Genomic DNA, 55,309 nt, shown 5'->3' with positions numbered 1-55,309 from the left:
ATCCACGTGGTGTACCAGGGCGGTCGCAAGGCGCCGGCGCGGGTACGCAGCTTTGTCGATTTCGCCGTGCAGGCCCTGCGCGAGCATCCATCGCTCAATACTTGATCAGCTTTATTGCGCTGGCTGAAATGCCGGATTGCGATTTCTGGTGATTCTGTTGTTTTGCGTCATGGACCAAGATGGCCCTGCCAGCGCGGCCCTTCGACCGCGTCCCAGCCTGCGGAGTCGAGCATGTCCCTGCTTCCCATCAAGTTCTACAACTTTCCCCGGTCCGGCCACGCTCACCGCGTCGAGCTGATGCTGTCGCTGCTGGACCTGCCTACCGAAACCATCTTTGTCGACCTGGCCCAGGGTGCCCACAAGCAGCCCGAATTCCTGGCCCTCAACGCCTTTGGCCAAGTACCGGTGATCGATGACCAGGGCACGGTGCTGGCGGACTCCAACGCGATCCTGGTGTACCTGGCGCAACGCTATGGCAGCGGCCGCTGGTTGCCCACCGACCCGGTGGGCGCGGCGCAGGTACAGCGCTGGTTGTCGGTGGCGGCGGGGCCGATCGCCTTCGGTCCGGCGGCGGCGCGACTGATCACGGTGTTCGGCGCCACCTTCAATGCCGAGGAGGTCATTGCCCGCGCCCACGGCCTGCTCAAGGTCATGGACCAGGAACTGGCGAACCGGCCGTTCCTGGTGGGTGAACAGGCGACCATCGCTGACGTCGCCGGCTACAGCTATATCGCCCACGCGCCGGAGGGCAACGTGTCCCTGGCCGATTATCCCAACGTGCGGGCCTGGCTGGCGCGGATCGAGGCCTTGCCGGGCTTCGTGCCCATGCCGTCCACGGCGGCGGGGCTCAAAAGCGCCTGAGGCGCACCTGCGGAGGCAGCACCATGAGCAGCAGTTCCCCCTGGCATGCCGGCGAGCGGCAGTTGCAGGCCCGGGCCGGAGTGGCCGAGCGCATGGAGGCCTTTGGCACCAAGGTGATCCGCCAGGCGATGCCGGATCAGCACCGGCAGTTCTACGGGCAGTTGCCGTTCATCCTGGTGGGCGCGGTGGATGCCCAGGGCAACCCCTGGGCGAGCATTCTCGAAGGCCCGCCCGGTTTCGCCCAGGCCCCCGAGGCGACCCGGCTGCGCCTGGGCAGCCTGCCGGCCGCCGACGACCCCGTGCAGTTGCAGGAAGGTGCGGCCCTGGGCTTGCTGGGCATTGAACTGCACACCCGGCGGCGCAACCGCCTCAATGGCCGGGTCAGTGCTGTGGACCGCCACGGCTTCAGCGTGACGGTGCAACAGGCGTTCGGCAATTGCCCGCAATACATCCAGCAGCGCGAGCTGCAGCAGGTGCCCTTGAGCGACCCCGCCAGCCGGCCGGCACAGTATCGCGACGGCCTGGATCCTGAGGCTCGGGCCCTGATCGGTGGCGCCGACACTTTCTTTGTCGCCAGCTACGTCGACCTGGACGGCCAGCGCTCGGTGGATGTGTCCCACCGTGGCGGCCAGGCCGGGTTCGTCCGGGTCGAGGGCAATTGCCTGACCATCCCGGATTTTGCCGGCAACCTGCACTTCAACACCCTGGGCAACCTGCTGCTCAACCCCCGGGCCGGCTTGTTGTTCATCGACTTTCACAGCGGTGAGTTGCTGCAGCTCAGCGGCCGCACCGAAATCATCCACGACGGGCCGCTGGTCAAGGCCTTCCAGGGCGCCGAGCGGTTGTGGCGCTTTACCGTGGAGCGGCTGGTACGGCGCCCGGCGGCGCTGTCCCTGCGTTGGCAGTTGCAGGGTTTTTCCCCCAACAGCCTGCTGACCGGCAGTTGGCCGCAAGCCGAGGCTCGGCTGCGCGCCACGGCCCTGGGCCAGCAGTGGCGGCCATTGCGGGTGACCCGGATCGAGGACGAAAGCAGCAGCATTCGCTCCTTCTACCTGGAGCCGGCGGATGCAGCCGGCGCCCCGAGCTTTGTGCCCGGCCAGCACCTGCCCGTGCAGGTCGTGCTCGACGGCCAGCCGCTGATTCGCACCTACAGCCTGTCCAGCGCGCCTTCCGATGATTTTCTGCGTATCAGCGTCAAGCGCGAGGGCCAGGTTTCCCGCCACCTGCATCAGGCACTCAAGGTCGGCGACTTGCTGCAGGCCCGCGCCCCACAGGGGCGTTTCACTGCCGATGCGCTGTCGTCACAGCCACTGGTGCTGCTGGCGGCCGGGGTCGGCATCACACCGTTGCTGTCGATGCTGCGGGAGGTGCTGTACCAGGGCCTGCGCACCCGGCATACCCGGCCCACCTGGTTGATCCAGGGTTCGCGCACGCTTGCCGAGCAACCCTTTGCCAAGGAGCTGCAAACCCTGCTGGCGCAGGCTGGGGATTCAGTGCGGCTGCTGCGCCTGCTCAGCCAGCCGGAAGCCGGGGCCCGGCCGGGTGCTGGCTTCGATCATTGCGGGCGCATCGACGTGCAACTGCTGCTGGCGCAACCGGACCTGGATCTTGACCGCGCAGACTTCGTGCTCTGCGGCCCCGGGGCCTTTACCCAGGGCCTGTACGACAGCCTGCGGGACCTGGATATCGACGACCGGCAGATCCATGCCGAAACCTTCGGCCCTTCGACCCTGCGCCGCCGGCCGGACGCCGAGGCCGTGCCCTTTGCCCAACCGCCACCCGGGCCGTGGCAGTGCGGTTCCAGCAGGCCGGCCGGGAGCTGTCCTGGGAGCCGACCAGCGGCAGCCTGCTGCAACTGGCGGAAAGCGCCGGCCTGCATCCGCCATTCAGTTGCCGTGGCGGCTCCTGCGGCACTTGCCAGACCCGGTTGATCAGCGGCCAGGTGAATTATCCACAGGTGCCTGCACAGTTACCGGAACCGGGGCAGGTGCTGATCTGCTGCGCGGTGCCGGCGGCTGTGGATAACCTGGTGCCAGCGTTGGTGCTGGACCTGTAGAAGCGGGAAAAAAGTCCTTGCGGCGATTGCTGCCAACCGCGCTGCTGCGTAGGCTGGCGGCTGCTTTGTCGCAGTAGCTGCGGGTTGTAAGTGAGGGGGGAAGGCCCTGCGGTTCTTTTCGCTGCCTCGCGGGCCCGGCAGCGGCTACAGGCGATGTCGATCAGGTGTATGGCGCCCGGTATTCCGGGGCTTTTGCGTTAAAGGGAATCAACGATTCATGCTCCCCCGGTTTTTGCTCCGTCTTTGCGCCGTGCTGGTCTGCGGGCTGCTGCTCAATGCCTGTCGTCATGAAGAGGGGCCGCCCCTGGATCAGCAGCTCTATATCTGGCAACGCCAGTGGACCCCGGCCCACGCCGACGCCCTGGCAGGCTCGCGGGCGGACTTTTCCACCGTCCGGGTGCTGGCCCTGCAGGCTTTTCCACAGGCCGGCTGGAGCCGGGCGCGGATCGACGCCGCCTTGCTCAAGCAAGACGGTCGCCCACTGATTGCGGTGGTGCGCCTGGATGGCCAACTGCCGTCCCTGAACCAGGACGACATCCTCCAGCAGGTGCAGCAACTGCTGGCCGACTGGCAAGGGCAGGGCCTGACCCTGGCCGGCCTGGAGATCGACCACGATGCCGGCAGCGCCCGGCTGCCGGCCTATGCCGGGCTCCTGCGGCGGCTGCGCGAGGTGCTGCCGCAGCAGCTGGCCCTGAGCATCACCGCGCTGCCCGCCTGGCTCGACAGCCGCGAGTTGCCCGGGCTGCTGGCTCAGGTCGACAGCAGCGTGCTCCAGGTACATGCGGTCAGCGACCCCCGGCGCGGGCTGTTCGACCCGCACCAGGCTGAACAATGGGCCAGGCGCTGGGCTGGGGTAAGCGACAAGCCGTTCTACCTGGCCCTGCCTGCCTACGGCGTGGCCTTGCTGCCCGGCACCGCCCAGGCTCCAGTGGTGGAAAGCGAGGCGCCCATTGCGCGCCGGGGCCAGCGTCGGGAGCTGATGGCCGACCCCGAGCAACTGAGCCAACTGGCCAAGACCCTGCGCAATGATCCGCCGGCCCATCTGGCCGGGCTGATCTGGTTTCGCCTGCCGCTCAAGGGCGATGTCCGCGCCTGGAGCCTGGATACCCTGCGCGCGGTGGCCCGTGGAGACGTGCTGGACAGCCGCTTGGGCATCAGCCTGCAGGAGCAGGACGGTCTCTTCGATATCCGCTTGGACAACCCGGGCAATCTCGACCGCCCTTTGCCTGAACAACTGACCCTGGCCGTTGCCCAATGCGACGGATTCGACGGGCTGGGCGGTTATGCCGCCGAGCTGCGTGACGGCCAGCTGCTATTGACCCGCCAGCAGGCCGGCCGTCTGGCGGCGGGCGGCACCCGGGCCGTGGGCTGGGCCCGCTGTACAAAAATTGACCAAGGAGCTGCACATGTTCGTCCCTAGATCCCGCTACCTGCTGTGCCTGAGCCTGTGCCTGCCCTTGGCCCCGGCCTTGGCGTGCGGCCCGACCTTTCCCATGCGCCTGCTGGGGGATCGCCCGCAGACCCTGGCGCAGTTGCCGGAAGGCAGTTTCCTGTTCGAGGTCAGCCGCCTGGGCAAGCCCATCGTCGGGCTCAAGCCAGTCGTCCAGGATGGCTTCAGCCGCGATTACAACCTGCCTGAAAGCTATGAGGTGCAGGAGCGTAACTGGGCCGAACAGCAAGGGCTGGACGACGCCCAGAAAACCCTGGTCAGGCAGTTGCGCACGCTCAATGACCCGCGCCTGGCGGAGCAGCAAGGGGCCAGCCTGCCGCCGGAGATCAACCTCTACACCGCGGGCGCGGTGGCCTTCAGCGCCGGGGATCACGAGCGGGCGGCAGAGTATTTCCGCAAGGTGCTGGCGCTGCCCGCCGAGCAGCGGGCGCTGCGCAGTACCTGGGCCGCCTATTCCCTGGGCCGGGCCCTGCAAGCCATCAGTGAAGAAGCCAACGAGCTGGATGATCAGGGGCGCAGCGACACTTTGCTGGCGGCGCGCCAGGCGTTCGCCCAGACCCGCCAATTGAATATCGACGGCTTCAGCGACCCCCTGGAACTGGGCATCGCCAGCCTGGGGGAAGAGGCGCGCATTCTGAAGAACCAGAACCACTGGAGCGAGGCCATCGACCTGTATGCCAGCCAGAACCTGATGGGTTCGGACGTCGGCTACAGCTCGCTGAAGCAGGTGGTGGGGGAGTTGGGCGGCCTGTCGGACGCGCAGTTGCGCGAGCAGCTCAAGCAGCCTTCGGTGGCGCGCTTGCTCACCGCTTCGCTGGTCTCGCACCTGGGCTGGTCCTTCGGCGAACGGCCGGAATCCGAGGTGAAACTGATCAAGCTGCTGAGCCAGGGCACCGCCGGCACTTTCGACAACGCCGACCGCCTGGCGGCGCTGAATTACCAGAACGGCGATTTCGTCACCACCCAGCAGTTGCTCGAACATGCCGGCGACGGCGGCCTGGCCTGGTGGCTGCGGGCCAAGATGGCCGTGCGCAACGGCGACAAGGTGGCGGCTGCCGCGGCCTATGCCAAGGCCGCCGCGGCTTTCCCCCGGGAAGAGAGCTGGGGCTTTCGCGGTGATTACGACGGCAACTACGAAGACCTCAAGCCGGGCTGCCGGGTAGAAGGCGAAAGCGCCGTGCTGGCCCTGGACCGTGGCGACTATGTGCAGGCGTTCGAGCTGCTCTACCGCAGTGGCGACATTTACTGGCACGACGCGGCAACCGTGGCTGAGCGGGTGCTGACCCTGGATGAACTCAAGCATTTCGTCGACACCCAGGTTCCGGCGCCGCCGCTCGTCCCCCAGCAGCCCGATGCCTACTACGAGAGCCTGCCGATTGCCGCCCAGGTGCGCGAACTGCTGGGCCGGCGGCTGTTGCGCGAGGGCCGCTACGAAGAGGGCTGGGGCTACTTCTACACCCCCGAGCGCCAGGCTATCGCCAAGGCCTACGGCGAGTACCGGCGCAGCGCCGAGTCGGCCTGGCTGCCAACACGGCGAGCCGAGGCCTATTACCAGGCGGGCAAGCTGGCACGGGCTTCGGGGATGGAAATCCTCGGCTACGAGATGGGTCCGGACTACCACAGCCTGTGGGGCAGCTACAGCCTGGAAATCCCTCCGGTACAGGCCGGCCCGCTGATCAGTGCCGACGAAGTGCAGCGCCAGCAGGCCACCACTGCCGAACCCGATGTGCGCTACCACTATCGCTACGTGGCCGGCGAGCTGGGCAACCAGGCGGCGGACTTCCTGCCCCACACCAGCCAGGCCTATGCCGCGGTGCTGTGCAAGGCGGCGCGCTGGACCCGGGGCAGCGATGCCGAGATCGAGTACTACCGGCGCTATGTGCAGAACGGTCCCTTTGTGGAGTGGGCCGGCAACTTCGGCATGAACTGTGAGGAACCGGACTTCGGCAGCGCCAACAAGCGCTACCTGACCCAGTGGCTGGACGCATCCCGTTCCGCGGTGGCCGAGCACAGGCTGGCTGCCGGCGCCGGTGCCGGCGTGCTGCTGTTGGGGGCGGCCTACCTGTTCCGACGCCGCCGCGCGGTGTCCTCGCACAAGGCGACATAAAAGCGTGCCCAGGATCCTGTAGCCGCTGCGGCAGGCTGCGTACGAGCTGGGCGGCACTCCGACGCAGCGGTCGCGGCGATTTCTGGGGCGAACATTTTGCCGGGGATCGCCAGGCAAGGTCCTGCGGACCTTCGCGCAGCTTCGCCGAGGCTCGGCAGCGGCAACAGGTGCCGTCAGGCCTGCTGGACGAACGTCAGGCGCAGGGCGAAGCCGATCAGCAGGCTGCCGAACAGCCATTGCTGCACTCGTTGCGCCGACGGGCTGCGCTGCATCCAGCGGCCCAGCCCGGCACCGGCCAGGGCGTAGCAGCAGTCGAACAGGCCGCCCACGGCCACCAGCAGCACCCCCAGGGTCATGAATTGCGGGACCACCGCACCGGCCTGGGGATCGACGAACTGCGGCAGCAGTACCGAACAGAACAGCAATGCCTTGGGGTTCAGCAGGTTGGTCAACAGGCCGCGCTGGATCGCCTCGCGCCAGCGCAGGGGCGTGGCTGCGGCGGTGCCGGGCTCAAGGTTGGGCAACAGGTTCGCCCGCAGGCACTGGATACCAATCCACAGCAGGTAGGCGGCGCCCGCCAGGCGTACCAGGTCGAAGGTCCAGGGCGCGGCCTTGAACAGCGCCGCCAGGCCCAGCGCGGCCAGGGCCACATGGCAGCCGCGGGACAGGGCCAGGCCCAGCGCGGTGGCCAGAGCCTGGGCCTTGCCCTGGCGGGCGCCGGTTTGCAGCAGCAGGATCATGTCGGGGCCGGGCAGCAGGTAGACCACCGCCAGAGCCAGGAAATACATCCACAGTTGCGCCACCTTGCACCCCCTTCGTTGTCGAGTCGGTGCGCCCAGTTTAGGGCCACAGGGCAGGGCAGGTGCTTGCGTAATCAACCAACGGGAAAGCTGAAATTGGCATAATGTTCCACTAATGAACGGAATCACCATCTGGATATGCCAAACATGAAACTTGATGCCTATGACCGCAAGATCCTCGCCGCGCTGCAGCGCGATGGTCGCCTGAGCAACGTGCAACTGGCCGAAGAGATCGGCCTGTCGCCGTCACCCTGCCTGCGCCGGGTGCGCATGCTGGAAGAGGCCGGGGTGATCCGTGGCTACCAGGCCACCCTGGACCGCGACGAGGTGGGCCTGGGGCTGACCGTGTTCGTCGGGGTCAAGGTGGAGCGACACAACGATGCCGAGGCCGAAGCCTTCCGCCAGGCGGTATTGCAGTTGCCGGAGGTGATCTCGGCGTTCCTGGTATCGGGTGAATCGGATTTCCTGCTGCAAGTGGTGGTCCCGGACCTGCGTGGCTATGACCGCTTCCTGACCGGCCACTTGCTGAAGATCCCCGGGGTCAGCGACATCCGCAGCAACTTCGCGATTCACACGGTGAAAACCCCGGGGCCCCTGCCATTGGGGCATCTACCGGGCTGAAGGGTTCAGGTCCACCAGTAGCGCACCAGGTGGAAGAAGATCGGCGCGGCGAAACACACCGAATCCAGGCGATCGAGCATGCCGCCGTGGCCCTCGATCATGTGCCCCCAGTCCTTGACCCCGCGATCGCGCTTGATCGCCGACATGACGATGCCGCCGGCAAAGCCCAGCAGGTTGATCAGCAGGGCGATGAGGAATGACTGCCAGACATTGAACGGGGTGATCCAGAACAGCGCCCCGCCGATCATCGAAGCCAGCAGGATGCCGCCGACAAAGCCTTCCACGGTCTTGGACGGCGACAGGTTGGGGGCGATCTTGCGCTTGCCAAAGAGTTTTCCACAGACGTACTGCAGCACGTCCGAGAGCTGCACCACGATCACCAGGTAAGCGATCAGCAGCAGGTTGCGGCCTTCATAGCCGGCGATGTCCAGGGTCAGCAGGGCGGGCACGAAGGACACGCAGAACACCGCGATCATCAGCCCCCACTGGACCTTGGAGGCACGCTCCAGGAAGTGCGTGCTGTCGCCACCGAGCGACGCGAGGATCGGCAGCAGCAGGAACACGTAGACCGGAATGAAGATCGAGAACAGCCCGTACCAGTCGGAGTAGATCAGCAGGTATTGCAGGGGCAGGGCCAGGTAGAAGGCCGCCACCAGGGCCGGATAGTCGCTGCGCCGGGTCGGGGTCAGGGTGAGGAATTCCCGCAGGGCGTAGAACGACACCGCATAGAACAGCAGGATCACCGCCGCGGTGCCGAGCCAGAAGGCGATACCGATCACCAGCACCATCACCCACCAGGCATTGATCCGCGCATTGAGGTTGTCGATCACCGGGTTGGGCGCGCCACGGGTGCGCCACTGGAGGATGAAACCGATCAGCGAGGCCAGCACCAGAATGGCGCCGATGCCGCCGAATAACATCAGGGTCTGCTTATCCATCTCAGGCGTGCTCCGGGGCCAGGGCCAGCAGCGCGGCGCGGCTGCGTTCGAGGAAGTGTTCCTTGGTTTCGTCTTCTTCCAGGGTCAGGGGGGCGCCGAAACTGGTGGTGCACAGCAGCGGCAGGGGCAGGAAGCGGCCCTTGGGCATGACCCGGTTGAGGTTGGCGATCCACACCGGAATCACCTCAACCTGTGGATAACGCTTGGCCAGGTGGTAGATCCCGCTCTTGAACGGCAGCAGGCCGTCTTCGGGGTTGCGCGTGCCTTCCGGAAAGATGATCAGCGAGTCGCCGTTCTCCAGGGCATCGATCATGGGTTGCAGGGGGTTGTTATCCACAGCCTCCTTGCGCTCGCGGTCGATCAGCACGCCGTTGAACACCCGATTGATGATGTAGCGACGCAGGTTGCTTTTCTGCCAGTAGTCGGCGCCGGCCACGGGCCGCGTCAGTTTGCGCAGGGCCGGCGGCAGGGAGGCCCAGAGCAGTACGAAGTCGCCGTGGCTGCTGTGGTTGGCGAAGTAGATCCGCTGCACCGCGCGCGGTGCCGAGCCCAGCCACAGGCTGCGGGCGCCGGTGATGCTGCGGGCGGCGGAGGTGATGAGATTGGCGACCAGGGGTTCGAACATGGGCATTCCTTATCCGGCAAAGGTCAGCCAGGGGCTGACCAGGATCACGCTCAGTATCACCAGCACTTGTGCTGCCAGCAGTAATGCCTGGCGGCGCAGCAGGCCCAGGGCCCCGCGGCTGCGTTGGTCCCAGGGCCGGCCGCCGCGCTGCGCGGGTTGCAGGCCGAGGGCGCTCAGGGCCTGGTCCAGGGCCTGGGTACTGTGTTCCAGGGTAGTTGGGGCGTCGGCCACGCGTTGAAACAGGTCGGCGTCGAAGGCTACCCGCAGCGCCAGGTACTTTTCCACAAGCCCCAGCAGCACCAGGGCCAGGCTGACCAGCAGCCCGCCCAGGGTGACGCTGGTCAGCAGGTACTGGCCCAGGCCATACAGCGCGCCGAGCAGGGTCAGGCCTGTGGATAACTGATCCAGGGCGCGGCCCCGGCGCAGCAGGCTGGCCACGCTGTAGAGCTGCATTTCAGTGGACATGGGCCGTTCTCCCGGCGCTGCTCAGGGCTTGCAGCGCCTGGCGGTGGGCGGGGTGCAGGACGATCTGCGGGCGGGCTCGCTGGATCTGCACGATGGCGGCATCCACCGTGGCTGCCCGGCCGCTGTGCAGCAGCCAGGCGGCAATCGCCGTGGCGCTGCGCGAATAACCCAGGGCGCAGCACACCAGCAGCGGCCCTTGCAGGCGCAGGCGTTCGATGGCGTGGGCGGCGGCCAGGCACTGCTCGGCACTGGGGGCACACAGGTCCAGCACCGGCAGGCTCTGGTAGGCCCGCAGCCCGCGGCTGTCCAGGGACAGCTCGGCGCACAGGTCGAGCACGGCGTCGAACGGGCTGTCCTTGAGCTCGGCCGGTGTCGGCAGGCGCCCGAGCCAGACGTTATCCACAACCGGGTCCGGCTGTGGATGTTTTTTTGTCCACAGCCGCGAGTTGATCCAGGCCGCCGCCAGGTAAGGCGCCAGCAACCAGCGTGCAGCGGGGCTGAGGCTGCCGTCCTGGCGCTTCTGGAAACCCTCGGCACCCAGCAGGGCGTAGTTCAGGGCCACCAGCAACAGCGCCACGCCGGGCCAGATCAGCCACAGCGCGGCGCCGCCCCAGGCAAAGGCTGCCCCGGCGAACAGCGCCGCACCCAGGCCATAGCGCAGGGCCAGCTGGCGGCGCTTCGGGTCCTGGGTCGCACGGGCACTGAACAATGGGCTGGGACGGTCCAGCGGCCATAGCCAGACACACAGCCAGCCGGCCAGGGCGCCTGTGGGTACATCGATGAAGTGGTGTTGATAAGTGCTCAGCACCGAGACCCCGATCAGCGCGAACCAGCCATGCACCAGCCAGCGCCAGAAACCCTGGGTATGCCGTGCGTAGCAGACCCAGAGCACCACCAGCAGGGCGATGTGCAGCGACGGCGCCTGGTTGAAGGGCTTGTCGAAGCCGGCCAGCACCGCGAACAGCCAGCCGAAAACCCCGTCCAGTTCCGGCCGGGAGAAGGTGAAGCTCAATGGCCAGATCAGGAAGCAACTGACCGCGATTACCTGGGCGGTGAGCAGGCGCAGGGCGTGGCGCTTGAGCTCGTCACGGCTGCGCGGCAACAACAGGGAGAAGCCGTAGAGCAGGTCGATGGACCAGTAGGGCACGATGGTCCAGGCCCAGAACGGCATGTGCCGTTCCCAGTCGAAGACCATGCTGCCGACATCGTCGCGCTGGGCGGTGACCCAGGTGGCGAAGCCGTAGGTGCTGAAGAACAGCGGTGCCAGCAACAGCAGCCAGAGCACCGCGGGTTTCAGCAGGCCCGGCTCCCGGGCCGGCAAGGCGCCTGCGGCCATCATTGCACCCGTTGCGCCAGGGATACGCTGAAAATCCCCCATTCATCCACACGCATGGTGACCTTGCGAAAGCCGGCGGCCTCCACCAGTTGGTCCATCTCCGCCTGGGTGCGGCGGCGCATGACCCAGGCCTGGCCTTCGCGGTGGCTGGTCAGGGCGCGGGCGATCAGTTCCAGCTGCGGGTGCCACGGCTGGCCGGTGTACACCAGGTAGCCGCCGGGCTCCACGGCACTGGCCAGGCCCGCCAGGGAGCCGCCGACCATCTGGTTGTCGGCGAACAGCTCATAGAGCCCGGAGACCACCGCCAGGGTGGGTTTCGGGTCCAGGGCTGCGAGGTCCTCGCGGTCGAAGGCGTTGCCTTTGACGAAGCGGGCGATGTCCCCCAGGCCTTTCTCCTGGATCAGCGCACTGCCGTCGCGCACGTTGATATCGCTGTAGTCGCGCAGCAGGATCGACTCCGGCAGCGGGCTGACCCCTTGCAGGGCTTCGAGGATGTAGCGGCCGTGGCCGGCGGCGATATCGACGATGCGCACTTCGCTGTTTTGCTCACGGAGTTTTTCCATGGCCAGGCGCAGCAGTTCTTCCACATGCAGCTTGCGCTGGCGGATGCCGCGCCAGCCGATGGAGTTCAGGTAGTTCTGGTCGATCATCCGGCCCAGTGCGGAATGCCCGGTGGGGCGGTTGCGGTAGACGTAGTCCAGGGTGCTGCCGGAGTCGAAACCGGTGTCGAAGCCCAGCTTGACCCCCGCCGACAGCTGGCTGCCCAGGCGCATGCTGGCACGGGTGGCGCGCCAGTACAGGTCGCGCAGGGAATTGTGCGGCAGCGGCGCGGCCAGGGCTTCGGACTCGGCGCAGGTAACGCCCAGGCGGTCGGCGTCCAGCAGGGCAGGGCGGTTCAGCGGGCGCTCGAAATTCTGCAGGATGAAGCGACGGATGCTGGCCATGGCCGGCGCCCGGTTCTTTTCCCCCAGGGTGTCGTGGAAGAAGCCCGGGAGGATGTGCTTTTCCTTGTGCAGGCTGCCCAGGCGCTCGAAGAACTGCTCCTGGGGCTTGCGATGCACCACGAAGTCGGAGCCGGAGATCAGCAACTGGGTCGGCACCTGGATCGCCTGGGCGTCGGCTACCACCCGGTCTGCCGCTTCATACAGGCCCAGCAGTACATTCACCGAGATCGCCTTGGTGATCAGCGGGTCGCTGTCATAGCTGCGGACCCGCTCCGGGTCGTGGCTCAGGAAGCGCGCCTTGACGTAGCTGTTGACGAAGAAGTTGCCACGAAAGCGCCGCATCAGGGCCAGGCCGGGCCGGGCGAAGGGCACGTACAGCTTGACCTTGAACGCCGGCGAGGCCAGCACCAGGGAGCGGATGCGCGGCGCGTAGTCGTGGACCCAGGTGGACGCGATCACCGCGCCCACGCTCTGGGCCACCACGGCGATGTTTTCCTCGGCGATCCCGTGGGCGCTGCCCAGGTGATCACAGAAGGTCTGCACGTCGCGCACGCTGGTAGCGAAGCTCGGGCTGTCGCCACGGGCGCCCGGCGACTGGCCATGGCCACGGGCATCCCAGGCGAAGAAATCGAACTGGGGCAGGTTCAGCTCTTCCACCAGGTGGGCAATGCGCCCGGAGTGTTCGTGACCGCGGTGGAACAGCATCACCGCTTGCCGCGGTTCGCCAGGGGCCACTTCAGTGGCTGGCCAGTGGCGGTAGAACAGTTCGACACCGTCATGGGTTCGGAACGTCTGGTGTTGAGCGTCGCGCATAGCCATTTCCTTATGCAGAGGGAGCATTGTGCTGAACTTCTTTGAGGCCCTGGCGGACCCGATTGATCAGGGTGTAGACCAGCAGTGCGGCGACCAGTGCCAGCACGCCGTTTATCCACAGGGCGCTGAGCCAGCCCAGGGCGATGCCGGTGGCCAGCACGCCGAGGATGAAGGCGCGGTCGCTCTTGCCCATGGGCCCGTCGTAGCGCCGCGAGGCCCCGACCATGGGCCCGAGCACCCCGGCGTACTCACTGAACAGCGCCAGCAGGGTCACGGCCAGCACCAGCAGCAGGCTGGCCCCGGGCAACAGGGCGAAAGGCAGGATCAGGGCGCTGTCGGCGACCACGTCGCAGAGTTCGTTGAGGTAGGCCCCCAGGCGCGATTGCTGGCCGAATTCCCGCGCCAGCATGCCGTCGATGGCATTGAGCGCCATGCGCAGGATCATCCACAGGGGAATCAGGGCGAACAGCCAGGCATGGCCGGGGAACAGGGCGATGACGGTGCCGACCAGGACCGAGATGACGGCGGCCAGGACAGTGATCTGGTTGGCCGTGGTGCCGTTGTCGTACAGGCGCTGCACCAACGGCCGCAGCAGGTTCTGAAAGCGCGGTTTGAGCTGGTAAATCGAGAGCATGATGGGACGGTTCCTTGTCGCACGCGGTGAGCAGGGCTGGATTATTGCCTTAAATGCCAGGGGGCTGACATCAGAAGTTTTGTCATGAGCAAACAGCTGTCTCTGTGTCTACGACGTACGCAATAGATGAAAAGGCATGGCGGGGGACAAAAATTTCACTCGGCTCGTTATATAGTAACGAATTGTTTCGAATTTCTTCGGCCCGTGGGTTTATCCACAGGGCCGGACCAGAGCGGCGGGGTGGTATGCAAGTCGATCTTGAGACGCAAGGTGGCGAGGTGGCTGCCTTGCCACGGTTTCAGCAGGCGGCGTCCCATGCGGCGCGTTTGCAGCGCTGGGGCGCCGCTTTGCTGGGCCTGGCGGTGCTGGGGCTGGTGGCGGCGGTGTTTGTCGATCTGTTTGCGGCGCTGACCATCTGGCCGGCACTGCTGGTGAACCTTTCGTGTGCCTTGCTGGTGGTGGTGGCCGGGCTGCAATCGGCGTGCTGGGTCAGCCGCTGGCGCGAAGAGGTGATCACTCCGGCGCCGGTTGTCACGCCCGAGGCCGTGGAGGATCGGCAGCCACAGGGCCGGCTGGCAGCTGCCCTGACCCTGCGCGGGCGGCGCCTGTTGCAGCAGATCGGCGCGCCTACCCTGTGGCTTGGTGGCTGGTCGCTGCTGATCCTGTATAGCGTGGTGCAGGTGTTCAACCTTTCGTTGCCCGCCACCGCCCTGGGCCTGGGTGCCAGCGTGGTGGCGGTGCTGGCTCTGCTGCTGGCGTTTGCCCTGCTGGTGCTGGAACGCCAACTGGCCCAGGAGCACCCAGGGGAATGGCCGGAAGCCGGCGCCCTGGCGCAGCTGCTGCGGGTGGCGATTATCTGTTTGCTGGTGAGCGCCCTGTGCCTGTTGTTCAGCAGCGACACGGCCTTGTGGCCAGTACGGCTGGCGGTGCTGACGGGGCTGCTGCCGGCATTGGTGGCCGGCGAGTTGTTGTTGCGCGCGGTGTTGTCGCTGTTCAGCCCACAGCGCGAACAGCTGGAGCCACGGCTTCTGGCCCACAGTTTTGTTGCCGACATGCTGCGTTGGCCGCCCCAACCCCTGCTCAGCCTGCAGCATGAATTGCACAACCGTTTTGGCATCGATCTGCGGCAGATCTGGGCCTTCGCCTATATGCGCCGGGCCTTTGTACCGGTATTGCTGGTGGTGTTGGCGGTAGGTTGGCTGTTGACCGGCGTTCATGAATTTTCCATGCAAAATCGCGGTATTTACGAGCGTTTCGGCAAGCCGGTACAGGTCTTTGGCCCGGGCCTGCATCTGGGCCTGCCCTGGCCCCTGGGGCGGGTACTGACGGTGGAAAACGGCGTGGTCCATGAACTGGCCACCAGCGTGGGCGAAAGCTCGCAGCCGTTTCAAGCGGCCCCCGCCGAAGGCCCGGCCCCCGCCATTGCCAACCGCCTGTGGGATGCCAGCCACGTGAATGACAAATCCCAGGTGATCGCCAGCGGCAATGCCCAGCAACAGAGCTTTCAGATCGTCAACATGGATGTGCGCTTCGTCTACCGCATCGGCCTGGGCGACGCTGCGGCGCTGGCCGCCACTTACAACAGCAGCGATGTGCCGACGCTGATCCGCAGCACCGCCAGCCGCGTGCTGGTGCACGACTTTGCCTCGCGCACCCTCGATGGCCTGCTGGGGCAGGACCGCACCGGGCTGGCCGATGACATCGGCAGGGCCGTGCAGGGCGATCTGGACCGGCTCGACAGCGGGGTAGAGATTCTTGCCACGGTAGTCGAGGCCATCCATCCACCGGCTGGCGCGGCCAATGCCTACCACGGTGTGCAAGCGGCGCAGATTGGCGCCCAGGCGCTGATTTCCCGGGAACGTGGAGCGGCTGCCGAGCAGACCAACCAGGCGCAGTTGCAAGCCAGCGTGGCCCGCGACCAGGCCCAGGCCGATGCGCGCGAAGTGCAGGCGGCGGCCCAGGCTGCCGACCTGCGCTTTGCCGCCGAACAGAAAGCCTTCGCCAGTGCGGGGCAGGCCTTCGTTCTCGAGCAGTACCTGAGCCAGCTGAGCCAGGGCCTGAGCCAGGCCAAGCTGCTGATTCTTGATCATCGTCTGGGGGGCGACAGCGCGCCGACCCTCGACCTGCGTACGTTCACCTTGCCGGCCGACCCTTCGGCGCCGCGTAAAGCCGCTCAGCCAGGAGCCGTCCATTGAGCCAGTCCTCCCATTCCCACGATCACGCCGGCCACGACCACGGGCACGGCCATCACCACCATCACGGGCATCACCACCATCATCATCATGGGGCGCCGGCCGAGGCCGGGCCTTTCCCCTGGCGGCGCATGGGCTGGGCCGTGCTACTGGTGCTGTTTGCCGTGGCCGCGGCGAGCCTGGTGCAAGTGCGCTCCGGCGAAGCCACGGTAATCACCCGCTTCGGCAACCCGGCGCGGGTGCTGCTGGAGCCGGGCCTGAACTGGCGCTGGCCGGCACCCTTTGAAGCGGCGATCCCGGTGGACCTGCGCCTGCGCACCACGTCCAGTGGCTTGCAGGATGTGGGCACCCGCGACGGTTTGCGGATTATCGTCCAGGCCTACGTGGCCTGGCGGGTCCAGGGCGACGCGGACAATGTGCAGCGTTTCATGCGGGCGGTGCAGAACCAGCCGGACGAAGCGGCGCGGCAGATCCGCACCTTTGTCGGTTCGGCCCTGGAAACCACCGCCAGCAGCTTCGATCTGGCCAACCTGGTGAACACCGATGCCAGCCAGGTGCGCATTGCCGACTTCGAAGCGCAACTGCGCCAGCAGATCGAACAGCAATTGCTTTCCACTTATGGAGTGCGAGTGGTGCAGGTGGGGGTGGAGCGTCTGACCCTGCCCTCGGTGACCCTTACCGCCACCGTGGACCGCATGCGCGCCGAGCGTGAAACCATCGCCACGGAACGTACCGCCATCGGCAAGCGCGAAGCGGCGCAAATCCGCTCTGGCGCCGAACGCGATGCGCGGATCGTCCAGGCCGATGCCACAGTGAAGGCCGCGGATATCGAGGCGCAATCCCGGGTTGAAGCGGCGCAGATTTATGGCCGCGCCTACGCCAGTTCCCCGCAGCTGTACAACTTGCTGCGCTCACTGGACACCCTGGGTACTGTGGTGACTCCGGGCACCAAGTTGATCCTGCGCACCGACGCGGCGCCTTTCCGGGTGCTGGTGGATGGCCCGCCAAACCTGCCGGGCAAAGCCGCTGGTTCGCAACCATGAATAAGGTTCCACGTGGAACAAATGAGTTGAGCAGCCCGTGGATCCAGGCCGGGCGTCTGGCATTCATCGCCTTGTACGGGGTGACAGTACTGGCGGCGCTTGCCTGGGCCTTCTCCAATGTGCGGCAGATAGACCCGCAGAACCGGGCCATGGTCTTGCACTTTGGCAAATTGGAAAGGGTGCAGAGCGCCGGATTGCTCTTGGCCTGGCCCCAGCCTTTTGAGCAGGTGGTGCTGCTGCCCGCCGCCGACCGGGTACTGGAGCGGCGGGTGGAGGGTTTGCTGCGTTCCGAGGCGGCTCTGGAAGGGGACCGGGTTGCCACCCTGGCCACGCCTTTGAACGACACCCTGGCCGGGTCCGGTTACCTGCTGACTGGCGATGCCGGTGTGGTACAGCTGGACGTGCGGGTGTTCTACAAGGTCAGCGATCCCTACGCCTATGTGCTCCAGGCTGACCACGTGCTGCCGGCCCTGGATCGGTTGGTGACCCGCAGCGCCGTGGCCCTGACCGCCGCCCGTGACCTGGACACCATCCTGGTGGCGCGCCCGGAACTGATCGGTAGCGACAACCAGGCCGCCGAGCGTCGTGAGCGGCTGCGGGGCGATCTGCTGCAAAGCATCAACCAGCGCCTGGCGCAGTTGGCCACCAGCGGCCAGGGCATTGGCGTCGAGGCAACGCGGGTGGATGTGCAATCGAGCCTGCCGGGCCCGGCGGTCAGCGCCTTCAACGCGGTGCTCACTGCCAGCCAGCAAGCCGACAAGGCGGTCGCCAACGCCCGCACCGAAGCGGAAAAGCTGACCCAGGGCGCCAACCAGCAGGCGGACCGCAGCCTGCAAGTGGCCCATGCCCAGGCCAGCGAACGGCTGGCCCTGGCCCGGGCCCAGACTGCCACGGTGCAGAGCCTGGCCCAGGCGCAGCGCAACGGCACCGACCCGGAAATGCTGCTGCGTATCTACCGTGAACGCCTGCCGAAGATTCTCGGGCAAGCCGGTTCGGTGACCACGGTCAATCCCCAAGACGATTCACGCCTGATCATTCAGGGAGCCGAACAATGACTGCCACCACCCATGCCGCGCCCCCCGCCAGCATGCTGACCTCGGCCGAGCAACGCAGCGCCGCCCGCCAGTTGACCCTGGCCATGCTCGCCCTGGGGCTTCTGGCCCTTGGCCTGGTCTGGCGCTGGCTGGCCCCAGGGCAGGTGGGCGTCAGCCAGTTGCTGTTGGGTGTCGCCTCGCTGCTGGTGGCGGTGCCGGTGATGCGCTCGGCCTGGTTCAGCCTGCGTTACCCGAGCCTGCACGGCATTACCGACCAACTGATCGCCCTGGCGATGCTCGGCGCCTGGGCCACTGGCGACCTGCTGACCGCGGCCCTGTTGCCGATCATCATGATCTTCGGCCACGTACTGGAAGAGCGCAGCGTGATCGGCTCCCAGGAAGCCATCGACGCCCTGGGCCGCTTGACCCGCAGCCTGGCGCGACAGGTACGGGCCGATGGCAGCGTCGTGGAAGTGGACAACGCCAGCCTCAAGGCCGGCGACCTGGTGGAAGTACGCGCTGGCGATCGGGTGCCCGCCGATGGTCTGGTGGTGTCCGGCCAGGCGAGCCTGGATACCGCGCCGATCACTGGCGAATCGGTCCCCCTGGAAGCGGTTCAGGGCATGCAGATATTTGGCGGCGCAATCAATCTCGATGGGCTGTTGCGTGTGCAGGTCACCCGTACCGGCGAGGAGTCGACCTTGGGCAAGGTGATTGCCCTGATGCAAAGCGCCGAGCGCGCCAAGCCGCCCATCACCCGTTTGCTGGAGCGCTATGCCGGCAGTTACATGGTGCTGGTGTTGCTGTTGGCGGCGGTGACCTGGTTCATCACCAACGATGCCCAAGCCATGCTCGCGGTGCTGGTGGCGGCCTGTCCCTGCGCGTTGGTGCTGTCGGCGCCGGCCACCGCCATCGCCGGGATCGCTGTGGCCGCGCGCCACGGCATCCTGATTCGTAGTTCGGCCTTTCTCGAGGAGCTGGCGGACCTGACCTCCCTGGTCGTGGACAAGACCGGCACCCTGACGTACGGCACCTTGCGTTTGCAGGCCATCGACAGCCCCCGGGAAGACCAGCGAAGCCTGCTCACTCTGGCCGCCAGCCTCGGCTCGGCCAGCAGCCACCCGGTCAGCCGGGCCCTGGCAGGGCTGGTGCCCCAGGAAGAGCAATGGCCACTGGGGGACATTCATGAACGCCAGGGCCTGGGGGTGGTGGCCCGTACCGAGGAGGGCGAAGCGGCCCTTGGCCGCCCGGAGCTGTTCCGCCAGTTGGGTATCGACACCAGCCCGGTGCCGGGGCACGACGGGCCGATTGCCGGCCTGGCGCTTGATGGCGAATTTCTCGGTTGGCTGTTGCTGGCCGACAGCGTCAAACCCGAGGCCCGGCATGCCCTGGGCGAGTTGCGCGAACTGGGGTTGGGCCGGCAGTTGCTGCTCACCGGCGACCGCCAGAGTGTGGCCGACAGCCTGGCGCTGGAAGTGGGAATCGCCGACGTCGAGGCCCAGGCCCTGCCGCAAGACAAGCTTGAGCGGGTACTGGAGGAGATCGACAAGGGCTTCCGGCCGATGGTGGTCGGCGACGGCATCAACGACTCCCTGGCTCTCAAGGCCGGGGTGGTGGGGGTGGCCATGGGCGCCGGTGGTGCGGACATCGCCCTGGCTTCGGCGGATGTGGTGCTGATCGGCAGCGACCTGCGACGCCTGGGCACCTGCGTGCGCCTGAGCCGTGAATGCCGGCGGACCTTGCAGGTCAACGTGATCATCGGCCTGGGCTGGACCCTGGCCATCGTCGCCTTTGCCGCGTTCGGCTGGCTGGGGGCGGCGGGGGCGATGATCGCTGCGGTGCTGCACAACCTGAGCACCTTGCTGGTGCTGGGCAATGCCGGTCGCCTGCTGCGTTTCCAGGAGCCGCTGTTGAAGCTGTAGACGCCGCCGCGCAGTTTTTTTCATCCCGGCTGTAACGCCGGGATGCTTCCTCTCTCTAGTGCTATGACGGGATTGCACAAGCACCCGCCGATCCCCTGCGACTATTGAGGAAACAAAAATGAACATGAAGAAAACCGCCGCCGGCGCTGCCCTGGCTTTTGCTGCCGCCACTCTGTTTGCCGGTGTCGTGACTCAAGCGTCTGCTGCCGATGCCCAGGTGCACTGCTACGGCGTCAACGCCTGCAAAGGGCAGAACGACTGCAAGACCAAGGACCACGCCTGCAAGGGCATGGGCGCCTGTAAAGGCCAGGGCTTCAAGGCCATGACCCAGGCCGCGTGTGACAAAGCAGGCGGCAAAGTCGGCGAGTAAGCGGCGTTCGAGTGCTGCCGCAGTGGGGTTGGCAACCACTGCGGCCACTTGGCAAGGAGTTGGCGATGTCTGAATTTTCTTCCAGCCTGGGCTATGGCCTGGGTTTGCGCAGTGCCTACTACCAGCAGATTCTCGACGAGGCGCCGGACGTCGACTGGTTTGAAGTGGTGTCCGAGAACTTCATGGTGCAGGGTGGCAAGGCGCTGTATTACCTGGATGCGATCGCCGAGCGCTACCCCATCGTGATGCACGGGGTGTCGCTGTCCATCGGCGGCCCCCATGCCCTGGACCGGGATTACCTGCTGCGGCTCAGGCAACTGGCCAGCCGGGCAAACCCGGCGTGGATCTCCGATCACCTGTGCTGGAGCCGGGGCAACGCCCATCAACTGCACGACCTGCTGCCGCTGCCCTACACCGAGGAGAGCCTGCACTACGTGGCAGGGCGAGTGCGTCAGGTGCAGGACATTCTGGAGCGCCCCCTGGTGCTGGAGAACGTCTCCAGTTATGTGCGGGCGGCGGCCGACGAGTTCAGCGAGTGGGAATTTCTCGCCGCCTTGAGCCAGCTCAGCGGCTGCGAACTGCTGCTGGATGTGAACAACGTCTACGTCAGTTCGCGCAACCATGGTTTCGATCCCTGGCACTTCATCCAGGCGCTGCCGGCGCAGCGCGTGCGGCAACTGCATCTGGCCGGGCACCAGGATTATGGCGACTACGTGATCGACACCCACGACCACCCGGTCTGCGATCCCGTGTGGGCGCTGTATCAACGCACCCTTGAACACCTGGGGCCGGTGGCCACCCTGCTGGAGCGCGATGATCATTTTCCGCCCCTGGAAGAGCTGCTCAGCGAACTGCACAAGGCCCGAGATCTCGGGCAACAGACCCTGGCCGGGAGGCAGCAATGCGCCTGAACGACTGGCAACTGGCTTTTGAAGCCTATCTGTTGGGCGAACAGGCCCAGGCCCGCGCCGTCCTGCAAGACAGCCTGATCGGTGGCCCGACCCTGGATGTCGAGACCGGCCTGGCGATCTATCACAATGCCTACATGGCCCGGTTGCAGGAGGTCATGGGCAGCGACTTCCCGGCCATCCTGCACTGGTTGGGGGATGCAGAATTCCAGGCCCTGACGCAGGCCTACATTCGCCAGTGCCCGTCCCGGCATTTCAGCCTGCGCTGGCTGGGGCAGGGCTTTGCCGAATTCATCCAGGGCCATCTGGTGCCGGAGCAGGGCGCCCCCCTGGCGGAACTGGCGCGCCTGGAGTGGGCCTTCACCCTGGCCTTCGACGCAGCCGAAGCCCAGGTGCTGACGGTGGCGGCCATGGCCGGGCTGGATGTCGAGCAATGGCCGCAGCTGCAACTGCGCCTGGCGCCCTGTGTGCAATGGCTCGACTGCCGCTACAACAGCGTGGCCCAATGGCGCGCGGTCAAGGAGCAGGCGGATTTCCCCCGCAGTGCTTTACTCGATCAGCAGCAGCTGTGCCTGGTCTGGCGAGCGGACCGGGTCTGCCGTTATCGCAGCCTGCCAGCCGAAGAGGCCACAGCACTGCGGGGCATGATCGAGCAACGGTGGAATTTTGCGGAACTCTGCGCCGGGCTGGCCGTCACTTATGCCGAGGGGGCCCCGCTGCAGGCGGTTACCTGGTTGAAACAGTGGGTCGAAGATGGCCTGGTGATGCGCAGCGAATCATAGAAAACCACTATCAAATCGATAGCCTGCTATTTTCTAGGATGGTCTACCCTCATTTCAGACGTCTGAAACAAGGGGGGATTTTCCATGCTCGCGCAACTTCCACCGGCCTTACAGAATCTGCATTTGCCTTTACGCCTGCGGCTCTGGGACGGCCATGAATTCAATCTGGGGCCGGATCCCAACGTCACGATCGTGGTCAAGGACCCGCAATTGGTGGCGCAGCTGACTCACCCTAGCCTGGATGCCTTGGGGGGCGCCTTTGTCGAGGGCAAACTGGAACTGGAAGGTTCCATCAGCGAAGTCATCCGGGTCTGCGACGAACTGAGCCAGGCCTTGCTCGACGATGACGACGGCAACCAGCCGGTGCGCTCGCTGCACGACAAGGCGACCGACGCAGCCGCGATTTCCTATCACTACGACCTTTCCAACGCCTTCTACCAACTGTGGCTCGACAGCGACATGGCCTATTCCTGCGCCTATTTCGAGACCGGAAGCGAGTCTCTGGAACAGGCCCAGCAAGCCAAATTCCGCCACCTGTGCCGCAAGCTGCGCCTGCAACCGGGGGACTACCTGCTGGATGTCGGGTGCGGCTGGGGCGGGCTGGCCCGCTACGCCGCGCGTGAGTTCGGCGCCAAGGTGTTCGGCATCACCTTGAGCAAGGAGCAGCTGGCCCTGGCCCGCGAGCGAGTGACCGCCGAAGGCCTGGACGACCTGGTGGACCTGCAACTGCTGGATTACCGCGACCTGCCCCAGGATGGCCGCTTCGATAAGGTGGTCAGTGTCGGCATGTTTGAGCACGTCGGCCACGCCAACTTGCCGGAGTACTGCCAGACCCTGTTCAGGGCCGTGCGCGAGGGCGGGTTGGTGATGAACCACGGCATCACCGCCAAGCACACCGACGGCCGCCCGGTGGGCCGCGGGGCCGGGGACTTCATCGAGCGCTATGTGTTTCCCAATGGCGAGCTGCCGCACCTGGCAATGATCTCGGCGTTCATCAGCGAGGCGGGGCTGGAAATTGTCGATGTCGAGAGCCTGCGCATGCATTACGCGCGGACACTGGATCACTGGAGCGAACGCCTGGAAGACAATCTGGAAGCCGCCGCCAGGCAGGTTCCGGAGCAGGCGCTACGGATCTGGCGGCTGTACCTGGCGGGCTGCGCCTATGCCTTTGCCAAGGGCTGGATCAACCTGCACCAGATCCTGGCGGTCAAGCCCCATGCCGATGGCAGCCATGAACTGCCCTGGACCCGGGATGACCTCTACCATCCATAAGCCTGGCCCTTAAAGGATCGGAGAAATCAGCCGCGCGACCCGCATGCCCAGTTGTTGCAGGCGGTGGGTCTGGCGGCTTTCTTCCTTGGCGATTTCCCGGGCCTTGGCGAAGTCGGCTTCCAACATGTGTTCCACTTCGGTGGCGAAGTCGTCGTCCACCGTCAGCAGCATCACTTCGAAATTCAGGCGGAACGAACGGTTGTCCAGGTTGGCGCTGCCAATGGCGCTGATTTCGTTGTCGATCAGCACCACCTTCTGGTGCAGGAACCCTGGCTGATAGCGGAATACTCGCACCCCGGCGCGCACTGCTTCAAAGGCGTACAGGCTGGAGGCGGCATAGACGATGCGGTGGTCCGGGCGGGCGGGCAGCAGGATGCGCACATCCACGCCCCGCAGCACCGCCAGGCGCAGGGCAGCGAACACCGCCTCATCGGGAATGAAGTACGGGCTGGTGATCCACACCCGCTCGGTGGCCGCGTGGATGGCCTCGACAAAGAACAGCGAGCAGGTTTCGTAGGCATCGGCCGGGCCGCTGGCCAGCAGTTGGCAGAGCACGCCGTCGTCCGGGTAGGTGTCCGGGAGGATCAGCGGCGGCAGTTCCCGGGCGGCCCAGAACCAGTCTTCGGCAAAGGACTCCTGCAGGCAGGCCACCACCGGTCCGCTGACCTGCACGTGGGTATCACGCCAGGGCGCCAGGGGCGGCTTCTTGCCCAGGTATTCGTCGCCGACGTTATGCCCGCCGACGAACCCCAGCATGCCGTCCACCACCACGATCTTGCGGTGATTGCGGAAGTTCACCTGGAAGCGGTTGAGCCAGCCACTGCGGGTGGCGAAGGCGTGCACCTGGACCCCGGCGTCGCGCAGGGTCTGTACGTAGCTGGCGGGCAGGGAGTGGCTGCCGATGCGGTCGTAGAGCAGGTGGATCGACACGCCCTCGGCGGCCTTTTCCAGCAGCAGGCGTTGCAGGCGCCGGCCCAGTTCATCGTCGTGGATGATGAAGAACTGGATCAGCACCGCCTTGTGGGAGCGGCGGATGGCATTGAAGATCGCTTCGAAGGTGGCGTCGCCGTTGACCAGCAGGCGCACCTGATTGTTGGCCAGGCACGGCATGCGCCCCAGCTTGGGCATGGCCCGCAGCGAGGCGTAGGCCTTGGAGGCGCGGGCGGTTAGGGCTTCTTCCACCCAGGGGCGCCAGTTCAGCTCATTGATGGCTTTGTGCATTTCCACATTGGCCTGACGCCGGGCCTGGATGTAGGCGTCGAAGGTACTGCGACCAAACACCAGGTAGGGAATCAGGGTCAGGTAGGGCATGAACAGCAGCGACAGGGCCCAGGCGATGGCGCCCTGGGCGGTCCTGACGGTGAGTACCGCGTGGATCGCGGCGATCAACCCGAGAAAATGCAGCAGTGCGATGAGATAGCCGAAGATGTGCGGGCCAAAATAATCCATGGGGCAGCCTTGCTCCTGAAGATTCAATGCCTAACAGACCATGTTCCACGGTGAATGTCGCTATTTTATTCTGCATGCAACACCGTGCCCCGGCTGAAGTCTAACGGCCACTATTGTCTAGGAGTCATTCGATGAAACTTCGTTTACTGGGTTGGGCCTTGGCGGCAGGGTTGGCGCTTCCGGTGGTGGCGCAGGCGCAGATGCTGCAGCCGGGGTTGTGGGAGCTGACCAGCAGCAACATGAAGATCGACGACCAGAACATGCCGGACCTGTCGCTGATTCTCGGCCAGTTGCAGCAGCAGATGACCCCGCAACAGCGGGCGATGCTGGAGAAACAGGGTGTGACCATGGGCGGCAAGGGGATTCGGGTGTGCCTGACACCGGCCCAGGTGCAGTCGGACACCATCCCGCTGCAGGACCCGCAGTCGGGTTGCCAGCAGCAGGTGACCGAACGCAGTGGCAATCAATGGAAGTTCCGCTTCAGTTGCCCCAAGGCCCAGGGCAATGGAGTGGCCACGTTCATCAGCGATCGTGAGTTCACCACCAACGTGGCCGGCACCTTCAACGCCACCGGCCTGCAGCAGAAGGGCAGCATGGACACCCGCGCGGTGTGGCTGGGCCAGGACTGCGGCACGGTCAAACCCCGCGCCTCCTGACTTTTGGCTGACGCTGACGCTGCCCGTGCCCCGGGCAGCGCCTAGCGCATCCGGGCCAGGGCCTGCTCCAGGCTCAGGCGGCCCAGGTCTTCGCCATTTCGGCTGCGCAGGCTGACGTAGCCTCCGTCCTTTTCCTTTTCCCCGACCACTAGCAGGTAAGGCACTTTCTGCAGGCTGTGTTCGCGAATCTTGTAGCCGATCTTTTCGTTGCGCAGGTCGGCGCTGGCCCGCAGCCCGTGACGGCGCAAGCTGTCGCTGATGGCCCGGGCGTAGTCGGCCTGGGCTTCGCTGATGTTCAGCACCACCGCTTGTTGCGGTGCCAGCCACAGGGGCAGGGCGCCGCCATGGTGTTCCAGGAGAATGCCGATGAAGCGTTCCAGGGAACCAAACAGCGCCCGGTGCAGCATCACCGGCTGGCAGCGTTCGCCGCGCTCGTCGATGTAGCTGATGGCGAAGCGCTCGGGCAGGTTGAGGTCCACCTGCAGAGTGCCGCACTGCCAGTCGCGACCGATGGCGTCGCGCAGCACGAACTCCAGCTTGGGGCCGTAGAAGGCACCTTCCCCGGGGTTGATCCGGTAGTCGATGTGCATGCTCTGCAAGGCACCGACCAGGGCCTCTTCCAGCTGGTCCCAGACCTCATCGCTGCCGATGCGGTGGTCGGGGCGGGTCGAGAGCTTCACCGCCACCTGGTCGAAACCGAACTCCTTGTAGATGTCGAATACCAGGGCAATGGTGGCGGCGCATTCGCTTTGCATCTGTTGCGGGGTGCAGAAGATGTGGGCGTCGTCCTGGGTGAAATGGCGCACTCGCAACAGGCCGTGCAGGGCCCCTGAAGGTTCGTAGCGGTGGACTTTGCCGAACTCGGCGATGCGCAGTGGCAGGTCGCGGTAACTCTTGCGGCCATGACCGAAGATCGCCACCGCGCCGGGGCAGTTCATCGGCTTGAGGGCGAAGGTGCGCTGGTCTTGCGTGGTGGTGGTGAACATGTGGTCGCGGTAGTTCTGCCAGTGCCCGGAGGTTTCCCAGAGGCCGCGGTCCATCACGTCGGGGGTGTTCACTTCCTGGTAGCCGGCCTGTTCCTGGCGCCTGCGCATGTAGCCGATCAGTTCCTGGAACAGGGTCCAGCCCTTGGCGTGCCAGAACACCGAGCCCGGCGCGCAGTCGTCGAAATGGAACAGATCCAGCTGCTGGCCGAGCTTACGGTGGTCGCGCTGTTGCGCCTGTTCCAGGCGCAACAGGTAGGCCTCAAGTTCCGGGCGGGTGCCCCAGCAGGTGCCGTAGATCCGCTGCAGCGGTGCGTTGCGGGCGTCGCCGCGCCAGTAGGCTCCGGCCACCTTGGTCAGCTTGAAGGCGCGCAGTTGGCCAGTGGAACGCAGGTGTGGCCCACGGCACAAATCTTCGAAATCCCCTTGACGGTACAGCGAAAGCACGGCATCTGGCGGCAAGTCGCGGATCAGCTCGACCTTGTAGTGCTCGCCCAGGTCGGCGAAATGCTGCAGGGCCTGCTCCCGGGACAATTCCCGGCGGCGCACCGAATGATTGGTGGCGGCCAGGCTATGCATGCGCGCCTCGATCAGTTCCAGGTCCTCTGGGGTGAAGGGGCGCTCGTAGGCGAAGTCGTAGAAGAAGCCATCCTCGATCACCGGGCCGATGGCCACCTGCGCCGAGGGGAACAGCTGTTTCACCGCCATCGCCAGCAGGTGCGCGCAGGAGTGGCGCAGTACTTCCAGGCCCTCGGGGTCGCGGGCAGTGACGATGCTCAAGCGGGCGTCGCTGTGCAACAGGTAGTCACAGTCCACCAGTTGGCCGTTCACTCGCCCGGCCACGGCGGCCTTGGCCAGGCCGCTGCCGATGCTGGCGGCCACCTCGAAAACGGACAACGGCTGGTCGTACTCACGGCACGCGCCATCAGGCAGGGTGATGCGGATCATCTTCGGCGGTCCTTGGGGTCGGGCTATTAACGGGTGAAGCGCAGGGGCAGGCCCTGACAGTCGTCGTACAGGCGGCCCTGGTGCCAGGCGAGCTGGCCCGACACCAGGGTGCTGCTGACGCTGTGGCGAAAGCGCTGGCCGGCAAAGGGCGTCCAGCCGCAGTGGGCGAGGATTGGCTGGCTGTCCACGGCCAGGCCTGTGGGCTCGGCGCGGACCAGCACCAGGTCGGCCCAGTAGCCTTCGCGCAGGTAGCCGCGATCGGGAATGGCGAACAGGTCGGCGACTCGGTGGCTGGTTTTTTCCACCAGGGTGGTCAGGGGCAGCACCCGGTCGGCCACCAGTTCCAGCAGCGCTGGCAATGCATGCTGCACCAGCGGCAGGCCGGAGGGCGCGCGGCTGTAAGGCAGCTGTTTCTGCTCCCAGGTATGGGGCGCGTGGTCGGTGCCGATGACATCCAGGCGCTGGCTGTTCAGGGCCTGGCGCAGGGCATCGCGATCGGCCTGGGTCTTGATCGCCGGGTTGCATTTGATCAGGTGGCCGAGGCGCGGGTAGTCGCGGTCATCGAACAGCAGGTGATGTACGCAGACCTCGGCGGTGATGCGCTTTTGCGCCAGGGGCCGGTCCTCGAACAGCGCCAGTTCCCGGGCGCTGGTCAGGTGCAGCACGTGCAGGCGGGTGCCGTGTTTCTTCGCCAGTTCCACCGCCAGGGATGAGGAGCGAAAGCAGGCCTCGGCATCGCGGATGTGCGGGTGGGCGGCGGCGGGAATCTGCTCGCCATAGAGTTGCAGCCAGCGCTGTTGCCGGGCCTGGATGCTGGGGGTGTGTTCGCAGTGGGCCAGGAGCAGGGTCGGCACCTGGCGGAACAGCCGGTCCAGCACCTCGGGATCGTCCACCAGCATGTTGCCGGTGGAGGCCCCCATGAACACCTTGACCCCGGCCACCTCCGTGGGGTCCAGGGCGGCGACGAGGTCGAGGTTGTCGTTGCTGACCCCGAAGTGAAAGCCATAGTTGGCCACCGAAACGCTCGCTGCGCGGCGCTTCTTGTCGTTCAGGGCGGCAAGATCCAGGGTCGCCGGCGAGGTGTTGGGCATGTCCATGAAGCTGGTGATGCCACCGGCCACCGCCGCCCGCGACTCGCTGTACAGGCTGCCCTTGTCCGGCGCGCCGGGGTCGCGAAAGTGCACCTGGTCGTCGATCATGCCCGGCAGCAGCCACTGGCCGCGGGCGTCGATTTCGATCTCGGCGCTGAGGTGGTCCAGGCTGCCGATGGTGTCGATGCGCCCGTGCGCCACCAGCACATCGGCGTCGAATTCGCGCCCTTCGTTCACCAGGCGGGCATTGCGGATGAGGATTCGGCTCATGCTCAAAACTCGTTCTGCAGGGCCTTGTAGCCACGCACCAGGTCGACGTTGGTGCGCGCCACGTCTTCGGAAAACTCCGAAGCGCTGACACTCACGGGAGGGAACTGCGCCAGGTCGGTCTTGGGCCCGATGCGGGTGGTGGAGGGCACGTAGAAACCCGGCGGCAGGTCGCGGCCATCCACCACGGAGTTGTGTCGAACCACGCTGCCGTCGCCCACTTCGCAGTTGAACAGCACGCTGTTGAAACCGATGAACACTCGGTCGCCGACCACGCAGGGGCCATGGACGATGGAGCGGTGGGCGATGGAAGTGTGCTGGCCGATGGTCACCGCCGCGCCGGATTTGGAGTGGATCACCACGCCATCCTGGATGTTCGAGTTGGCGCCGATGGTGATGGCTTGCATCTGGCCGCTGGCGTCCACTTCGTCGGCGCGGATCACCGCGTAGGGGCCGACGAAGACGTTGTCGCCGATCACCACCTTGCCGCAGATGATGGCCGTCTTGTCGACGTAGGCGGACTCGGCGATCACGGGCAGATCGCCGGAGGGGTTTTTACGAATCATGGCGCGAGTCCTTCAAGGGGGAACTGATGACTTCCACCGCGCCATCGCGAATGGCGTTGTAGAAACAGTTGGGGCGCCCGGTGTGGCAGGCCGGTCCTTGCTGATCCACTAGCAGCAGCACGGCATCGCCGTCGCAGTCCAGGCGCGCTTCGATCAGGCGCTGGCGATGCCCGGAGCTTTCGCCCTTGCGCCACAGGCACCGACGCGAGCGCGACCAGTAGCAGGCCTGGCCGCTGGCCAGGGTTTCGCCCAGGGCCTGGCGGTTCATCCAGGCCAGCATCAGCACCTCGCCGCTGTCGTGCTGCTGGGCAATGGCAGCGATCAGGCCGTCGCTGTTCCAGGGCAGGGCGGCGAGCACCGCGGTCAAGGCCCAGCGGCTGCCCTGGGGCGCGGCTTCCAGATCCAGCAGCGACAGCGGTGGGCGGCGGATCATGGTTGGCTCAGGGCCTGGTACAGGGTGTCGAGGTTGTATTCGAACAGGCCGGTGAAGGTACTGGCCGGACCGCTGGCCGAGAGCGCATCGGAGTACAGGGTGTCGCCGATATGGGCGCCGCTTTCGTCGGCGATCTGCTTGAGCAGGCGGGCGTCCTTGATGTTCTCCATGAACACTGCCTTGACCTTGGCGTTGCGGATCTGGGTAATCAGCGCAGCCACTTCGGCGGCGGAAGGTTCACGCTCGGTGGACAGGCCCTGGGGCGCCATGAAGTCGATACCGTAGGCCTGGCCCAGGTAGCCGAAGGCGTCGTGGGAGGTGACGATCTTGCGGTTGCCTGGGGGCAGGGAACCGAGCTTGGCCTTGGCCTCGGCCAGCAGGCGATAGATCTGTTTCAGGTAGGCCTGGCTGTTGCGCTGGTAGTCGGCCTGGTGGGCCGGGTCGGCAGCGATCAGCGCCTTGGTGATGTTGCTCACATAGAGCTCGCTGTTGGCCAGGTTGTGCCAGGCATGAGGGTCGGGAACGCTTTCGCCGTCTTCCTCCAGGGTGCGCGGAATAACCCCGCGGCTGGCAGTGACGACCTGGGCCTGGGTGGCGGTGCTGGCCACCAGGCGGTCCAGCCAGGGTTCGAAACCCAGGCCATTCTTGATGATCAGCCGGGCCTTGAGCAGGGCCTTGGCGTCATTCGGGCTCGGCTCGTAGGTGTGGGCATCCTCGTCGGCACCCACCAGGTTGGTGATGTGCACATGCTCACCGCCGACCTGGCGGGTCATGTCGGCGAGGATGCTGAAGCTGGTGACCACCGCCAGCTTGTCCGCCGCCTGGGCAGTAGGCAGCGACAAGGGCAACAGCAGGCTGAACAGCACGAGTAGAGCGCGCATCGGGAAACACCTCATGGGGATGTGAGCAAAGGTGGGCGGTGCAGCAAGCCGTGCACCGGACCGAACACCACGGACAGCAGGTACAGGCCGCCGGCCACCAGCACGATGGCCGGGCCGCTGGGCAGCGAGTAGTGGAACGACAGCAGCAGGCCGAGCCACACCGAGAGGCAGCCAAACAGCGCGGCGATGCCGATCAGGGCGGGCAGGCGTCGGCTCCAGAAACGTGAGGCGGCGGCCGGCAGCATCGTCAGGCCCACCACCATCAGCGCGCCGATGGCCTGGAAACCTATCACCAGGTTGAGCACCACCAGGGTCAGGAACAGGCCGTGGGCCAGGGGGCCGAGGCGGCTGACGCTGTGCAGGAACAGCGGGTCAAGGGTGTCCAGCAGCAGGGCTTTGTAGATCAGCGCCATGGCCAGCAGGCTGAAGAGCGAGACCAGCAGCATGCCGTTCAGGGTCGTGCCATCCACCGCCAGGGCCGAGCCGAACAGCAGGTGCAAGAGGTCCAGGCGCTTGCCCGCCAGCCCGAGGATCAGCACGCCGCTGGCCAGGGAAATGGGGTAGATGGCGGCGATGCTGGCGTCTTCCCGCAGGCCGGTGCGCCGGGTGATCCAGGCGGCCAGCCCGGCCATGCCCAACCCGGCACCGAGGCCGCCCAGGGTCAGCGCCGGCAGGCTGAGACCGGCGAACCAGAAGCCCAGGGCGGCGCCCGGGAGAATGCCGTGGGCCACGGCGTCACCGATCAGGCTCATGCGCCGCAAGATCAGGAACACCCCCAGGGGCGCGGTGCTGCAGGCCAGCAGCAGGCCGCCGAGCAGGGCCCGACGCATGAACAGGAATTCGCTGAACGGCTGCCAGAAATGTGCGGCGAAGTGCATCAAGCCACCTGCGCGCAGGATTGTGGGGCGATCAGCTCCAGGCTGGGGCCGAATACGCAGCCACTGCTTTTTACCAGCAGGGTCTGGGGGATGTGCTGGCGCACGGCGGCCAGGTCATGGCAGACCACCACCAGGGTCCGGCCCTGAGCGTGCCAGTTGTACAAGTGACGCCAGAGCAGGGCCTGGCCGGTTTCGTCGAGGGCGGCGTGGGGCTCGTCCAACAGCAGCAAGGGGGCTTCGGTCAGGCTCAATCGGGCGAGCAGGGCACGTTGTAATTCACCACCGGAAAGGGCCATCAACGGGCGCTTTTCCAGGCCGCTCAGGCACCAGTCTTCGAGGACCGTGCGCAGCTTTTCTGCCCTGACCCTGGCCGGTTCACGCTTGCCCCAGAAGCCGCCGGCCACCAGTTCTTCCAGGCTGATGGGGAACTGTCGATCCAGGTGTTGCTGCTGCGGCAAGAAGGACAAGCCGCCTCGGGCAGTGCCGAGGTGGATCTTGCCCGCGAGTGGTTTCTGCAGCCCGGCGATGACTTTCAACAAGCTGCTCTTGCCCGATCCGTTGGCGCCAATGATCGCGCTCAGGCTGGCCCTGGGCAGGTGCAGATCCAGGGCTGGAGTCAGGGGTTGCCCCGGAGCGCCCCAACGCAGGTGTTCGCAGCGGATCATCAGGCCTCCCAGTTCCAGCGGCTTTCGGCCACGGCGTCATGGGCATGCAGGCTTTCGGCGTGCACGACCCGCAATTGAAAGGCGTTGATTCCGGGGGAACGGCGCAGGGCTAGGTTCAGGCGGCGGGCGGCGTCTTCGCAGAACATCAGGTTCTGCCCGTTGGCCAGGGCGAAGGCCTGCTCGTCGGCACGCTTGACCGCGGTTTGCACGGCGGTGCCCAGGGCGTTTTCCGCATCGTTGATCAGGGCAATCAACGGCAGTTCGTCGATGAAGTCATCCAGGCGCAGATGCAATGCCGCGTTGCTGCGCTGGCTATGGGGCGTCGCGACGATGCCTTGGGGCGAGCCCAGCCAGGCCAGGACGTCGGCGTGTTGCAACGGCCGGTTGGCAAAATCTTCGATGAACTGCTGCTGGATCAACTGCCGCGCCAGCGCCGCCGAACAGGGGCAAGTGGAGGAATAAGGCACGTCGATTTTTAGTTCCACGTGGAACATCGCGTTTTTCAGCCGCGCTTCGATACTCAGCGGGTAGCTTTTCCAGCCGGCCAACGGGCTGACCAAGGCCGGGCGTTTCAACAGTAGATCCAACTGAATGCGCAGGTAGGCGCTGTGGGCCAGGCCTTCATGGCTATCGAGAAAACGCTGCAAGATCCGCCGGAGCAGAGCGGGGGTGAGGTTCTCCTGTTCCAGCATTTCCAGGGCCAGATACAGGCGTGACATGTGAATGCCCCGGGCCTCGCCATCGTCGAGGCTGACACCGGCATCGGCCTTGGCTGCGCTTGGCTGGTTGTTGATCACTACAGGTAAGGCAATGCCGCACATGCCCACCCATTCCAGGGGCAAGGCTTGGCGTGAGGCCTGCGCGGCGATATCCGGCAGAGTCAGCGCGTTCATGAACAGGTCCGTCGTGGGAAGTGATTTCACATGTTATATTATAACAATACGTTCGATGGGAAATTTTTCCTCGACGGTTGTTCATCTTGTCTTGTGAGTAGGGACGCTCCTTTTTTCGCGGTATTTGCCATGCACAGACGTCAATTGCTCAACCTGCTGTTGGCCGGTACGGCCCTGATGTTTCCCTGGAGTGTCCGCGCCGCGCAGATCTGCAACGCACGATTGTGGAAGGACGCAGAAAAGTTGCGGCTGGTGCTCGATCTGAGCGGCCCGGTGCAATACAAGACCTTCAGCTTGAGTGCCCCGGAGCGCTTGATCATCGACTTGAACGGCGCGCACCTGAGCGGTGATTTCAGCCAGCTGGCCCTGGCCAACACGGTGATCCGCGCCATTCGTTCCGGGCACTTCGGCCAGGGCGATACGCGGATCGTCCTCGACCTGCGCGAGCCGGTGCAGCTCCACAGTTTTCTCCTGCCGCCCCAGGATGGCCAGGGCCATCGGCTGGTGCTGGATCTGTCCAATGCCACCAGGCTGGCCCTGCCGATCGCTGCGGCCGCCGCGCCGCTGGCCAAGCCCGAGGCCACGACAGGCAAGCCCCATCCCAAGCGCGACATCATCGTGGTAGTAGACCCCGGCCATGGCGGCAAGGACCCGGGCGCCGTGGGGGCCAAGGGCGAACGGGAGAAGGATGTGGTGCTGGCCATCGCCCGCCTGCTGGCCAAGCGGCTCAAGCGCGAGAAGGGTTTCGACGTGAAGCTGGTGCGCAACGATGATTTCTTCGTGCCGCTGCGCAAACGCGTGGAGATTGCCCGCAAGCACCAGGCCGACATGTTCATCTCGGTGCATGCCGATGCCGCGCCGCGGCTTACCGCATCCGGCGCATCGGTGTACGCCCTGTCCGAAGGTGGCGCCACCTCGGCCACCGCGCGCTTGATGGCCCAGCGGGAAAACGGCGCCGACCTGCTGGGGGCGACGACGCTGCTCAACCTCAAGGACAAGGATCCGATGCTGGCGGGGGTGATTGTCGACATGTCGATGAACGCCACCATCGCCGCCAGCCTGCAATTGGGCGGGACTGTGCTGCAGAGCCTGTCGGGCATTACCACCCTGCATCAGAAGCGTGTGGAACAGGCCGGTTTTGCGGTGCTCAAGTCACCGGACGTGCCGTCGATCCTGGTGGAAACCGGCTTCATCTCCAACAGCCGCGACAGCCAGCGCCTGGTCACCGCGCGCCACCAGCAGGCGATTGCCGATGGCCTGTTCAACGGCCTGCAGCGCTACTTCGAGAAAAACCCACCGGTTAACAGCTACATGGCCTGGCTCCAGGAAACCAAGAACAACCGCCCCGCCTGAACGCCGACCTGCAGGAGCCGGCTTGCCGGCGAAGAGGCCGGTGAATGGGGTGGCTGAGGATGTCTTCGCTGGCAAGCCAGCTCCTACGCAGGCGGTACGGGAAAGGGAGCTAGCAGCCGCTGATGCGGCTGCAGGTGAACTGCCCGCGGCTGCCGCCGGAGCTGGAAAAGCGGTTGCGCGTGGTCCAGCCCACGCGCTGGCTGTAGCCCACCCAGGCCTCGCCGTCGGAGGCCAGGCCGGTGAAGAACGTCAGCTGCCCGTAGCGGCTGTTGGTCTGCGCCCAATAGCGCTTGCCGATCACCTCGAAGCCGCGCAGGTAGGTGGTGCTGCCGGCCGTGGCGACGCTGTAGGCGTTGCCCAGCGGGTCGACGCAGGCCAGCAGAGTGGCGCTGCGGGTGCAGGTGGCCAGGGTACTGGGCACCGCCGCGCTGGCGTGACCAGCCAGCAGCAACAGGCCTGAAAGTAGGGTGGGCAGGACAGGGCGCATGGCGAGTCTCGTGACGACAGGGGCGCAGCATCGCGCCCTTCGTCGTGGGCGGCAAGGGAAGGTTGGCTAATTTGTGTTGTTATAATATAACATTAAAACACAGCCTGACCCGTGACTCGCCATGACTGAACAAGACCTTCTCGCCCAACCCGAGACGCACTACATGAACGAAGCCCAGCAGGGCTTCTTTCGCCAGCTGCTGCTGGCCCAGCGCAGTGATCTGCAGGAGCGCATTGCCGGCGAGTTCGACCAGCTGCGCGAGCAGGAACCCCACAGCGACCCCGCCGACATCGGCAGTGCCGAAGAGCAGCGCCAGTGGCAACTGCGCCTGCTGGAGCGGGAAAAGAAGCTCCTGGACAAGATCGACGAAGCCCTGGAGCGCCTGGCCCGTGGCGAATACGGCTGGTGCCGCGACACCGGCGAGCCCATCGGCCTCAAGCGCCTGCTGCTGCGGCCCACCGCCACCCTGTGTATCGAAGCCAAAGAACGCCAAGAGCTGCGCGAACGCCATCAACGGGCGCTTTGACCCAGCCGCGATCCTGATGAGGAACAACCCATGACCGACCGTCTCCCCGTTACCGTGCTGTCCGGCTTTCTCGGCGCCGGTAAAAGCACCTTGCTCAATCACATCCTGCGCAACCGCGACCACCTGCGGGTGGCGGTGATCGTCAACGACATGAGCGAAATCAACATCGATGGCAGCGAAGTGCAGCGCGATGTCAGCCTCAATCGCGCCGAAGAAAAACTGGTGGAAATGAGCAACGGCTGCATCTGCTGCACCCTGCGCGAAGACCTGCTGGAGGAAGTGGGCAAGCTGGCCCGCGACGGGCGCTTCGACTACCTGCTGATCGAATCCACCGGGATTTCCGAGCCGCTGCCGGTGGCGGAAACCTTCACCTTTCGCGATGAATCCGGCCAGAGCCTGGCGGATATCGCCCGGCTCGACACCATGGTCACGGTGGTCGACGGCATGAATTTCCTGCTGGACTACCAGGCCGCGCACAGCCTGGCTTCCCGGGGCGAAACCCTGGGCGAAGACGATGAACGTTCCATCAGCGACCTGCTGATCGAACAGGTGGAGTTCGCCGACGTGATCCTGGTCAGCAAGATCGACCTGATCAGCAGCGACCAGCGCGAGGAACTGCTGGCCATCCTCAAGAGCCTCAATGCCCAGGCCGAGATCGTGCCCATGGTCATGGGCCAGGTGCCACTGGCGAAGATCCTCAACACCGGGCGCTTCGATTTCGAGCGCGCGGCCCAGGCTCCGGGCTGGCTGCGGGAGTTGCGCGGCGAGCATGTGCCGGAAACCGAGGAGTACGGCATCGCTTCCACCGCCTACCGGGCGCGGCGGCCGTTCCATCCCCAGCGCTTCTTCGACTTCATCAACCGGCCCTGGGTCAACGGCAAGCTGCTGCGCTCCAAGGGCTTCTTCTGGTTGGCCAGCAAGTATCAGGAAGCCGGCAGCTGGTCCCAGGCCGGTGGCCTGATGCGCCATGGCTTTGCCGGGCGCTGGTGGCGCTTCGTGCCCAAGCAGCACTGGCCCCAGGACGAAGAAGGCACCGCGGCGATCATGCACAACTGGACCGCGGCCACCGGAGATTGCCGCCAGGAACTGGTGTTCATCGGCCAGAACATCGACTTCACCCGGCTTTGCGCGGAGCTCGACCTGTGCCTGCTGGATGACGATGAAATGGCCCTCGGCGTCGAGGGCTGGAGCCTGCTGAACGATCCCTTTGGCCCCTGGCATGATGAGGAAGCGGCCTGATGCTGACCCTGAACTTGCCGGTAACTCCACTGGCCAATCCGCCCAGATGGCTGCTGCTGCCGAGCGTGACCGCGCCGGTCTCTCGCCGCCAGGCCATCGGCAGCACCCCGGCGGTGCTCGCCCAGGTGCTGGAGGATGAGGTCAATCTCGGCCTCTGGCAGCGCCAGTTGCCGGCCCACATCGCCGACTTCGCCGAGTTGCTGCTGTCCCTGGACCAGCCGCTGGCCGAATCCCTGTCCCTGGAGCTGCCCGACGAAGACGCGCAACCCAATCTGCGCGGCCTGGCTTCGGGGTTCAGTGATCTGCAGGGTTATGAAGGCTTTATCGCCGATGTTGCCTGGCTGGTCAGCGCTTTTGCCTGCCTGCTCGGGGCCAGGCGCGTCGGGCTGCGCCTGCGGGTCCTGGACAAGGCCATGTGCCCGCGGTTTCACGTGGACCATGTACCGGTGCGGCTGATTACCACCTACGCCGGAGCCGGCAGCCAATGGCTGCGCGAAGGCGCCATGGACCGCAGGAAACTGGGGCAGGCCGAGGGCGAACCACGGGACCCGGCACAGATCCAGCAGATCGCCAGCGGCGACGTGGCGCTGTTCAAGGGCGAGAAATGGCACGGCAACGAAGGCTTTGGCCTGATCCACCGCTCGCCGCAGCCAGCGCCAGGGGAACGCCGGCTGATCCTCACCCTCGATTGGCTGGGTTGACCTAGGCCCGTGCAGCCGCTTGCCGAGCCTGGGCAAAGCTCCGCAGGACCTTCAGCGCTCCCAAGAGCGGCGTCGAATCGAGCGGATTTTCGCCCAGGGCGGGAAGGGCGTAGCATCACCTCACAGGTTTCCCGGACCCCTTCCCATGCTGCAGAACATCCCCACCCACGTGATCGCCGGCCCCCTGGGCGCCGGCAAGACCAGCCTGATCCGCCATCTGCTGAGCCAGCGCCCGGCCGCCGAGCGCTGGGCGGTGCTGATCAACGAGTTTGGCCAGATCGGCCTGGACGCGGCCCTGCTGACCCGCGACGAAGATGGCATCGCCCTGGGCGAAGTGGCCGGCGGCTGCCTGTGCTGCGTCAACGGTGCACCGTTCCAGGTGGGCCTGGGCCGCCTGTTGCGCAAGGCCCGGCCGGACCGCCTGCTTATCGAGCCCTCGGGCCTCGGCCACCCGGCCCAATTGCTCAAGCAGTTGAATGAAGCGCCCTGGAAGGGCGTGCTGGCGGTGCAACCCTGCGTGCTGGTGCTGGATGCCCAAGCGCTGGCCGCTGGCAAGCCGTTGCCCCGGGCGCAGCAGGATGCGCTGTCCAGCGCCGGCCTGCTGGTACTGAACAAGGACGAACTGCTCAGCGACAGCGACAGGTTGCGGGTGCTGGAGCAATTGCCGGACCTTCCCTTGTTCTGGACCCGCCATGCCGCCTTGCCCCTGGCCGAGCTGCCGGGCCTGGGAGCCAGCGCCGAAGCGGCCCTGGAGCAGTCGGACATTCCCCAGGGCCTGGCCCAGTTGCCGGCCGTGTGGAGCGATCCGGCGCTGCCGATCTGCCTCAGCCAGTCCCAGGAGGATGGCTGGAGCATCGGCTGGCGCTGGCACCCCAGCCAACAGTTCGATCTGGTCCGGGTCGAGCACTGGCTGCAGAACCTCGACTGGCGCCGGGCCAAGCTGGTGCTCCACAGTGATCAAGGCTGGCGGTCGGGCAACGGGCTGGATAATTCACCGCTGAACTGGCTGCCCAGCGAATGGCGCCGGGATTCGCGCCTGGAACTGATCTTCAGTAGCCCTCAGGACATTGCCGTTCTGCAGGCCAGTCTCGATGCCTGTCGCCTGTAGGAAACGGCGTGCACGCCACTCTTACGGCTTGAACTTGCGATGTTCCTCGCGCCACTGGCTCAGCTCGATCACCTCGGCACTGGGCAGGGGCTCCTTGGCTTCGAACGGGTAGGGCGCCAGCTCGATATGGGCGCTGTGGGCGCCGAACTGGGTGATGGTCCCGGCATGACGGGTTTCCCCGGTCACGGTGAACTCGAAGTTGTAGACCCGCGCCAGGCGCCGCCGGCCATTGCCATCCTTGACGAAACCGATGCGCTTGAGCGCCACATTACCGTCCAGCAACTCGATGTCGAGCCGCGCGCAGTGCTGCTTGACCCGCTCCAGGGCCCGTTCGCGCAGGCCGTGGTTGTGCCACAGCCAGGCAGCAGCGGTTGCCAGTAGCATCAGCACAAAGATGTTTCCAAGGGTCAGCATGAAGGTTTGCTCCAACGAGGTGGCGTCAGCTTAACTGCGACTCCGGTCTGTCGTACAGGCTGCGTTTAGTCGCATACTGCGCGGCTTGAATTCCACCGGTTTTATGGAAAATCCTGCATGAAACGTACGCCCCACCTGCTTGCGATCCAGTCCCATGTGGTTTTCGGCCACGCCGGCAACAGTGCCGCGGTATTCCCCATGCAGCGGGTTGGGGTGAATGTCTGGCCGCTGAATACGGTGCAGTTCTCCAACCACACTCAGTATGGTCAGTGGGCCGGGGAAGTGCTGGCGCCACAGCAGATTCCCGAGCTGGTGGAAGGCATTGCCGCCATCGGCGAGCTGGGCAACTGCGACGCGGTGCTGTCCGGCTACCTGGGCAGCGCGGCCCAGGGCCGGGCGATCCTCAGCGGTGTGGCGCGGATCAAGGCAGTCAATCCCAAGGCCCTGTACTTGTGTGACCCGGTGATGGGCCATCCGGAGAAGGGCTGCAGCGTGCCGGCTGAAGTCAGCGACTTCCTGCTGGACGAGGCCGTGGCCATGGCGGATTTTCTCTGCCCCAACCAGCTGGAGCTGGACAGCTTCTGCGGGCGCAAGCCGCAATCGCTGTTCGACTGCCTGGGCATGGCCCGGTCGCTGCTGGACAAGGGCCCCAGGGCGGTGCTGGTCAAGCACCTGGACTACCCGGGCAAGCTGGCGGACGGTTTCGAGATGCTGCTGGTGACCGCTGACGGCAGCTGGCACCTGCGCCGTCCATTACTGGCGTTCCCGCGCCAGCCGGTGGGGGTGGGCGACCTGACCTCAGGCCTGTTCCTGGCCCGGGTATTGTTGGGGGACAGCCTGGTGGCGGCCTTCGAATTCACCGCCGCGGCGGTGCATGAAGTACTGCTGGAAACCCAGGCCTGCGCCAGTTACGAGCTGGAGCTGGTGCGCGCCCAGGACCGCATCGCCCACCCACGGGTGCGCTTCGAGGCCACGCCGATCGGCTTCTGAGGCGGGCTCAGGCCTGCTCGGAAAACTGCACGGTCGGCGCGGGCTGGCGAAAGCCCCGGGTGTGTATGCCCAGGTACAGCAGGCCCAGGGCGAACCAGGCCAGGCCGATGCCCAGGGTCAGGGCCGAAAGGCTGGTCCACAGCCAGGCGATCAGGGCAAAGCCGATCAACGGCAGCAGGCCGTACTGCAACAGCCGTGCGGTGCTGCGCGGCTGGCCCTGGCCCAGGTGACTCTTGATCACCGCCAGGTTGACCACCGAGAACGCCACCAGTGCACCGAAGCTGATCATCGACGCCAGGGTGGTGAGGTCGATGACCACCGCCAGCAATGACACCAGCGACACCAGGACAATGGCCACCACCGGGGTCTTGTAGCGCTCGGACAGGGTACCGAACACCCGACGTGGCAGGATGCCGTCACGGCCCATGCTGAACAGAATGCGCGATACCGAGGCCTGGGATGCCAGGGCCGAACCGGCGGCGCCGGCGACATAGGTGGCGGTGAAGAACATCTCCAGGAAGCGTCCGCCGGCGTGCAGCATGACCTCGCTGGCCGCCGAGTCGGCGTCCTTGAAACTGCTGCCGGGGAACGCCAGCTGGCTGGTCATGGCCAGCAGGATGAACAGCAGGCCGGCGCCCAGGGTGGTGATGACGATTGCCCGGGGGATGTCCCGGCGCGGGTCGCGGGTTTCCTCGGCCAGGGTCGACACCGCGTCAAAGCCCAGGAACGACAGGCACAGCACCGCGGCCCCGGCCATCAGCGGCAACAGCCCATCCTGGCTGCCATCGCCGACCCAGGGTGCGCTCAGGTCAAGGCTCTCGGCCCCTGCCAACTGGCGGACCACCAGGGCCACGAACACCACCACGAAGACCATCTGCGCGCAGACGATCAGGTTGCTCATGCTCGATACCGAGCCGATGCCGCGGATGTTCAGCAGCGTCACCAGGCTGATGGTCGCCACCACGAAGACCCAGGCGGGCACGGCGGGGAAGGCCAGGTTGAGGAACAGGCCGATCACCAGGTAATTGATCATCGGCAGGAACAGGTAATCCAGCAGCAGCGACCAGCCGGCAAGGAAGCCGATGCCCGGGCCGAAACTGAGGCTGGCGTAGGAATAGGCTGAGCCGGCAATGGGGTATTTCTTGACCATTACGCTGTAGGAAAGGGCGGTGAAGATCATCGCCAGCAGGGTGATCACATAGGCTGCGGCGGTGCGCCCGCCGGTGAGTTGGGTGACCACGCCGTAGGTGGTGAAGACGGTCAGCGGGACCATGTACACCAGGCCGAAGAACACCAGGGCCGGCAGGCCGAGGATGCGCCGCAGCGAGGTGCCCTGGGCACTGTGGGTGAAGCCGCCATCGAGGCTGGCGTTATGGGCGGACGCAGGGGGGCTGCTGGAAAGAGCATTGGCGCTGGGCATTTTTATTGTTCTCACGCGTTCGTTGGCTCGAAGGCTCCCCGGGCGGGGAGTGCGTTTGTGCCTTGCCCTTCGATTCTGGCAGCGGTGCCCTGGGGGCATAACTCTCGATGTGGTCAAAAAGGGATGGATCTGGCCATTCAGGATGACCGCAGAAGCCTGCTGGCGGGTGTTGGAGTGTGGCGGCGGAGCGCTGGAAGCTCTGGAGGGGGGAGGACCGTCCGTGGCCCTGCTGAATCAGCGGTGCAGCTTGAGCATCAAGGGCCGTCGGCCTTGATTTCCCGGTAGCGCTGTTCCAGTTCCTGGCGGATCTGCCGGCGCTGCCGGGCCTGGATAAAGCGTCGCTTGCCGTCGGCGGTTTCCGGCTGCAGCGGCGGCACCTGGGCCGGCTTGCGCTGGTCGTCCACCGCCACCATGGTGAAGAAGCAGCTGTTGGTGTGGCGCACCGAACGCTCGCGGATATTCTCGGTGACCACCTTGATGCCCACCTCCATGGAGGTGTTGCCGGTGTAGTTGACCGAGGCCAGGAAGGTCACCAGCTCGCCGACATGGATCGGCTCGCGGAAGATCACCTGGTCCACCGACAGGGTCACCACGTAGCGGCCGGCGTAACGGCTGGCGCAGGCATAGGCGACTTCATCGAGGTACTTGAGCAAGGTGCCGCCGTGGACATTGCCAGAGAAATTGGCCATGTCAGGGGTCATCAATACCGTCATCGACAGTTGGGCGTTTCCGGGTTCCATAGCACGCTCACGGTTCTGGGCAGGGGTTGCTGGAGCACCTCTGCGGGTGCTGGCTCCAAAGGGTTTTCAAACCATCGATAACGGGACGCCGGGCCGGGCCACGTCGTCACGCCCTGGTGGATCTGTTTCCTAATATTGCACCGCCTTCCTGCCGGAAGTCGCGGTGTTAACCTGCAAAACACCCGTTCCAGGGCATTTTCCGCTTCTATTTTGGATATTTCCTTCTACTGATCAGAACATTCTTTTTAGGCGATCACCCCCGCCCAGCATTCCAAGGAGAGCCCCGGCCATGCATGCCATCAGCTTCATTCAGGACCTGGCCGTGATCATGCTGGTCGCAGGCGTGGTGACCATCCTCTTCCATCGCCTCAAGCAGCCTGTCGTGCTGGGCTACATAGTCGCCGGCTTCATCATCGGCCCTCACACTCCGCCTTTCGGGCTGATCCACGACGAACAGACCATCAAGACCCTGGCCGAGCTGGGGGTGATTTTCCTGATGTTCTGCCTGGGGCTGGAATTCAGCCTGCGCAAGCTGTTCAAGGTCGGGGCCACGGCCTTTATCGCGGCGTTCCTGGAAATCGTCCTGATGATCTGGATCGGCTACGAGATCGGCCGCTGGTTCGGCTGGAGCACCATGGATTCGCTGTTCCTCGGGGCGATCCTGGCCATTTCCTCCACCACCATCATCGTCAAGGCGCTCAATGACCTGAAGATGAAGAACGAGCGCTTCGCCCAGCTGATCTTCGGCGTACTGATCGTCGAGGACATCCTCGGCATCGGCATCATCGCCTTGCTGTCGAGCATCGCGGTCAGCGGTACGGTGAGTTCCGGCGAGGTGTTCTCCACCGTCGGCAAGCTTTCGCTGTTCATGATCGTGGCGCTGGTGATCGGCATCCTGCTGGTGCCGCGCCTGCTGGCCTACGTGGCCAGGTTCGACAGCAACGAGATGCTGCTGATCACCGTGCTGGGGCTGTGTTTCGGCTTCTGCCTGCTGGTGGTCAAACTGGAGTACAGCATGGTCCTGGGGGCCTTCCTGATCGGTGCGATCATGGCCGAGTCTCGCCAGTTGCTGAAGATCGAGCGGTTGATCGAGCCGGTTCGCGACCTGTTCAGCGCAATCTTCTTCGTCGCCATCGGCCTGATGATCGACCCGCAGATCCTCCTGCAATACGCCTGGCCGATTGCCGTGATCACGGTGGCGGTGGTGCTGGGCAAGATGCTGTCCTGCGGCATGGGGGCCTTTATCGCCGGCAATGATGGACGCACCTCACTGCGGGTAGGCATGGGCCTGTCACAGATTGGCGAATTTTCCTTCATCATCGCCGCACTGGGCATGACCCTGCAGGTCACCAGCGACTTCCTCTACCCGGTAGCGGTGGCGGTGTCCGCCATCACCACCTTGCTCACGCCCTACCTGATCCGTGCCGCGGACCCGCTATCGCTGAAGCTGGCAGGGGTTCTGCCCAAGCGCCTGAGCCGGGTACTGGGCATGTATGGCGAGTGGTTGCGCAGCATCCAGCCCCAGGGCGAGGGTGCGCTGCTGGCGACGATGATCCGCAAGATCCTGCTGCAAGTGGGGGTGAACCTGGCGCTGGTGGTGGCGATCTTCTTTTCCGGTGGCTATTTCGCCAAGCGCATTGGCACCTACCTGGAAGATTGGGTCAGTGAGCCGAGCTGGCAGAAAGCCTTGATCTGGGGCGGGGCGCTGCTGCTTTCGCTGCCGTTCCTGATTGCTGCCTATCGCAAGCTCAAGGCACTGTCGATGTTGCTGGCGGAGATGGGGGTCAAGCCGGAAATGGCCGGGCGCCATACCCAGCGAGTGCGTCGGGTGATCGCCGAGGTGATCCCGATCCTGTCGCTGCTGGTGATTTTCCTGCTGCTGGCGGCGCTCTCGTCGAGCATCCTGCCGACCCTGGAACTGCTGGTGTTGATCGCCGTAGTGGCGGCGGCGGTGGCCGCAGTCCTGTGGCGCTGGTTCATCCGTGTGCATACGCGGATGCAGGTGGCGCTGATCGAAACCTTCGACCACAGCAAGGACAACAGTGGGCATTGACCTTGCCGCTCGCCGGCAGGGTGCCGGCGAGCTGTTTCAGTCGCCGCGGTGCACGCGGCCGCGGCGGCGTCTCAGCTTTCCAGCCAGACGTCCCGCGCCCAGTGCCACACCGATTCCCAGGATTCTTCGGTGATCAGCTCTTCCTCGCCGGACCACAGCACCACGGTGCCGTCTTCCTCGACGCAGTAGTAATCGTCGCCGTCCTGGCAGATCGGGATCAGCTCGCGCGGCACGCCCATGTCCCAGGCGGTCGCAGCCACTTCCGGCAGGTAGGTATGGGATTGCGGATCGGTGACGGTCACAGGTTCCAGGCTGCCGTAAACCACGTCGCTGACCGTCAACAGGAACTCCTTGAAGACGAACGGGATATTGATGAACAGCTGTTCTTCAATTTCCACCAGTTGGTCTTCGTCCGGCAGTTCCAGGGGGACGGGTACCGGTTCGTTGGCTTCCCGGAGTTGTTCGATGACTTCTTCCACGGCCTGGGTCCTCTTAGCTCTATGGCGCGGTTGTTTGACGGCGGTTTATACAGTAGCTCGCTATAAGTGCAATCGTGAAATGCAAAACCCCGACCTGAGTCGGGGTTTTGCCTTACAGCTGTGACAGCAGAATGAATCAGCCGTTCTGGCGGATACCTGCTACCAGCCATGGCTGGTTGTCGCCCTGGGCGCGTTCCATGTTCCAGCTTTCGCTGAACACTTCGCCCTGGTCGAAGCGCGAGGTCTTCGACACACCGCTGAAGGTCAGGGTGGCGATGGTCTTGTCGGCACGGTCATCCACACCTTCGAGCTGCACTTGCAGGTTGTCGATGTAGGTCGACTGGAAGCCGTCGCCCAGATCGGCACGTTCCTGTTTCAGGAACTGCAGCATCTGTGGGGTCACGAACTCGGCGATCTTGTCCATTTCGTTGGCGTCCCAGTGTTGCTGCAGGGACTGGAAGTGGCTGCGCGCCGCTTCAATGAAGCGCTCTTCATTGAACCAGGCCGGTGCGTTGATTACCGGACGCGCGGCAGGCGCTGGCGAACCACCGAAGATCGAACCGCCGGCAGGCTGCTGGGGCTCGAAGGCTTCGCGCTGCATCGGCGCGTGGCCGGCTGGAGCGTATTGCTCCTGCTGCTTGCGGCGACGAGCGGCGATGAAGCGGAAGATCACAAAGGCGATGACCGCCATGATCAGGATGTCGAAGATCTGCATGCCCTGGAAGCCGCCGCCCATGAACATGGAGGCCAGCAGGCCACCGGCAGCGATGCCGGCCAGAGGGCCGAGCCAGCGCGAAGCACCGCCGGCCTTGGCAGCAGCGCCCGCGGCACCGGCTGCGCCCGCGGTGGCTGCAGCGGCGGGAGCGCCCGGAGCGGTTGGCGCCGCCTGGCGGGTTTGGTGGGTCGGGGCAGCGCCGACGCTTTTGCCGCCACCAAAGCGCTTGGCGTTGGCGTCGAGGCTCATCGTCAGGCCGATGCACAGCGCCATGGCGATGCTAAGAAAACGTTTCATAAAGGGGGTTCCCATTTGTGGATGGCACGCGCGCCATATTGCACAGGTGAAGTGTCAGTGGCGAGCGGCATAATGTTTCGGGCTTTTGCCTGACAGCCTCGGTTCAGCTTCGCCAGGCGTCATGCTCGCCGATAGGTTTTTGGTCCCCGCAGACCTGGCTCTGGTTCAACCCGAAAGCCGTTAGCGGCGTAGTGCCAGTAGCCCCACACCTGCGGTGATCAAGCCGATTCCGCTCCACTGCCGCAGGTCGAGCTTCTCTCCCAGCAGGCACACGCCGATGATTGCGACGAACACCACGCTGAGCTTGTCCACCGGTGCCACCAATGAAGCGGGGCCGAGTTTCAAGGCGCGGAAATAGCACAGCCAGGATGCGCCCGTGGCCAGCCCGGACAGCAGCAGGAACAGGTAGCTTTTGGGAGAAATCGATCCCAGGGACTGATATTGGCCCGTTGCATACAAAATCAAGGCCAGGCTGACCAGTACCACCACGGTGCGCAGCAGGGTGGCGAAGTCTGAATTGACGTTTTCTATCCCCACTTTGGCGAAGATCGCCGTCAAGGCAGCGAAAATTGCCGACAACAGGGCCCAGAATGTCCACGAGGAAAAAAAGCCTGTGCCCATGTTCACGCTGCCTTTTCTGCACCGACCTGTAGGAGCCGGCTTGCCGGCGAAGAGGCCCTTGAGCCGGTCTTCGCCAGTGAGATTCGCTGGCAAGCCAGCTCCTACACAAGCCAAGCGGGTGGGGTTAGATGGCTTCCAGCTTGGCATAGCCGAGCATCAGCCACTTGCTGCCTTCGCTGAAGTTGACCTGGACCCGGGCCTGGGCGCCGGCGCCCTCGAAATTGAGGATCACCCCGTCGCCGAACACCGAGTGCCGTACCGCCTGGCCGAGGCTCAGGCCGGTGTCCGGGATTTCGCTGCCGCCGAACAGGCTGCTGGTACTTTGTGACTGGCCGCCGCCGAAAGGCCGGCTGACGCTGTTGGACAGCCGCACTTCCTGAATCAGCCCCTTGGGCACCTCGCGCACGAAACGCGACACCTTGTTGTAGGTTTCGCTGCCGTACAGGCGTCGGGTTTCCGCGTAGGTCATTACCAGGTTCTGCATGGCCCGGGTAATGCCCACATACGCCAGCCGGCGTTCTTCCTCAAGGCGGCCGGGTTCTTCCAGGCTCATCTTGTGGGGGAACAGGCCTTCTTCCATGCCCACCAGGAACACGTAGGGGAACTCCAGACCCTTGGCGCTGTGCAGGGTCATCAGTTGCACGCTGTCTTCATGCTCGTCGGCCTGGGTATCGCCGGCTTCCAGGGAAGCGTGGCCGAGGAATGCCGCCAGGGGCGTCAGGTCTTCGTCCTCTTCGGTGTTCTCGAAGTTGCGCGCGGCGCTCACCAGTTCCTCGAGGTTTTCCACCCGGGCCTGGCCTTTTTCGCCTTTTTCCGCTTCGTGGTAGGCAATCAGCCCCGACTGCTCGATGACGGTCTGGGTCATCAGGTGCAGGGGCATTTCCAGGGTCTTGGCGGCGAGGTTTTCGATCAGTTCGATAAAGGCCCCCAGCGCACCTGCAGCGCGCCCGGTCAGGCCTTTATTGGCCACCAGCTGGCGCATGGCTTCCCACATCGATACATCGCTGTGGCGCGCATGCTCGCGGATGGCTTCGACGGTCTTCTCGCCGATGCCCCGGGCTGGCACGTTGATCACCCGTTCCAGGGCTGCGTCGTTGCCACGGCCTTCCAGGAGGCGCAGGTAAGCCATGGCGTTCTTGATTTCCGCCCGCTCGAAGAAGCGCTGGCCGCCATAGATGCGGTACGGAATGCGTTCGCGCAGCAAGGCTTCTTCCAGCACCCGGGACTGGGCGTTGGAGCGGTAGAGAATGGCGATGTCGCTGCGGGCCAGGCCGGTCTTCAGCGCGCTCTCGATGGTTTCCACTACATAGCGGGCTTCATCGTGCTCGTTGAAGGCGGCATACAGGTTGATGGCTTCACCGTCGCCGCCGTCGGTCCACAGCTCCTTGCCCAGGCGCCCGGTGTTGTTGGCGATCAGGGCGTTGGCAGCCTTGAGGATGCCGGCAGTAGAGCGGTAGTTCTGCTCCAGGCGGATCACTTCGGTGTCCGGGAAGTCGGCGGAGTACTGGTGGATGTTCTCGATTTTCGCCCCGCGCCAGCCATAGATCGACTGGTCGTCGTCGCCCACCACCATCAGGCTGTCGCCACCCTGGGCCAGCAACCGCAGCCAGGCGTATTGCACGGCGTTGGTGTCCTGGAACTCGTCCACCAACACGTGGCGGAAACGCTTCTGGTAGTGCGCCAGCAAACCCGGGTGGTCGCGCCACAGGTCCAGGGCGCGCAGCAGCAGTTCGGAGAAGTCGATGACCCCGGCACGCTGGCAAGCGGCCTCGTAGGCCTCATAGATGCCGCGCATGGTGGCCAGGAACAGGTCGCCGCTGGCCTGGATATGTTGCGGGCGCAGGCCTTCGTCCTTCTGCCCGTTGATGAACCACTGGGCCTGGCGGGCCGGCCAGCGCTGTTCGTCCAGGCCCAGCTCGCGGATCACCCGCTTGACCAGGCGTTGCTGGTCGTCGCTGTCGAGGATCTGGAAGGTCTGGCTCAGCCCCGCTTCCTGCCAGTGGGCCCGCAGCAGGCGGTGGGCCAGGCCGTGGAAGGTGCCGACCCACATGCCTGCCGGGTTGATGCCCAGCAGTTGTTCGATGCGGTGGCGCATCTCGGCTGCGGCCTTGTTGGTGAAGGTCACCGACAGGATCGAGTGGGGTGAGGCGTTCTCGACCTGGATCAACCAGGCGATACGGTGCACCAGCACACGGGTTTTGCCGGAGCCAGCACCGGCCAGGACCAACTGACGACCCACGGAGGCGGCTACGGCCTGGCGTTGGGCGTCGTTGAGGGAGTTCAACAGGAGGGAGAGATCATCGCGCATCGGGGCATTCTAGGGGGCGGCGCCACCCCGGGCAAACCCGGCTTTGCATTAGCCGATAAAACAGCCGCCGATGACGACCGGTTGGTCACAGGCCCCAGCCATTGGCGCTTCTCGCCCGGACGCTTTCAGGGTGCAAGCCGGGCCATCCGGTTTTATCGATTTTATGACCTGGAGCAGTTTGGCTCGGGGCTTTGCTTGTGTATGCTCCGGCGACGTTTCGGGCTCAACCATTATAAGAACACTGCCTATGACACTTAACCCCGACCTGTCCGGGCCCTTTGTGGAGCCCCGGGTCATCCGCCAGCACTACGCCGTGGAGATGGCAGTGGAGCGTACGCGCCTGCTGTACCAGGGCTCGTTGCTGCCGACCTTGTTCATGTTGCTCAACGGCCTGGTGTGCACCTGGCTGCTATGGAGCCCGGCGCGCTATCTGTTGCTCAGTGTGTGGATGGTCTGGCTGCTGGCCCTGGTGGCCTTGCGGGTGATCCAGGTGGCGGCCTTCGATTCGGCGATTCCCAGCCGCCAGGCACAGCCGGTGTGGCAACGCATGTTTCTCCTGGGCTCGGCGGTCAGTGGCCTGACCCTGGCCTGCGCCGGCATCGCCCTGGTGCCCACCGACAATTTCCTGCAGCAGGCCTGGGTCTTCGGCCTCATCGGTGCGGCCATCCTCTCCGCCAGCGTAGCCTACGCGGTGAGCCTGCAGGCCTTCCTTTCATTCACCTTGCCATGTCTGTTGCCGGCCATCGCCTACCTGTTCTGGGGCGGCGACGACCAGCAGCGTGGCTGGGGCTGGCTCGGGCTGATCCTGCTGGTGTCGCTGAGTGTGGTGGCCTGGCAGGTCAACCGCCTGATGCAGCGCGGCCTGCTGCGGCGCTTTCAGAACCAGGCCCTGATCGAGCACCTGCAGAATGCCCAGGGCCGCAGCGATCAGCTCAACCGCGAGCTGGCCCGGGAAGTGGAGCAGCGCCGCCGTGCCGAGGAGCAACTGCGCGAAGCCCAGACCGGGCTGGAACAGCGAGTGGCCCAGCGCAGCCTGGAGCTGGACGCCGCCAACCAGGCCCTGAGCAAGAGCGAGGCGCGCCTAGCCCTGGCCCTGAACGCCAGCGAGCTGGGGCTGTGGGACTGGAACCTGCAGACCGACGAGGTCCATCACACCCAGATCAAGGAGCTGTTCGGCCTGGAGCCGGAAGATGTCACGGCCATGCTCAGCCATCTCAAGCCACGCCTGCATCCGGAAGACCTGCCCCTGCTCAAGCGCGCCCTGGTGGAGCACCTCAAGGGCCGCAGCGACGATTACCAGGTGGAGTACCGGGTACGCCACGGCGCCGGCCACTGGGTGTGGATCGAGGACCGTGGCCGGGCCGTGGAGCGCAGCCCCAGTGGCCGGGTGCTGCGCATGGCCGGCACCCGTCGCGACATCAGTGCCGACAAGGAGCTGGAGGTCCAGCGCAACCTGGCGGCCACGGTGTTCGAGGCGGCCAGCGAAGGCATCGTCATCCTCGACCCCGATTACGCCTTGATCGCCGCCAATCAGGCCTTCAGCCAGGTCACCGGCTACCAGATCGAAGACATGCTCGGGCGCAATGTAGTGGAGCTGTCGTGCAGCCGCGATGCGCGCCGGCACTACCCGTTGATCCACCAGGCCCTGGAACAGTACGGCAGCTGGCAGGGCGAGTTGGTGGAGACACGCAAGAACGGCGAGCTCTACCCACAATGGCTGCAATTGAATGTCGTGCGTGATAAACGAGGAAAAGTCCGGCATATCGTGGGCTTCTTCGCCGATCTTTCGGCACGGCGCGAATCCGAGGAGCGCATGCGCTACCTCACCCATTACGACGAACTCACGGGGCTGGCCAACCGTTCGCTGTTCCGCGAGCGCCTGCGCGAGGCCCATCAGCGGGTGCGCCAGGGCGGCCGCAGCCTGGCCTTGCTGCACATCAACCTGGACCGTTTCAAGCTGCTCAACGACAGCCTTGGCCATGAAGTGGCCGACCAGTTGCTGCAAAAGATGGCCCGGCGGCTGGTCAATGCCTTGCCGGAAGCCGACACCATCGCCCGGCTTTCCGGGGACGAATTCGCCGTGCTGTTCGACGCTTACGGCAGCCTGTCGAGCCTGACCCGGGTCGCTACCCGGCTGCTGAGCAAGCTGCGCCTGCCGATCACCGTCGAGGGCCATGAACTGGTAGTCAGCGCTTCCATGGGCATCAGTATGCTGCCCGACAGCGCCCGGGAGATCGCAGCCCTGATCAGCCAGGCGAACATGGCCATGGCTCATGCCAAGCACCTGGGCGGCAACAATTTCCAGTTCTATACCGAGAGCCTGCAAGCCAGCACCCTGGAGCGCCTGCAGCTGGAAAACCAGCTGCGCAAGGCCATTGAGGAGGGCCAGTTGACGGTCTTCTACCAACCCAAGCTGTGCCTGGCCAGCGGCCGTCTGAATGCCGCCGAGGCCCTGGTGCGCTGGGATCACCCCGTCATGGGCCGGGTGCCCCCGGGAGATTTCATCGGCCTGGCGGAAGAGACCGGATTGATCGGCCCCATTGGCGAGTTCGTGTTGCGCCAGGCGTGCCGCCAAGCCTGCGAATGGCAACGCCAGGGCCTGGAGCCGATTCGCGTGTCGGTCAACCTGTCGGTGTATCAGTTGCGCCAGGGCAAGCTGGTGAGCCTGGTGCGCCAGGTGCTGGAAGAAACAGGCCTGGAGCCGCATTTTCTCGAACTGGAACTGACCGAAAGCCAACTGCTGGACAGCGTCGAGCACATCATCGCGACCTTCCAGCAACTGCGGGGCCTGGGGGTCAAGCTGGCCATCGACGACTTCGGCACTGGCTATTCGTCCCTGAGTTACCTGAAACGGATCCCGGTGGATTACGTGAAGATCGACCAGGCCTTCATTCGCGGCCTGGCCGAGGGCGGTGAGGATGCGGCGATCACCCGGGCGATCATCGCCATGGCTCATGGGCTGTCGTTGAAAGTGGTGGCCGAAGGGGTGGAAGACCCCGCGCAACTGGCCTTCCTCAAGGCGGAACACTGCGACGAGGTGCAGGGCTACCTGATCAGCCGCCCGGTGGCCGCCGAAGGCCTCGCGCTGCTGTTGCAGGCCCAGAGCCGGTAGCCGCCAGGGCTGCCTGCCACAACGGCTACATAAGTCGTACCCGGCTGAAAATGGGGGGCAGGCAGGCAACTTCGTGATGCATTGGGCGGGCAAAAAGCCGATTCCTGTAGTATAACTACAAGCTTGCTACATCCCCGGCGTCAGCCAATAACAATGAGTCCAGCCCTTTGAACCTGTTGCAGCACATCGCCCAGTCACGTCATTTGTTACGCAAATCGGAACTCAAGGTCGCCGATCACGTGCTCCTTGATCCTGCGGCCGTGATGCACAGTTCCATGGCGGACCTGGCCCACAGCGTGGGCATCAGTGAACCGACCATCGTGCGCTTCTGCCGGGCCATCGGCTGCTCCGGCTTCCAGGACCTCAAGCTCAAGCTGGCGCAGAGCCTTGCCGCCGGGGCCAGCTTCGGCCAGTTCGCGATCCATGAAGACGATTCGGTCGCCGACTACAGCCTGAAGATCTTCGACACCACCCTGCATACCCTGATGGAGGTCCGCGAGAAGCTCGACCCGGTGGCCCTGCAGCAGGCGGTGACCGCCATGTCCCAGGCCCAGCGCGTGGAGTTCTACGGCTTTGGTGCCTCGGGCGCGGTAGCGGCGGATGCCCAGCACAAGTTCTTCCGCTTGCTGCTGACCGCAGCGGCCTATTCCGACCCGCACATGCAGGCGATGTCGGCGGTGACCTTGAAGCCGACCGATGTCGCCATCTGCATTTCCCAGTCCGGTCGTTCCAAGGACCTGCTGATCACCGCCAACCTGGTACGTGAAAGCGGCGCCTCGCTGATCACCCTGTGCCCGAGCCAGACGCCGTTGGCCGAACTGTCCACGGTCAACCTGGCGATCGACGTGCACGAAGACACCGAGATCTACACCCCACTGACCTCGCGTATCGCCCACCTGGTGGTGATCGACGTGCTGGCGATGGGCGTGGCCATGGCTCGCGGGCCGAGCCTGGTGAACCACCTCAAGAGCGTCAAGCGCAGCTTGCGCAGCCTGCGCCTGTCGCCCAAGTCGGTGAAAGCCCTGGACGACTGAGTCTCTCTGGCCGGTGATGAGGCCTCGGGGTTGTGCATCGCGCTGACGGATGCCTTCGCTGGCAAGCCAGCTCCTACAGAAAGGTAGGCGCTGTGAATGTTCATCGTCCTGTAACCGACCCGCCGCCAAACCGTAACCGCCGACGTCCATCGTGAAGCTTCCGTACTCGCATTGGGAGACTCGAAATGGCCCGGCCTTACGAAGAGAGCAACAGCGCAGTCAAGACCCGTCGTCAGCAGGAAGACCAGCGCCGCATGGAATTTCGTCGTGCGATCGAACACCGCTTCGAGCTGCGTCAGTTACAGCAGCAAATCAACGATTACCCCGAGCTGGACGCCGTCAATTACTGGCAGGCGGCGCCCGCAGCTTCCCGTCGAAGCGTTCAACCAAGCCGCTGATCTGCACCCGTTCGCTGCGGATGAATCCCAGGAACGCATGCGCTACCGGTGACAGGCGCTTGGCTTTGGCCTGCACCAGGCACCAGCTGCGCAGCAATGGCAGCTCTTCGACCGGCAACTCGACCAACCCGCCGGTCGCCAACTCAAGGTTCAGGGCGTGGCGCGTCAACAAGGCCACGCCCAGACCTGCCCGCACGCACTCGCGCTGAGCCTCGGCCGACGATACTTCGAGGATCTGGGTGAAGTGCACGCGCTTCTCCTTGAAATACTCCTCGCACGCCAGGCGTGTGCCTGAACCCTGTTCGCGCAGTACCAGCGTGTAGGGCTCCAGGTCCTGCAGGCGCAGCGGGCCCATGTGGCTCAGGGGGTGCTCCGGCGGGGCCACCGCGACGATCGGGTTGTTGAGGAAGGGCAGGAACTCCAGCTCCATGTCCTGGGGCACCATGGACATGATCACCAGGTCGTCGCGATTGTCCGAGAGCCGGCGGATCACCTGGGAGCGGTTGACCACCGTCAGTTGCAGGTGCACTTCCGGGTGCTGGCGCTTGAAGGCGGCGAACAGGTGCGGCACGAAGTACTTGGCGCTGGATTCGATGGCCAGCTTGAGCTGGCCCTGCAGCGAACCCTGCATGTCGGAGAGCTGCATGTCGAGGTTCTCCAGGCGCCCGAAGATGTCCCGGCTGGCCCGTTGCAGCGCTTCGGCGGCTTCGGTCATGTAGAGCTTCTTGCCCACATAGTCGAACAGCGGCTGGCCGATCAGCTCCTCCAACTGGCGAATCTGCAGGCTGACCGCGGGCTGGGTGAGGGACATTTCATCAGCGGCGCGGCTGTAGGAGCGTAGATCGCAGACTTCATTGAAAATCTGCAACTGACGCAATGTCAGTCTCATCAAGGACTTGCGCATTTCTTGAGGCCTCGCGCCAAGGGCTGGTGGCATGACTATAAGTCTTTACTTATGCCCAACCCAATAATTATTGATTTTTGTTAATCCCTCTGCAGAGCTAGTGTGTCGCTGCGACTGACTTGAAACATTTGGTCACGCGCCGACTCGGTCTAGCGGGTCGTCTGTTTCAACGGCTCAAGGGAACCTCCAAGTGATAAAAAAGATCCTGATCGCCAACCGTGGTGAGATTGCCGTACGAATCGTGCGTGCCTGCGCGGAAATGGGCATCCGTTCGGTAGCGATCTTCTCCGACGCCGATCGCCATGCCTTGCATGTAAAGCGCGCGGATGAGGCCCACAGCATTGGCGCCGAGCCGCTGGCCGGCTACCTGAACCCACGCAAACTGGTGAACCTGGCGGTGGAAACCGGCTGTGATGCGCTGCATCCCGGCTATGGGTTTCTCTCGGAAAACGCCGAACTGGCGGACATCTGCGCCGAACGTGGAATCAAGTTCATTGGCCCGTCGGCGGAAGTGATCCGCCGCATGGGCGACAAGACCGAAGCCCGCCGCAGCATGATCAAGGCGGGCGTGCCGGTGACTCCGGGCACCGAAGGCAACGTGGCCGATATCCACGAAGCCCTGTCCGAAGGCGACCGCATCGGCTACCCGGTGATGCTCAAGGCCACCTCCGGTGGTGGCGGGCGCGGCATCCGTCGTTGCAACAGCCGTGAAGAGCTGGAGCAGGCTTTCCCCCGGGTCATTTCCGAAGCCACCAAGGCCTTCGGTTCGGCGGAAGTGTTCCTGGAAAAGTGCATCGTCAATCCCAAGCACATCGAAGCGCAGATCCTCGGTGACAGCTTTGGCAACGTGGTGCACCTGTTCGAGCGCGACTGCTCGATCCAGCGCCGCAACCAGAAGCTCATCGAGATCGCCCCGAGCCCGCAGCTGACCCCGGAACAGCGCGCCTACATCGGCGACCTGTCGGTGCGCGCGGCCAAGGCCGTGGGCTACGAGAACGCCGGCACCGTGGAGTTCCTGCTCGCCGAGGGCGAGGTGTACTTCATGGAGATGAACACCCGGGTGCAGGTGGAACACACCATCACCGAAGAAATCACCGGCATCGATATCGTCCGCGAGCAGATCCGCATTGCTTCCGGCCTGCCGCTCTCGGTGAAACAGGAAGACATCCAGCACCGCGGCTTTGCCCTGCAGTTCCGGATCAATGCCGAGGACCCGAAGAACAACTTCCTGCCCAGCTTCGGCAAGATCACCCGCTACTACGCCCCCGGCGGCCCGGGCGTGCGCACCGACACGGCGATCTACACCGGCTACACCATTCCGCCGTTCTACGACTCCATGTGCCTGAAACTCGTGGTCTGGGCCTTGACCTGGGAAGAAGCGATGGACCGTGGCCTGCGCGCCCTGGACGACATGCGCCTGCAAGGGGTCAAGACCACCGCCGCCTATTACCAGGAAATCCTGCGTAACCCGGAATTCCGCAGCGGTCAGTTCAACACCAGCTTCGTTGAGAGCCACCCGGAACTGAC

Annotated in this window: 50 protein-coding genes and 1 pseudogene (2 of these 51 only partly in view); 26 read left to right on the top strand and 25 right to left on the bottom strand. The window is 65.0% G+C overall.

Features of this window, described 5'->3' with window-relative positions; all coding sequences use genetic code 11:
- The 5 genes and pseudogenes from PFLCHA0_RS30750 to PFLCHA0_RS30730 form a co-directional block, all read left to right on the top strand.
- A protein-coding gene (locus PFLCHA0_RS30750; protein ID WP_011064372.1) for a LysR family transcriptional regulator crosses the window boundary here: on the top strand, positions 1-105 show its final stretch. 798 nt of this gene lie to the left of the window's left edge; the window shows 105 of its 903 coding nt (coding positions 799-903); its start codon lies beyond the left edge, outside the window; the stop codon is at positions 103-105.
- Positions 106-231: 126 nt separating this feature from the next.
- The gene (locus PFLCHA0_RS30745) at positions 232-861 is read left to right on the top strand and encodes a glutathione S-transferase family protein (RefSeq protein WP_015637568.1); all 630 of its coding nucleotides are present in this window, start codon (positions 232-234) and stop codon (positions 859-861) included.
- 23 nt (positions 862-884) lie between these two features.
- Positions 885-2,917, top strand: a pseudogene (locus tag PFLCHA0_RS30740) (2Fe-2S iron-sulfur cluster-binding protein).
- Between the two features lie 217 nt (positions 2,918-3,134).
- Positions 3,135-4,337 (top strand): DUF3142 domain-containing protein, encoded by a 1,203-nt coding sequence (locus tag PFLCHA0_RS30735; RefSeq protein ID WP_015637566.1) that lies wholly within the window; start codon positions 3,135-3,137, stop codon positions 4,335-4,337.
- A complete protein-coding gene (locus tag PFLCHA0_RS30730; protein WP_015637565.1) occupies positions 4,324-6,474 on the top strand; it encodes a hypothetical protein in 2,151 nt (716 codons plus the stop codon). Before PFLCHA0_RS30735 ends, PFLCHA0_RS30730 begins: the two co-directional genes overlap by 14 nt.
- A 173-nt stretch (positions 6,475-6,647) precedes the next feature.
- On the opposite strand, the gene PFLCHA0_RS30725 is transcribed toward PFLCHA0_RS30730, so the two are convergent.
- Positions 6,648-7,262: a LysE family translocator gene (locus PFLCHA0_RS30725; RefSeq protein ID WP_015637564.1), complete on the bottom strand. Its 615-nt coding sequence runs from the start codon at positions 7,260-7,262 to the stop codon at positions 6,648-6,650.
- A 159-nt stretch (positions 7,263-7,421) separates the two neighbouring features.
- Between PFLCHA0_RS30725 and PFLCHA0_RS30720 the strand changes: the two genes are divergently transcribed.
- Positions 7,422-7,895, top strand: coding sequence for an Lrp/AsnC family transcriptional regulator (locus tag PFLCHA0_RS30720; RefSeq protein ID WP_011064366.1), 474 nt, complete (start codon positions 7,422-7,424; stop codon positions 7,893-7,895).
- Between the two features lie 5 nt (positions 7,896-7,900).
- On the opposite strand, the gene PFLCHA0_RS30715 is transcribed toward PFLCHA0_RS30720, so the two are convergent.
- The 6 genes from PFLCHA0_RS30715 to PFLCHA0_RS30690 are packed head-to-tail and all read right to left on the bottom strand — an operon-like array spanning position 7,901 to position 13,650.
- On the bottom strand, positions 7,901-8,833 hold the full coding sequence (locus PFLCHA0_RS30715; RefSeq protein ID WP_011064365.1) for a phosphatidate cytidylyltransferase: 933 nt from the start codon (positions 8,831-8,833) through the stop codon (positions 7,901-7,903).
- 1 nt (position 8,834) lies between these two features.
- The gene (locus tag PFLCHA0_RS30710) at positions 8,835-9,458 is read right to left on the bottom strand and encodes a lysophospholipid acyltransferase family protein (protein ID WP_011064364.1); all 624 of its coding nucleotides are present in this window, start codon (positions 9,456-9,458) and stop codon (positions 8,835-8,837) included.
- A gap of 9 nt (positions 9,459-9,467) precedes the next feature.
- A complete protein-coding gene (locus PFLCHA0_RS30705) occupies positions 9,468-9,923 on the bottom strand; it encodes a hypothetical protein (protein WP_015637562.1) in 456 nt (151 codons plus the stop codon).
- A complete protein-coding gene (locus tag PFLCHA0_RS30700) occupies positions 9,913-11,259 on the bottom strand; it encodes a phosphatase PAP2/dual specificity phosphatase family protein (RefSeq protein WP_015637561.1) in 1,347 nt (448 codons plus the stop codon). Before PFLCHA0_RS30700 ends, PFLCHA0_RS30705 begins: the two co-directional genes overlap by 11 nt.
- On the bottom strand, positions 11,259-13,016 hold the full coding sequence (locus PFLCHA0_RS30695) for a bifunctional alpha/beta hydrolase/class I SAM-dependent methyltransferase (RefSeq protein ID WP_011064361.1): 1,758 nt from the start codon (positions 13,014-13,016) through the stop codon (positions 11,259-11,261). The genes PFLCHA0_RS30700 and PFLCHA0_RS30695 overlap by 1 nt, the downstream gene beginning before the upstream one ends.
- 10 nt (positions 13,017-13,026) lie before the next feature.
- Complete coding sequence (locus PFLCHA0_RS30690) at positions 13,027-13,650, bottom strand: CDP-alcohol phosphatidyltransferase family protein (RefSeq protein WP_011064360.1); 624 nt, start codon at positions 13,648-13,650, stop codon at positions 13,027-13,029.
- 245 nt (positions 13,651-13,895) lie between these two features.
- Between PFLCHA0_RS30690 and hflK (PFLCHA0_RS30685) the strand changes: the two genes are divergently transcribed.
- From hflK (PFLCHA0_RS30685) to cfaB, 8 genes are all read left to right on the top strand, one after another.
- A complete protein-coding gene (hflK, locus tag PFLCHA0_RS30685; protein ID WP_015637560.1) occupies positions 13,896-15,845 on the top strand; it encodes a protease modulator HflK in 1,950 nt (649 codons plus the stop codon).
- Positions 15,842-16,885, top strand: coding sequence for a protease modulator HflC (hflC, locus tag PFLCHA0_RS30680; protein WP_015637559.1), 1,044 nt, complete (start codon positions 15,842-15,844; stop codon positions 16,883-16,885). Before hflK (PFLCHA0_RS30685) ends, hflC begins: the two co-directional genes overlap by 4 nt.
- Positions 16,882-17,940, top strand: coding sequence for a protease modulator HflK (gene hflK / locus PFLCHA0_RS30675; RefSeq protein ID WP_015637558.1), 1,059 nt, complete (start codon positions 16,882-16,884; stop codon positions 17,938-17,940). The genes hflC and hflK (PFLCHA0_RS30675) overlap by 4 nt, the downstream gene beginning before the upstream one ends.
- Complete coding sequence (locus PFLCHA0_RS30670) at positions 17,937-19,841, top strand: cation-translocating P-type ATPase (protein WP_015637557.1); 1,905 nt, start codon at positions 17,937-17,939, stop codon at positions 19,839-19,841. The genes hflK (PFLCHA0_RS30675) and PFLCHA0_RS30670 overlap by 4 nt, the downstream gene beginning before the upstream one ends.
- A gap of 118 nt (positions 19,842-19,959) precedes the next feature.
- On the top strand, positions 19,960-20,211 hold the full coding sequence (gene bufA2, locus PFLCHA0_RS30665) for a BufA2 family periplasmic bufferin-type metallophore (protein WP_011064355.1): 252 nt from the start codon (positions 19,960-19,962) through the stop codon (positions 20,209-20,211).
- Between the two features lie 65 nt (positions 20,212-20,276).
- Complete coding sequence (bufB, locus tag PFLCHA0_RS30660; RefSeq protein ID WP_015637556.1) at positions 20,277-21,122, top strand: MNIO family bufferin maturase; 846 nt, start codon at positions 20,277-20,279, stop codon at positions 21,120-21,122.
- Positions 21,113-21,901, top strand: a complete 789-nt coding sequence (locus tag PFLCHA0_RS30655) for an HvfC/BufC N-terminal domain-containing protein (RefSeq protein ID WP_015637555.1) — start codon at positions 21,113-21,115, stop codon at positions 21,899-21,901. The genes bufB and PFLCHA0_RS30655 overlap by 10 nt, the downstream gene beginning before the upstream one ends.
- An 84-nt stretch (positions 21,902-21,985) precedes the next feature.
- Positions 21,986-23,173 (top strand): C17 cyclopropane fatty acid synthase CfaB, encoded by a 1,188-nt coding sequence (gene cfaB / locus PFLCHA0_RS30650; RefSeq protein ID WP_015637554.1) that lies wholly within the window; start codon positions 21,986-21,988, stop codon positions 23,171-23,173.
- A gap of 9 nt (positions 23,174-23,182) precedes the next feature.
- Here the strand turns inward: cfaB and cls are convergent, their stop codons facing one another.
- Positions 23,183-24,622, bottom strand: coding sequence for a cardiolipin synthase (gene cls / locus PFLCHA0_RS30645; protein WP_015637553.1), 1,440 nt, complete (start codon positions 24,620-24,622; stop codon positions 23,183-23,185).
- Positions 24,623-24,753: 131 nt separating this feature from the next.
- On the opposite strand from cls, the gene PFLCHA0_RS30640 reads away from it, so the two are divergent.
- Positions 24,754-25,278, top strand: a complete 525-nt coding sequence (locus PFLCHA0_RS30640; RefSeq protein ID WP_011064350.1) for a DUF3617 domain-containing protein — start codon at positions 24,754-24,756, stop codon at positions 25,276-25,278.
- A gap of 41 nt (positions 25,279-25,319) precedes the next feature.
- On the opposite strand, the gene thrS is transcribed toward PFLCHA0_RS30640, so the two are convergent.
- From thrS to folE2, 8 genes are read right to left on the bottom strand one after another with little or no spacing between them, the layout of a single operon-like run.
- Positions 25,320-27,209: a threonine--tRNA ligase gene (gene thrS / locus PFLCHA0_RS30635; RefSeq protein WP_015637552.1), complete on the bottom strand. Its 1,890-nt coding sequence runs from the start codon at positions 27,207-27,209 to the stop codon at positions 25,320-25,322.
- Positions 27,210-27,235: 26 nt separating this feature from the next.
- Positions 27,236-28,570, bottom strand: coding sequence for a dihydroorotase (locus PFLCHA0_RS30630; RefSeq protein ID WP_015637551.1), 1,335 nt, complete (start codon positions 28,568-28,570; stop codon positions 27,236-27,238).
- 2 nt (positions 28,571-28,572) lie between these two features.
- Positions 28,573-29,133, bottom strand: coding sequence for a gamma carbonic anhydrase family protein (locus PFLCHA0_RS30625; protein WP_011064347.1), 561 nt, complete (start codon positions 29,131-29,133; stop codon positions 28,573-28,575).
- Complete coding sequence (gene hisI, locus PFLCHA0_RS30620; RefSeq protein WP_015637550.1) at positions 29,123-29,566, bottom strand: phosphoribosyl-AMP cyclohydrolase; 444 nt, start codon at positions 29,564-29,566, stop codon at positions 29,123-29,125. Before hisI ends, PFLCHA0_RS30625 begins: the two co-directional genes overlap by 11 nt.
- Positions 29,563-30,447: a metal ABC transporter substrate-binding protein gene (locus tag PFLCHA0_RS30615; RefSeq protein WP_015637549.1), complete on the bottom strand. Its 885-nt coding sequence runs from the start codon at positions 30,445-30,447 to the stop codon at positions 29,563-29,565. Before PFLCHA0_RS30615 ends, hisI begins: the two co-directional genes overlap by 4 nt.
- Before the next feature lie 11 nt (positions 30,448-30,458).
- On the bottom strand, positions 30,459-31,325 hold the full coding sequence (locus PFLCHA0_RS30610; protein WP_015637548.1) for a metal ABC transporter permease: 867 nt from the start codon (positions 31,323-31,325) through the stop codon (positions 30,459-30,461).
- Positions 31,325-31,990 (bottom strand): metal ABC transporter ATP-binding protein, encoded by a 666-nt coding sequence (locus PFLCHA0_RS30605; RefSeq protein ID WP_015637547.1) that lies wholly within the window; start codon positions 31,988-31,990, stop codon positions 31,325-31,327. The genes PFLCHA0_RS30610 and PFLCHA0_RS30605 overlap by 1 nt, the downstream gene beginning before the upstream one ends.
- Positions 31,990-32,883 (bottom strand): GTP cyclohydrolase FolE2, encoded by an 894-nt coding sequence (gene folE2 / locus PFLCHA0_RS30600; RefSeq protein WP_015637546.1) that lies wholly within the window; start codon positions 32,881-32,883, stop codon positions 31,990-31,992. Before folE2 ends, PFLCHA0_RS30605 begins: the two co-directional genes overlap by 1 nt.
- 129 nt (positions 32,884-33,012) lie before the next feature.
- Between folE2 and PFLCHA0_RS30595 the strand changes: the two genes are divergently transcribed.
- The gene (locus PFLCHA0_RS30595) at positions 33,013-34,236 is read left to right on the top strand and encodes an N-acetylmuramoyl-L-alanine amidase (protein WP_041752706.1); all 1,224 of its coding nucleotides are present in this window, start codon (positions 33,013-33,015) and stop codon (positions 34,234-34,236) included.
- A 109-nt stretch (positions 34,237-34,345) separates the two neighbouring features.
- Here the strand turns inward: PFLCHA0_RS30595 and PFLCHA0_RS30590 are convergent, their stop codons facing one another.
- Positions 34,346-34,723 carry a hypothetical protein gene (locus PFLCHA0_RS30590; protein WP_015637544.1) on the bottom strand — a complete coding sequence of 126 codons (378 nt, stop codon included), beginning with the start codon at positions 34,721-34,723 and terminating at the stop codon, positions 34,346-34,348.
- 121 nt (positions 34,724-34,844) lie between these two features.
- On the opposite strand from PFLCHA0_RS30590, the gene dksA reads away from it, so the two are divergent.
- From dksA to PFLCHA0_RS30570, 4 genes are all read left to right on the top strand, one after another.
- Complete coding sequence (gene dksA, locus PFLCHA0_RS30585; protein ID WP_011064339.1) at positions 34,845-35,249, top strand: RNA polymerase-binding protein DksA; 405 nt, start codon at positions 34,845-34,847, stop codon at positions 35,247-35,249.
- Between the two features lie 30 nt (positions 35,250-35,279).
- A complete protein-coding gene (gene zigA / locus PFLCHA0_RS30580; RefSeq protein ID WP_015637543.1) occupies positions 35,280-36,488 on the top strand; it encodes a zinc metallochaperone GTPase ZigA in 1,209 nt (402 codons plus the stop codon).
- Positions 36,488-37,189, top strand: a complete 702-nt coding sequence (locus tag PFLCHA0_RS30575; protein WP_015637542.1) for a DUF1826 domain-containing protein — start codon at positions 36,488-36,490, stop codon at positions 37,187-37,189. The genes zigA and PFLCHA0_RS30575 overlap by 1 nt, the downstream gene beginning before the upstream one ends.
- A gap of 145 nt (positions 37,190-37,334) precedes the next feature.
- A complete protein-coding gene (locus tag PFLCHA0_RS30570) occupies positions 37,335-38,297 on the top strand; it encodes a CobW family GTP-binding protein (protein WP_015637541.1) in 963 nt (320 codons plus the stop codon).
- A gap of 21 nt (positions 38,298-38,318) precedes the next feature.
- Here PFLCHA0_RS30570 and PFLCHA0_RS30565 read toward each other — a convergent pair whose 3' ends face one another.
- On the bottom strand, positions 38,319-38,711 hold the full coding sequence (locus PFLCHA0_RS30565) for a DUF3301 domain-containing protein (protein ID WP_015637540.1): 393 nt from the start codon (positions 38,709-38,711) through the stop codon (positions 38,319-38,321).
- A gap of 117 nt (positions 38,712-38,828) precedes the next feature.
- Between PFLCHA0_RS30565 and pdxY the strand changes: the two genes are divergently transcribed.
- Positions 38,829-39,701: a pyridoxal kinase PdxY gene (gene pdxY / locus PFLCHA0_RS30560; protein ID WP_015637539.1), complete on the top strand. Its 873-nt coding sequence runs from the start codon at positions 38,829-38,831 to the stop codon at positions 39,699-39,701.
- Positions 39,702-39,708: 7 nt separating this feature from the next.
- On the opposite strand, the gene PFLCHA0_RS30555 is transcribed toward pdxY, so the two are convergent.
- Both PFLCHA0_RS30555 and PFLCHA0_RS30550 read right to left on the bottom strand, forming a co-directional pair.
- Positions 39,709-41,121, bottom strand: coding sequence for an APC family permease (locus tag PFLCHA0_RS30555; protein WP_015637538.1), 1,413 nt, complete (start codon positions 41,119-41,121; stop codon positions 39,709-39,711).
- A gap of 254 nt (positions 41,122-41,375) precedes the next feature.
- Complete coding sequence (locus PFLCHA0_RS30550) at positions 41,376-41,861, bottom strand: acyl-CoA thioesterase (RefSeq protein WP_011064332.1); 486 nt, start codon at positions 41,859-41,861, stop codon at positions 41,376-41,378.
- Between the two features lie 289 nt (positions 41,862-42,150).
- Here PFLCHA0_RS30550 and PFLCHA0_RS30545 point away from each other — a divergent pair, with 289 nt between their 5' ends.
- Complete coding sequence (locus tag PFLCHA0_RS30545; RefSeq protein ID WP_011064331.1) at positions 42,151-43,914, top strand: cation:proton antiporter; 1,764 nt, start codon at positions 42,151-42,153, stop codon at positions 43,912-43,914.
- Positions 43,915-43,985: 71 nt separating this feature from the next.
- Here PFLCHA0_RS30545 and PFLCHA0_RS30540 read toward each other — a convergent pair whose 3' ends face one another.
- From PFLCHA0_RS30540 to uvrD, 4 genes are all read right to left on the bottom strand, one after another.
- Entirely contained in the window at positions 43,986-44,393 is a 408-nt protein-coding gene (locus tag PFLCHA0_RS30540; protein WP_011064330.1) for an SMI1/KNR4 family protein, read from the bottom strand.
- 136 nt (positions 44,394-44,529) lie between these two features.
- Entirely contained in the window at positions 44,530-45,405 is an 876-nt protein-coding gene (locus PFLCHA0_RS30535) for a Tim44 domain-containing protein (protein WP_011064329.1), read from the bottom strand.
- Between the two features lie 180 nt (positions 45,406-45,585).
- Entirely contained in the window at positions 45,586-46,026 is a 441-nt protein-coding gene (locus tag PFLCHA0_RS30530) for an EamA family transporter (protein WP_041752703.1), read from the bottom strand.
- Positions 46,027-46,150: 124 nt separating this feature from the next.
- Positions 46,151-48,334, bottom strand: coding sequence for a DNA helicase II (gene uvrD / locus PFLCHA0_RS30525; RefSeq protein ID WP_011064327.1), 2,184 nt, complete (start codon positions 48,332-48,334; stop codon positions 46,151-46,153).
- Positions 48,335-48,581: 247 nt separating this feature from the next.
- Between uvrD and PFLCHA0_RS30520 the strand changes: the two genes are divergently transcribed.
- From PFLCHA0_RS30520 to PFLCHA0_RS31525, 3 genes are all read left to right on the top strand, one after another.
- Positions 48,582-51,446 (top strand): putative bifunctional diguanylate cyclase/phosphodiesterase, encoded by a 2,865-nt coding sequence (locus PFLCHA0_RS30520; protein ID WP_011064326.1) that lies wholly within the window; start codon positions 48,582-48,584, stop codon positions 51,444-51,446.
- A gap of 167 nt (positions 51,447-51,613) precedes the next feature.
- On the top strand, positions 51,614-52,480 hold the full coding sequence (gene hexR, locus PFLCHA0_RS30515) for a transcriptional regulator HexR (protein WP_011064325.1): 867 nt from the start codon (positions 51,614-51,616) through the stop codon (positions 52,478-52,480).
- A 185-nt stretch (positions 52,481-52,665) separates the two neighbouring features.
- The gene (locus tag PFLCHA0_RS31525; protein ID WP_072451902.1) at positions 52,666-52,878 is read left to right on the top strand and encodes a PA3496 family putative envelope integrity protein; all 213 of its coding nucleotides are present in this window, start codon (positions 52,666-52,668) and stop codon (positions 52,876-52,878) included.
- Here PFLCHA0_RS31525 and PFLCHA0_RS30510 read toward each other — a convergent pair.
- Positions 52,820-53,782 (bottom strand): LysR family transcriptional regulator, encoded by a 963-nt coding sequence (locus PFLCHA0_RS30510; RefSeq protein WP_015637535.1) that lies wholly within the window; start codon positions 53,780-53,782, stop codon positions 52,820-52,822. The two genes, PFLCHA0_RS31525 and PFLCHA0_RS30510, sit on opposite strands and share 59 nt — an antisense overlap.
- A 190-nt stretch (positions 53,783-53,972) precedes the next feature.
- Here PFLCHA0_RS30510 and PFLCHA0_RS30505 point away from each other — a divergent pair, with 190 nt between their 5' ends.
- Positions 53,973-55,309: the 5' portion of an acetyl-CoA carboxylase biotin carboxylase subunit gene (locus PFLCHA0_RS30505; RefSeq protein WP_015637534.1), read on the top strand. 79 nt of this gene lie beyond the right edge of the window; only the first 1,337 of its 1,416 coding nucleotides appear in the window; it begins with the start codon at positions 53,973-53,975; its stop codon lies beyond the right edge, outside the window.

Source organism: Pseudomonas protegens CHA0 (genome assembly GCF_000397205.1).
Lineage (GTDB): Bacteria > Pseudomonadota > Gammaproteobacteria > Pseudomonadales > Pseudomonadaceae > Aquipseudomonas > Aquipseudomonas protegens.
The sequence above is the reverse complement of the archived record's forward strand: the minus strand, read 5'-3'. Positions and strand labels throughout refer to the sequence as shown.

What these genes read in the sequence shown, in the direction of transcription:
- PFLCHA0_RS30745 (WP_015637568.1), top strand. Translation starts at nt 232, where the DNA reads ATGTCCCTGCTTCCCATCAAGTTCTACAACTTTCCCCGGTCCGGCCAC.
- PFLCHA0_RS30735 (WP_015637566.1), top strand. Translation starts at nt 3,135, where the DNA reads ATGCTCCCCCGGTTTTTGCTCCGTCTTTGCGCCGTGCTGGTCTGCGGG.
- PFLCHA0_RS30730 (WP_015637565.1), top strand. Translation starts at nt 4,324, where the DNA reads ATGTTCGTCCCTAGATCCCGCTACCTGCTGTGCCTGAGCCTGTGCCTG.
- PFLCHA0_RS30725 (WP_015637564.1), bottom strand. Translation starts at nt 7,262, where the DNA reads ATGTATTTCCTGGCTCTGGCGGTGGTCTACCTGCTGCCCGGCCCCGAC.
- PFLCHA0_RS30720 (WP_011064366.1), top strand. Translation starts at nt 7,422, where the DNA reads ATGAAACTTGATGCCTATGACCGCAAGATCCTCGCCGCGCTGCAGCGC.
- PFLCHA0_RS30715 (WP_011064365.1), bottom strand. Translation starts at nt 8,833, where the DNA reads ATGGATAAGCAGACCCTGATGTTATTCGGCGGCATCGGCGCCATTCTG.
- PFLCHA0_RS30710 (WP_011064364.1), bottom strand. Translation starts at nt 9,458, where the DNA reads ATGTTCGAACCCCTGGTCGCCAATCTCATCACCTCCGCCGCCCGCAGC.
- PFLCHA0_RS30705 (WP_015637562.1), bottom strand. Translation starts at nt 9,923, where the DNA reads ATGTCCACTGAAATGCAGCTCTACAGCGTGGCCAGCCTGCTGCGCCGG.
- PFLCHA0_RS30700 (WP_015637561.1), bottom strand. Translation starts at nt 11,259, where the DNA reads ATGGCCGCAGGCGCCTTGCCGGCCCGGGAGCCGGGCCTGCTGAAACCC.
- PFLCHA0_RS30695 (WP_011064361.1), bottom strand. Translation starts at nt 13,016, where the DNA reads ATGCGCGACGCTCAACACCAGACGTTCCGAACCCATGACGGTGTCGAA.
- PFLCHA0_RS30690 (WP_011064360.1), bottom strand. Translation starts at nt 13,650, where the DNA reads ATGCTCTCGATTTACCAGCTCAAACCGCGCTTTCAGAACCTGCTGCGG.
- hflK (WP_015637560.1), top strand. Translation starts at nt 13,896, where the DNA reads ATGCAAGTCGATCTTGAGACGCAAGGTGGCGAGGTGGCTGCCTTGCCA.
- hflK (WP_015637558.1), top strand. Translation starts at nt 16,882, where the DNA reads ATGAATAAGGTTCCACGTGGAACAAATGAGTTGAGCAGCCCGTGGATC.
- PFLCHA0_RS30670 (WP_015637557.1), top strand. Translation starts at nt 17,937, where the DNA reads ATGACTGCCACCACCCATGCCGCGCCCCCCGCCAGCATGCTGACCTCG.
- bufA2 (WP_011064355.1), top strand. Translation starts at nt 19,960, where the DNA reads ATGAACATGAAGAAAACCGCCGCCGGCGCTGCCCTGGCTTTTGCTGCC.
- bufB (WP_015637556.1), top strand. Translation starts at nt 20,277, where the DNA reads ATGTCTGAATTTTCTTCCAGCCTGGGCTATGGCCTGGGTTTGCGCAGT.
- PFLCHA0_RS30655 (WP_015637555.1), top strand. Translation starts at nt 21,113, where the DNA reads ATGCGCCTGAACGACTGGCAACTGGCTTTTGAAGCCTATCTGTTGGGC.
- cfaB (WP_015637554.1), top strand. Translation starts at nt 21,986, where the DNA reads ATGCTCGCGCAACTTCCACCGGCCTTACAGAATCTGCATTTGCCTTTA.
- cls (WP_015637553.1), bottom strand. Translation starts at nt 24,622, where the DNA reads ATGGATTATTTTGGCCCGCACATCTTCGGCTATCTCATCGCACTGCTG.
- PFLCHA0_RS30640 (WP_011064350.1), top strand. Translation starts at nt 24,754, where the DNA reads ATGAAACTTCGTTTACTGGGTTGGGCCTTGGCGGCAGGGTTGGCGCTT.
- thrS (WP_015637552.1), bottom strand. Translation starts at nt 27,209, where the DNA reads ATGATCCGCATCACCCTGCCTGATGGCGCGTGCCGTGAGTACGACCAG.
- PFLCHA0_RS30630 (WP_015637551.1), bottom strand. Translation starts at nt 28,570, where the DNA reads ATGAGCCGAATCCTCATCCGCAATGCCCGCCTGGTGAACGAAGGGCGC.
- PFLCHA0_RS30625 (WP_011064347.1), bottom strand. Translation starts at nt 29,133, where the DNA reads ATGATTCGTAAAAACCCCTCCGGCGATCTGCCCGTGATCGCCGAGTCC.
- hisI (WP_015637550.1), bottom strand. Translation starts at nt 29,566, where the DNA reads ATGATCCGCCGCCCACCGCTGTCGCTGCTGGATCTGGAAGCCGCGCCC.
- PFLCHA0_RS30615 (WP_015637549.1), bottom strand. Translation starts at nt 30,447, where the DNA reads ATGCGCGCTCTACTCGTGCTGTTCAGCCTGCTGTTGCCCTTGTCGCTG.
- PFLCHA0_RS30610 (WP_015637548.1), bottom strand. Translation starts at nt 31,325, where the DNA reads ATGCACTTCGCCGCACATTTCTGGCAGCCGTTCAGCGAATTCCTGTTC.
- PFLCHA0_RS30605 (WP_015637547.1), bottom strand. Translation starts at nt 31,990, where the DNA reads ATGATCCGCTGCGAACACCTGCGTTGGGGCGCTCCGGGGCAACCCCTG.
- folE2 (WP_015637546.1), bottom strand. Translation starts at nt 32,883, where the DNA reads ATGAACGCGCTGACTCTGCCGGATATCGCCGCGCAGGCCTCACGCCAA.
- PFLCHA0_RS30595 (WP_041752706.1), top strand. Translation starts at nt 33,013, where the DNA reads ATGCACAGACGTCAATTGCTCAACCTGCTGTTGGCCGGTACGGCCCTG.
- PFLCHA0_RS30590 (WP_015637544.1), bottom strand. Translation starts at nt 34,723, where the DNA reads ATGCGCCCTGTCCTGCCCACCCTACTTTCAGGCCTGTTGCTGCTGGCT.
- dksA (WP_011064339.1), top strand. Translation starts at nt 34,845, where the DNA reads ATGACTGAACAAGACCTTCTCGCCCAACCCGAGACGCACTACATGAAC.
- zigA (WP_015637543.1), top strand. Translation starts at nt 35,280, where the DNA reads ATGACCGACCGTCTCCCCGTTACCGTGCTGTCCGGCTTTCTCGGCGCC.
- PFLCHA0_RS30575 (WP_015637542.1), top strand. Translation starts at nt 36,488, where the DNA reads ATGCTGACCCTGAACTTGCCGGTAACTCCACTGGCCAATCCGCCCAGA.
- PFLCHA0_RS30570 (WP_015637541.1), top strand. Translation starts at nt 37,335, where the DNA reads ATGCTGCAGAACATCCCCACCCACGTGATCGCCGGCCCCCTGGGCGCC.
- PFLCHA0_RS30565 (WP_015637540.1), bottom strand. Translation starts at nt 38,711, where the DNA reads ATGCTGACCCTTGGAAACATCTTTGTGCTGATGCTACTGGCAACCGCT.
- pdxY (WP_015637539.1), top strand. Translation starts at nt 38,829, where the DNA reads ATGAAACGTACGCCCCACCTGCTTGCGATCCAGTCCCATGTGGTTTTC.
- PFLCHA0_RS30555 (WP_015637538.1), bottom strand. Translation starts at nt 41,121, where the DNA reads ATGCCCAGCGCCAATGCTCTTTCCAGCAGCCCCCCTGCGTCCGCCCAT.
- PFLCHA0_RS30550 (WP_011064332.1), bottom strand. Translation starts at nt 41,861, where the DNA reads ATGGAACCCGGAAACGCCCAACTGTCGATGACGGTATTGATGACCCCT.
- PFLCHA0_RS30545 (WP_011064331.1), top strand. Translation starts at nt 42,151, where the DNA reads ATGCATGCCATCAGCTTCATTCAGGACCTGGCCGTGATCATGCTGGTC.
- PFLCHA0_RS30535 (WP_011064329.1), bottom strand. Translation starts at nt 45,405, where the DNA reads ATGAAACGTTTTCTTAGCATCGCCATGGCGCTGTGCATCGGCCTGACG.
- PFLCHA0_RS30530 (WP_041752703.1), bottom strand. Translation starts at nt 46,026, where the DNA reads ATGGGCACAGGCTTTTTTTCCTCGTGGACATTCTGGGCCCTGTTGTCG.
- uvrD (WP_011064327.1), bottom strand. Translation starts at nt 48,334, where the DNA reads ATGCGCGATGATCTCTCCCTCCTGTTGAACTCCCTCAACGACGCCCAA.
- PFLCHA0_RS30520 (WP_011064326.1), top strand. Translation starts at nt 48,582, where the DNA reads ATGACACTTAACCCCGACCTGTCCGGGCCCTTTGTGGAGCCCCGGGTC.
- PFLCHA0_RS31525 (WP_072451902.1), top strand. Translation starts at nt 52,666, where the DNA reads ATGGCCCGGCCTTACGAAGAGAGCAACAGCGCAGTCAAGACCCGTCGT.
- PFLCHA0_RS30510 (WP_015637535.1), bottom strand. Translation starts at nt 53,782, where the DNA reads ATGCGCAAGTCCTTGATGAGACTGACATTGCGTCAGTTGCAGATTTTC.